This is a genomic window from Streptomyces sp. NPDC127084 (assembly GCF_042724175.1).
Classification (GTDB): Bacteria; Actinomycetota; Actinomycetes; order Streptomycetales; family Streptomycetaceae; genus Streptomyces.
Map to the genome: position 1 here is coordinate 1 of NZ_JBHXFA010000042.1, position 46,085 is coordinate 46,085.

At 69.3% G+C, this 46,085-nt stretch carries 47 protein-coding genes and 2 pseudogenes; 28 read left to right on the forward strand and 21 right to left on the reverse strand.

All coding sequences use genetic code 11. The features are described 5' to 3' along the window. Positions 1 to 96: 96 nt before the first annotated feature. From ACFWI9_RS12805 to ACFWI9_RS12830, 6 genes are all read right to left on the reverse strand, one after another. Entirely contained in the window at positions 97 to 903 is an 807-nt protein-coding gene (locus ACFWI9_RS12805) for a hypothetical protein (RefSeq protein ID WP_387161305.1), read from the reverse strand. Continuing rightward, the gene (locus ACFWI9_RS12810) at positions 900 to 1,154 is read right to left on the reverse strand and encodes a hypothetical protein (RefSeq protein ID WP_387161306.1); all 255 of its coding nucleotides are present in this window, start codon (positions 1,152 to 1,154) and stop codon (positions 900 to 902) included. Before ACFWI9_RS12810 ends, ACFWI9_RS12805 begins: the two co-directional genes overlap by 4 nt. Then, on the reverse strand, positions 1,151 to 3,349 hold the full coding sequence (locus ACFWI9_RS12815; RefSeq protein WP_387161307.1) for a Mucin-19: 2,199 nt from the start codon (positions 3,347 to 3,349) through the stop codon (positions 1,151 to 1,153). The genes ACFWI9_RS12810 and ACFWI9_RS12815 overlap by 4 nt, the downstream gene beginning before the upstream one ends. Positions 3,350 to 3,396: 47 nt before the next feature. Next, complete coding sequence (locus ACFWI9_RS12820; RefSeq protein ID WP_387161309.1) at positions 3,397 to 3,819, reverse strand: hypothetical protein; 423 nt, start codon at positions 3,817 to 3,819, stop codon at positions 3,397 to 3,399. Positions 3,820 to 3,921: 102 nt separating this feature from the next. Further along, the gene (locus ACFWI9_RS12825; RefSeq protein ID WP_387161311.1) at positions 3,922 to 4,503 is read right to left on the reverse strand and encodes a hypothetical protein; all 582 of its coding nucleotides are present in this window, start codon (positions 4,501 to 4,503) and stop codon (positions 3,922 to 3,924) included. A 63-nt stretch (positions 4,504 to 4,566) separates the two neighbouring features. Beyond that, positions 4,567 to 5,850: a helix-turn-helix domain-containing protein gene (locus ACFWI9_RS12830; protein ID WP_387161312.1), complete on the reverse strand. Its 1,284-nt coding sequence runs from the start codon at positions 5,848 to 5,850 to the stop codon at positions 4,567 to 4,569. Between the two features lie 678 nt (positions 5,851 to 6,528). Here ACFWI9_RS12830 and ACFWI9_RS12835 point away from each other — a divergent pair. Beyond that, positions 6,529 to 6,934: pseudogene (locus ACFWI9_RS12835) on the forward strand (glutamate--cysteine ligase); the annotation flags it as partial. A gap of 112 nt (positions 6,935 to 7,046) precedes the next feature. Then, positions 7,047 to 7,760, forward strand: a pseudogene (locus ACFWI9_RS12840) (IS21 family transposase); the annotation flags it as partial. Between the two features lie 27 nt (positions 7,761 to 7,787). Here ACFWI9_RS12840 and ACFWI9_RS12845 read toward each other — a convergent pair. Further along, the gene (locus ACFWI9_RS12845) at positions 7,788 to 8,237 is read right to left on the reverse strand and encodes a hypothetical protein (RefSeq protein ID WP_387161313.1); all 450 of its coding nucleotides are present in this window, start codon (positions 8,235 to 8,237) and stop codon (positions 7,788 to 7,790) included. A 72-nt stretch (positions 8,238 to 8,309) separates the two neighbouring features. Here ACFWI9_RS12845 and istB point away from each other — a divergent pair, with 72 nt between their 5' ends. From istB to ACFWI9_RS12870, 5 genes are all read left to right on the forward strand, one after another. Beyond that, positions 8,310 to 9,101: an IS21-like element helper ATPase IstB gene (istB, locus tag ACFWI9_RS12850; RefSeq protein ID WP_387161379.1), complete on the forward strand. Its 792-nt coding sequence runs from the start codon at positions 8,310 to 8,312 to the stop codon at positions 9,099 to 9,101. A gap of 184 nt (positions 9,102 to 9,285) precedes the next feature. Then, on the forward strand, positions 9,286 to 9,930 hold the full coding sequence (locus ACFWI9_RS12855; RefSeq protein ID WP_387161315.1) for a DUF6300 family protein: 645 nt from the start codon (positions 9,286 to 9,288) through the stop codon (positions 9,928 to 9,930). Positions 9,931 to 10,277: 347 nt separating this feature from the next. After that, complete coding sequence (locus tag ACFWI9_RS12860) at positions 10,278 to 10,532, forward strand: hypothetical protein (RefSeq protein ID WP_387161318.1); 255 nt, start codon at positions 10,278 to 10,280, stop codon at positions 10,530 to 10,532. Positions 10,533 to 10,701: 169 nt separating this feature from the next. Next, a complete protein-coding gene (locus ACFWI9_RS12865) occupies positions 10,702 to 12,417 on the forward strand; it encodes a hypothetical protein (protein ID WP_387161320.1) in 1,716 nt (571 codons plus the stop codon). A gap of 381 nt (positions 12,418 to 12,798) precedes the next feature. Continuing rightward, positions 12,799 to 14,676, forward strand: coding sequence for a hypothetical protein (locus tag ACFWI9_RS12870; protein WP_387161321.1), 1,878 nt, complete (start codon positions 12,799 to 12,801; stop codon positions 14,674 to 14,676). Here the strand turns inward: ACFWI9_RS12870 and ACFWI9_RS12875 are convergent. Further along, positions 14,562 to 15,266 (reverse strand): DUF721 domain-containing protein, encoded by a 705-nt coding sequence (locus ACFWI9_RS12875; RefSeq protein WP_387161323.1) that lies wholly within the window; start codon positions 15,264 to 15,266, stop codon positions 14,562 to 14,564. The two genes, ACFWI9_RS12870 and ACFWI9_RS12875, sit on opposite strands and share 115 nt — an antisense overlap. Further along, complete coding sequence (locus ACFWI9_RS12880) at positions 15,263 to 15,574, reverse strand: hypothetical protein (RefSeq protein ID WP_387161325.1); 312 nt, start codon at positions 15,572 to 15,574, stop codon at positions 15,263 to 15,265. Before ACFWI9_RS12880 ends, ACFWI9_RS12875 begins: the two co-directional genes overlap by 4 nt. A 1-nt stretch (position 15,575) precedes the next feature. On the opposite strand from ACFWI9_RS12880, the gene ACFWI9_RS12885 reads away from it, so the two are divergent. Then, positions 15,576 to 16,127: a formyltransferase family protein gene (locus tag ACFWI9_RS12885; RefSeq protein ID WP_387161326.1), complete on the forward strand. Its 552-nt coding sequence runs from the start codon at positions 15,576 to 15,578 to the stop codon at positions 16,125 to 16,127. Here ACFWI9_RS12885 and ACFWI9_RS12890 read toward each other — a convergent pair. From ACFWI9_RS12890 to ACFWI9_RS12935, 10 genes are all read right to left on the reverse strand, one after another. After that, entirely contained in the window at positions 16,124 to 17,296 is a 1,173-nt protein-coding gene (locus ACFWI9_RS12890) for a glycosyltransferase (RefSeq protein ID WP_387161328.1), read from the reverse strand. The genes ACFWI9_RS12885 and ACFWI9_RS12890 overlap by 4 nt on opposite strands. A 323-nt stretch (positions 17,297 to 17,619) precedes the next feature. Beyond that, a complete protein-coding gene (locus ACFWI9_RS12895; RefSeq protein WP_387161330.1) occupies positions 17,620 to 19,191 on the reverse strand; it encodes an RNA-guided endonuclease InsQ/TnpB family protein in 1,572 nt (523 codons plus the stop codon). A 137-nt stretch (positions 19,192 to 19,328) separates the two neighbouring features. Beyond that, complete coding sequence (locus ACFWI9_RS12900; RefSeq protein WP_387161331.1) at positions 19,329 to 19,928, reverse strand: ATP/GTP-binding protein; 600 nt, start codon at positions 19,926 to 19,928, stop codon at positions 19,329 to 19,331. A 245-nt stretch (positions 19,929 to 20,173) separates the two neighbouring features. Next, the gene (locus tag ACFWI9_RS12905) at positions 20,174 to 20,752 is read right to left on the reverse strand and encodes a hypothetical protein (RefSeq protein ID WP_387161333.1); all 579 of its coding nucleotides are present in this window, start codon (positions 20,750 to 20,752) and stop codon (positions 20,174 to 20,176) included. Positions 20,753 to 20,818: 66 nt separating this feature from the next. Further along, the gene (locus ACFWI9_RS12910) at positions 20,819 to 21,097 is read right to left on the reverse strand and encodes a DciA family protein (RefSeq protein WP_387161334.1); all 279 of its coding nucleotides are present in this window, start codon (positions 21,095 to 21,097) and stop codon (positions 20,819 to 20,821) included. A 190-nt stretch (positions 21,098 to 21,287) separates the two neighbouring features. Further along, the gene (locus ACFWI9_RS12915; RefSeq protein WP_387161336.1) at positions 21,288 to 23,060 is read right to left on the reverse strand and encodes a hypothetical protein; all 1,773 of its coding nucleotides are present in this window, start codon (positions 23,058 to 23,060) and stop codon (positions 21,288 to 21,290) included. Positions 23,061 to 23,978: 918 nt separating this feature from the next. Beyond that, complete coding sequence (locus tag ACFWI9_RS12920; RefSeq protein WP_387161338.1) at positions 23,979 to 24,947, reverse strand: FAD-dependent oxidoreductase; 969 nt, start codon at positions 24,945 to 24,947, stop codon at positions 23,979 to 23,981. Continuing rightward, positions 24,944 to 25,507 (reverse strand): isochorismatase family cysteine hydrolase, encoded by a 564-nt coding sequence (locus ACFWI9_RS12925; protein ID WP_387161340.1) that lies wholly within the window; start codon positions 25,505 to 25,507, stop codon positions 24,944 to 24,946. The genes ACFWI9_RS12920 and ACFWI9_RS12925 overlap by 4 nt, the downstream gene beginning before the upstream one ends. 23 nt (positions 25,508 to 25,530) lie before the next feature. Next, on the reverse strand, positions 25,531 to 26,547 hold the full coding sequence (locus tag ACFWI9_RS12930) for an XRE family transcriptional regulator (protein ID WP_387161341.1): 1,017 nt from the start codon (positions 26,545 to 26,547) through the stop codon (positions 25,531 to 25,533). Positions 26,548 to 26,926: 379 nt separating this feature from the next. Further along, the gene (locus ACFWI9_RS12935) at positions 26,927 to 27,274 is read right to left on the reverse strand and encodes a GntR family transcriptional regulator (RefSeq protein ID WP_387161343.1); all 348 of its coding nucleotides are present in this window, start codon (positions 27,272 to 27,274) and stop codon (positions 26,927 to 26,929) included. 332 nt (positions 27,275 to 27,606) lie between these two features. On the opposite strand from ACFWI9_RS12935, the gene ACFWI9_RS12940 reads away from it, so the two are divergent. From ACFWI9_RS12940 to ACFWI9_RS13020, 17 genes are all read left to right on the forward strand, one after another. Beyond that, positions 27,607 to 28,167, forward strand: coding sequence for a hypothetical protein (locus ACFWI9_RS12940; RefSeq protein ID WP_387161345.1), 561 nt, complete (start codon positions 27,607 to 27,609; stop codon positions 28,165 to 28,167). Positions 28,168 to 28,399: 232 nt separating this feature from the next. Next, positions 28,400 to 28,657, forward strand: a complete 258-nt coding sequence (locus tag ACFWI9_RS12945) for a WhiB family transcriptional regulator (protein ID WP_387161382.1) — start codon at positions 28,400 to 28,402, stop codon at positions 28,655 to 28,657. A 75-nt stretch (positions 28,658 to 28,732) separates the two neighbouring features. Beyond that, positions 28,733 to 28,903, forward strand: coding sequence for a hypothetical protein (locus tag ACFWI9_RS12950; protein WP_387161346.1), 171 nt, complete (start codon positions 28,733 to 28,735; stop codon positions 28,901 to 28,903). A 215-nt stretch (positions 28,904 to 29,118) separates the two neighbouring features. Further along, positions 29,119 to 29,310, forward strand: a complete 192-nt coding sequence (locus ACFWI9_RS12955) for a DUF5999 family protein (RefSeq protein WP_387161385.1) — start codon at positions 29,119 to 29,121, stop codon at positions 29,308 to 29,310. A gap of 124 nt (positions 29,311 to 29,434) precedes the next feature. Next, a complete protein-coding gene (locus ACFWI9_RS12960; protein ID WP_387161347.1) occupies positions 29,435 to 29,803 on the forward strand; it encodes a hypothetical protein in 369 nt (122 codons plus the stop codon). 53 nt (positions 29,804 to 29,856) lie between these two features. After that, positions 29,857 to 32,022: a hypothetical protein gene (locus ACFWI9_RS12965; RefSeq protein WP_387161349.1), complete on the forward strand. Its 2,166-nt coding sequence runs from the start codon at positions 29,857 to 29,859 to the stop codon at positions 32,020 to 32,022. A 124-nt stretch (positions 32,023 to 32,146) separates the two neighbouring features. Next, positions 32,147 to 32,638 carry a hypothetical protein gene (locus tag ACFWI9_RS12970; protein ID WP_387161352.1) on the forward strand — a complete coding sequence of 164 codons (492 nt, stop codon included), beginning with the start codon at positions 32,147 to 32,149 and terminating at the stop codon, positions 32,636 to 32,638. Further along, the gene (locus ACFWI9_RS12975; protein ID WP_387161354.1) at positions 32,635 to 32,871 is read left to right on the forward strand and encodes a hypothetical protein; all 237 of its coding nucleotides are present in this window, start codon (positions 32,635 to 32,637) and stop codon (positions 32,869 to 32,871) included. The genes ACFWI9_RS12970 and ACFWI9_RS12975 overlap by 4 nt, the downstream gene beginning before the upstream one ends. A 580-nt stretch (positions 32,872 to 33,451) precedes the next feature. Next, positions 33,452 to 35,113 (forward strand): ATP/GTP-binding protein, encoded by a 1,662-nt coding sequence (locus ACFWI9_RS12980; RefSeq protein ID WP_387161356.1) that lies wholly within the window; start codon positions 33,452 to 33,454, stop codon positions 35,111 to 35,113. A gap of 17 nt (positions 35,114 to 35,130) precedes the next feature. Beyond that, a complete protein-coding gene (locus ACFWI9_RS12985) occupies positions 35,131 to 35,547 on the forward strand; it encodes a conjugal transfer protein TraB (protein WP_387161357.1) in 417 nt (138 codons plus the stop codon). A gap of 85 nt (positions 35,548 to 35,632) precedes the next feature. Beyond that, entirely contained in the window at positions 35,633 to 37,741 is a 2,109-nt protein-coding gene (locus ACFWI9_RS12990; RefSeq protein ID WP_387161359.1) for a chromosome segregation protein ParM, read from the forward strand. 83 nt (positions 37,742 to 37,824) lie between these two features. After that, positions 37,825 to 38,013, forward strand: coding sequence for a hypothetical protein (locus tag ACFWI9_RS12995; RefSeq protein WP_387161360.1), 189 nt, complete (start codon positions 37,825 to 37,827; stop codon positions 38,011 to 38,013). A 69-nt stretch (positions 38,014 to 38,082) separates the two neighbouring features. Beyond that, positions 38,083 to 38,625, forward strand: a complete 543-nt coding sequence (locus tag ACFWI9_RS13000; protein ID WP_387161361.1) for a hypothetical protein — start codon at positions 38,083 to 38,085, stop codon at positions 38,623 to 38,625. Between the two features lie 281 nt (positions 38,626 to 38,906). Further along, entirely contained in the window at positions 38,907 to 39,158 is a 252-nt protein-coding gene (locus tag ACFWI9_RS13005; RefSeq protein WP_387161362.1) for a hypothetical protein, read from the forward strand. A 316-nt stretch (positions 39,159 to 39,474) separates the two neighbouring features. Beyond that, entirely contained in the window at positions 39,475 to 39,945 is a 471-nt protein-coding gene (locus ACFWI9_RS13010; protein ID WP_387161365.1) for a hypothetical protein, read from the forward strand. A gap of 359 nt (positions 39,946 to 40,304) precedes the next feature. Further along, positions 40,305 to 40,568, forward strand: a complete 264-nt coding sequence (locus ACFWI9_RS13015) for a hypothetical protein (RefSeq protein WP_361291233.1) — start codon at positions 40,305 to 40,307, stop codon at positions 40,566 to 40,568. Then, positions 40,565 to 40,942 carry a fic family toxin-antitoxin system, toxin component gene (locus tag ACFWI9_RS13020; RefSeq protein ID WP_387161368.1) on the forward strand — a complete coding sequence of 126 codons (378 nt, stop codon included), beginning with the start codon at positions 40,565 to 40,567 and terminating at the stop codon, positions 40,940 to 40,942. Before ACFWI9_RS13015 ends, ACFWI9_RS13020 begins: the two co-directional genes overlap by 4 nt. A gap of 256 nt (positions 40,943 to 41,198) precedes the next feature. Here the strand turns inward: ACFWI9_RS13020 and ACFWI9_RS13025 are convergent, their stop codons facing one another. Beyond that, on the reverse strand, positions 41,199 to 41,804 hold the full coding sequence (locus ACFWI9_RS13025; protein ID WP_387161369.1) for a dihydrofolate reductase family protein: 606 nt from the start codon (positions 41,802 to 41,804) through the stop codon (positions 41,199 to 41,201). Between the two features lie 219 nt (positions 41,805 to 42,023). Here ACFWI9_RS13025 and ACFWI9_RS13030 point away from each other — a divergent pair, with 219 nt between their 5' ends. Further along, positions 42,024 to 42,278 carry a hypothetical protein gene (locus ACFWI9_RS13030; protein ID WP_387161371.1) on the forward strand — a complete coding sequence of 85 codons (255 nt, stop codon included), beginning with the start codon at positions 42,024 to 42,026 and terminating at the stop codon, positions 42,276 to 42,278. Further along, entirely contained in the window at positions 42,275 to 42,649 is a 375-nt protein-coding gene (locus tag ACFWI9_RS13035; protein ID WP_387161373.1) for a PIN domain-containing protein, read from the forward strand. Before ACFWI9_RS13030 ends, ACFWI9_RS13035 begins: the two co-directional genes overlap by 4 nt. A gap of 77 nt (positions 42,650 to 42,726) precedes the next feature. Here the strand turns inward: ACFWI9_RS13035 and ACFWI9_RS13040 are convergent, their stop codons facing one another. After that, positions 42,727 to 45,351, reverse strand: coding sequence for an ATP/GTP-binding protein (locus ACFWI9_RS13040; protein WP_387161375.1), 2,625 nt, complete (start codon positions 45,349 to 45,351; stop codon positions 42,727 to 42,729). Positions 45,352 to 45,607: 256 nt separating this feature from the next. On the opposite strand from ACFWI9_RS13040, the gene ACFWI9_RS13045 reads away from it, so the two are divergent. After that, complete coding sequence (locus ACFWI9_RS13045; RefSeq protein WP_387161377.1) at positions 45,608 to 45,883, forward strand: hypothetical protein; 276 nt, start codon at positions 45,608 to 45,610, stop codon at positions 45,881 to 45,883. The last annotated feature ends 202 nt before the right edge of the window (positions 45,884 to 46,085 follow it).

Here is a 46,085-nt window from a genome sequence, read left to right on the forward strand (position 1 = left end):
GGCCTGGCTCCATCACTACAATCACCACCGCCCCCACACCGCAACCGGCGGCAAACCACCCATCACCAGGTTGACCAACGTCCCTGGGCAGTACATCTAGAGGTTCTCCCTCCAGGCGCGGATCTCCAGGCCCAGGATGGGCGCATCGGGGTCGAGTCGTCCGGTCATGACCAGCCAGTTCCGTACGGCGGCAGCGACGTCTCCGCTGGCCGCGTCGACCATGGCTTTGAACTGGACGGCGTCGAAGCCCTGCTCTCCGGAGCCGGAACCGCCCAGGTTTTGACCGTAGGCACGTTCCTCGGTGCTGTCGGGGCGCTGGACAACGTTGCGACGGACGCCGGGGGAGTCGGCTAGACGGCCGGCGTCGTGCGTGAACGCCTTCTTCTTGGCACGGACTGTGAAGGCGATCTTTCCCTGGTACGCGGCAGCCTCTTCGACGATCGGGCGCAGCCGCGAGGCACCGGCTGCGATGTGCTGCTTGCCTGCCTTGGCCAGGGAGGAGCTCCATTCCTTCTCCGGCTTGCCGTCCGGGCCGAGCACAGGCCGGCCCTTCCGGTCTGTCACTGTCCTCTCTGCGCGGACGCGGTTCTTGCTCCGCACCCGGGCCTTCTTGCCCTCGCGGCTTATCCGAGGCTGGATGTGCCCGGTGGCCAGAGCCTTGAGGCTGGCGATGTCCCGCGGGCCGCCGGCCTGGACCTCCTGTACCACCGCGCGCAAGGCTTCGACGAACGAGGCGCCCTTGTTCTTGGTGAAGAACTGGGACACCAGGGAGGGATTGCGCCCCAGGATCTCCCCGACCTGCTTCCGATTGAAGCCTTCCGCGATCAGCTGGTCGGTGAGCCGCGCGGCCTCATTGCGCTGCGCCCGGCGGCCGCCGGTGGTCCGCCTTCTGCGCGGCGTCACGCGGCCACCCCATCGTCGTCTTCGTCCTCGGCGCACTCGTGATCGGCGTACGTCGGAGTGTCGTCGTCGAGCTGGTCGTCATCACCGGCGCCGCACCCGTGGCACTCCCATTGGGCGCTCCAGGTCACCTCTCCGCCGTGGTCGCAGTCGTGCCCGGAGAACGCGGTGTCCTCGTCGTCCCACACCGCCTCGCCCGACGCACCGCACTCCAGGTGCTCCCACTGGCTGCCCCATGCCACCTCAGCGTTCACTGCTCCTCTGCCCCCAGGGCCTGCCGGCCGAGGGCCTGCAGCACATAGAACTCCTCATCGGTCGTGGGTGTGGTCTGCTCCCACGCCATGGCGCCCTTGAGCAAGTAGTCGCCCGGCTCACCGCTGTAGGGCCAGTCGGGGCGGACCGAGCTGTAGATGGCGTCGGTGCGGAACGCGAGGATCGCCCCGGCGGGCAGGTGCAGCGCACCGGCGCGGGCAGGCTTGCCCGTTGCCGGGTCCTTCGTGCCCGTCGGGCCGGACAGCAGCGCGGCACGGGCCGCCGACCACACGCCGGCCGCCCACTCCGGGTGGGCGTACGGGTCGCGGGCGAAGCCGGTGTTGCGTTCCCAGGTGGCGTGGGTGTCCGTCAGGCCGGTCAGACGGGCGCCGTCCGGGATCTCAGGGACCTCGCCACCGGCGCCGAGCTCGAGCGAGCCGGTCGTGATGCGGGGCCGCTGCGCGAACGTGCCGATCCCGTACAGCAGGATGGACCGCACGGCGCGGGAGGCCAGGCGCGCGGCCTGCCGCTGCTGCTCATCCCCGTGGACCTCACCCAGGGCGCGCAGCGAACGCCACGCGTCCTTCAGCTTGTTCGACCACTCCTTGAGCGGGTCGCCCTTCTCCCAGACCAGACCGTCCAGGATCTCGATCCGCCACGGCTGGAGCGGGTTACGCAGCGCCAGGTTGACCTCGGCGCCGCCCGCCCAGGTGACGAAGGTGCGACCGCCCTCGTAGGGGTAGTGCCAGGACCGCTCCCCGGGCGCGGGCGCAGGCAGCAGACCCACGTGGTCCCAGCTCTGCGGGATCGTCACCCGCACCTGCCAGTGGCTGGGGGAGAACAGCGCGTCGGCCTGCTCCTTCTCACTCATGGCGGCGAACGCGGCCGCGGTCACCCGCTGCGGCACGCCGACACCGGAAGTCCAGGTGTGCTTGGCGTAGGCGAAGGTGCGGTCGGCCTCGTACCAGCCGGGCACGCGTTCCGGCACGCGCGGAGGAGTGATCAGCTCGGTGCGGCCCTGACCGGCAGTGGCGTGCAGCAGGCCGCGGATCTCCTGCGACATGACCGGGTAGCCGTCCGCCCACTTCGCGCCGGCCTTGGCGGGGATGGTCCGCGACCACAGGTCCCGGCCCGTCTGCGACGGCGAGCCCATCAACACGACGTCGTCCCAGTACCGGCGCAGCGCCTTCCACAGTTCGACGAACGCGGCGCGGACGGTGCCGGGGTCGGCACCGGCCGGGTCGAACCACTCGCCGACCGAACGGATTTCGGTGTGCTGGTCCTTGCCGCGCTGCCAGCGGCCCACCGGGTTGCGGGGGTGGACCAGGTGTCCGGCCTGCCGGTCCTTGCCCCGTGAGGACTCCACCTGCCAGCCCTCTGGCAGCGGCCCGTTCAGCCACTCGGCCACGGCGTCCTTGAGGAACTGGTGCCCCCGGGCGTTCTGGTGCCAAGGGTCGCCGGCCGTGATGTAGATGCGCTCCACATCCGCCGGGACCGTCGCGTACACGGCCGTGAGGATCTCCGCGACGCTCGCGCGCCCCAGGTCCAGGGTGACCGTGCCGGCCTGCCACACGAGCACACCGGTCGCGGTGTCCAGGAACGCCATCTGCCGCGTGGCCTGCTTGAAGTTGGGCCTCTTCGAAGTCAGGTTCGGCTCGGCGTAGATCCAGCGGTCGCCAGCGGCGCCCTCAGGAATGGAGGGCAGTGCCCGTTCCCGCTGTTCGGTCGCACCGGTCTCGAGCGGCGTCGGGGCAAGGGAGGGGACTGCCTGAGCAGCGGCCTCGTCGATCTGCTCCTCTGCCCCGTGGGGTGGCTGCTCGGTTCCACCGACGGCTGCGGCGGCCTGGTCGACGGGGCGCAGTTCAGGCGCGGGAGCACCAACCGGCTCCTTGATCCGCTGTGCGGCCGTCAGCGGCTTCACCTGATCACCGGTGGGGGATTCGGTCAACTCTGGCTCCGCAGACGCGCTGACGGCCCCCTGGGGGCCGAGAGAGGGCACCAAGGCGACGACGTCGATTACGGAAATGCCGGCGGACGTCGCGAGACGGTCGGCCTTCGCTTTCTCGTACGTTCCCAGCTCTGTGATCTTCTTTGCGCGGCTGATGCGCAGACGTTCGAGCCGGCGCTCGAGAGGTTTGATCTCATCTCGGACCTCTCGGAGCTCCGCGAGGCCAGCGCTATAGGTCTTGCTGTCCATAAGCAATGTCCTTCGTAGATCCGTCGGAGGACTTCGGCCGGACTGGCTCAGTTGCCCTGAGCCGGGAGCCCTTTGGCCTCTTCGCGGAGTTCCTGCAATCTGCGGCCGCTGGCCACGTGGGTGTACTGGCCCCAGCCGTTGATGTCGCTGCCCGTCTGCGCCTTCAGCGCGGGGGAGGGCTGAGGAAAGGCTCGGCCATCCGGGATTTCGACCCAGCCGTCAGGGGTGATCGTGGCCTCGTGCGTCCGCTGCCGACGAGGTTGGTGGTGTTGAAGTTTGTCTCCTGGCGAGGCCAGGCCGGCCTCGATGATGAACATCAAGGCGCCCAGGGCACGGGCTTCGCGCCCAGCGTTGGGCTTCTGCTTCCCCAGTAGCTCGCGGCGCAGCACGTCGTTGGGCGTATCGACGAGGGGCTCGCTGTGTCGCTGCAGGTAGGCGAACACCTCGTCGTCGATCTCGATCTTCCGCACGCCGTCACCCTCCACTTTGCACTCTACACTCTAAAGTTTTGCAGAATTGGAGTGTGGCGGCAAGTGCCATGAGCGGAAGGGCCTTGGCCAACTGCCGGGCCGTCAGGTGCGGGGGCGGCGCCTACGGGCTCGCCGGGCGGAGATCAGATACCAGACCTGGGCAGACCCGGCGTCCCGAAGCGGCTCGTAAAGGGTGCTCGGAACGAGACGACGCTCGTCCCGGAGGAGCCGCCAGCGCGGCAAGTCCCACTCTGTCAGCGGAACGAGCACATTCCGGTGCAGCGCAACATCCTCCTCGCAGTCGCATTCGCCAGGCCGGGCACGGACGAGTGCGTGCGTCGCGAGCGGTGCGGGAAACTCGGCGTACATCCTGCCGAAGTCCTGCTGATAGTCGTCATGATCGGCCCACATGCGGGCGATGCCTGCCAGAGTCCGCCAAGACGTCTCCGCCTCGGCGAGGCCCACCGCGCGAAGGTTGATGCGGGTTTGCTCCGCGGCGATGTCGGCCTGGTGTGCGAGGACGGACGCCATGCGCTCCTCGTCGGTGGTCGGAGACTCCGTCAGATGACGGGCGAGGCGCGCGCGGACAAACTGCAGTGCGTCATCGATCAGCTGGTTGCTGAATGGTTGCGCTGCGAAGTTCCCAGCTTCGGGTACGCGAGTCCCGGCACGATCAACACTCATCAAGCCACTCCCTCGACGACCGAAATCCCCTAGACCGGCACACGAGCACTCTCACCTGGCGGTTCATACCATCTGGCGCTGCACCTGTTCGGATCCTTCCGTAGGGCTCCTGTGCCACTCCCGGCAGGTTGAGCACAGGCCGGTCGGCTCCTCGGGCCGCACGCGTCGCTTCGAGGTGCCCGCGATTCCGCAACTGCCGGCGCACTCGGGCCAGCCGAGGCACGCGGCGCATCTGTCGTGGCCGTCCGCGATCGCGGGGCTGCCGCACTCTGCGCACTCGGCCAGTACCCGCTGCACGTCGCCGGTCCACGCCGGTGGAGTCCACGTGGCGACTTCCTCAGATACCCAGGGTTCAGCATCGACCGGAGCGGACGGAGCAGGAATGGGCGAGGCCGAGGAGGGGGCTGGCCCTTCAGCCGCACGTCGCAGGCGTCCGGCAATCAGCGCCTCACGGCTGGTCTTGATGACGCCCGGCCATCCGGGGCCAACGACGACGTGCCTGATCTGTGCCGCGCTCCAGTTCCTGCCGAGCAGCATGTTTACGACGGCAGCCTGGTCGGCAAGGGTCTTGCCGGTCAGCAGGAACTCCGGGCCGCACTCCTGCGCAATCGCGTTCAACACATCCAGGCCCGGTGAGGACTGCATCGGCTGCTCGTCATTGCCCCGTGCTGTATCCGACCCGACGGCGACGCTGCTCCCCTGCCCTTGCCCACCACCGCGGCGATCGCTCCCATCCGTCCTTCCGTCCTGCCCGTCAGAACCTGCGTACATGGGCTCGCCGGAAGGATGGAGGGTTGGTTGAGGGTTCTCTGAGGGATCAATGAGGGTTAGTGGCTCAAGATGAGCCGGGGGTGGGCTCATCTTGAGCAGGGGGTGGGCCCAAGTTGAGCCGAGGGTGGGTTCATCTTGAGCCCTCAGCAGGTCAGGGCCGGGCTCAGAATGAGCCCTCAGCACGTCAGCGCTACTCCTTTTAGCCCTCTTACGCTTCGTTGGAAGCGGCGCCCCTTGAGCGAAGGTGAGCTGCTCGATGACGTTGTCGTCGTAAGCGGTCTTGGAGCGAGCCATCTGCTCGAGGAGCCGCACATTCACCCGGGTGAGGTTTGTGATCGGATCTCCCGTCACGGGGTCGACGCGCCGCACCGAGCTGATGAGGCCCTTGTCGATCAGTGACTTCTTCACTCGTTTTACGGTGGCGGCGGAGGTTCCGCAGTCGTCGACGAGACGTTTCTGGCCTGGCCAGCAGTACCCGTGATCGTCCGTGCGGTTGCAGTAGGCCAGCAGCAGCAGCTTCTCGGCACCGTCGAGGCCTTCAGCGGCGAACACGAGACCCATGTGGGCAGCCGTCATCGGGCACCCTCCGGAACCGGGGCGACCCCGCGCGCAGCGGCGGGGACCAGCGGAAAAACCACGCCTTGCGAGTCCGCCTGCTTGCGGTGGCACTGGAAACCGATCTTTGTATCGCATGGACTCTGTGTCCGTCCGTGGTCGAGCACGGCGCACCTCCTGGTGGACGTTGTGCCGTGAACTCTCCACATCAAGGCTTGCCCAATGGCTTGCCCAGTTCGCGAAAGGAGCAGGTGAAAGGCTTGCCCATGTGGGGGGAGGGTGGGCAAGCCGTTCGTGGGCAAGCCTCCCGGACACTCAGAACGGCGCAGGTGGGGGAGCCTCGAGGGAAGCGCCGCGCGAGCGGCGAGGTGGTACTGGTCGGGCACTGGTGGTCCCTGACTTCAGGGAGCCGGGATCAGCTGATCAGCGGTGACGCGGACCTTGCAACGAGCCCGTACTGGGCTTTGTGAGCGATCGTTGTCTATTCTGATGTCGGTGACCGATGGGCCCTGTGTCCAGGCACCCAGCACGGTCACCGTGCTGACCACGACTCCGATGCTTGCCGGCGGGGAGTCGCTTCGACGGCCGTTCCTGTTCGCGCAGGGCGGCCGTCACCCATTTACGGGGGGCTCGCGATGTTCATGTCGGGCATTCTCCACTTCGATTGAGTGGCGGCGGTCCGACGACGCGCCGCAGGGCATCACCCTGCACAAGGGGACGATCTACCCGTGGAACCGCCCTGTGTCGCCGTCGGGGGCGGGCGCTCGCAACCGCGGGTCGAGAACGGGGTGCTGCCCGCCGGGCCGACGGTGGCCGACGTGATGTCCAGCGGCGCCTTCTACTACGGGCTGACGCGCGCCCAGGTCGAGAAGGACCGGCCGGTGTGGTCGAAGATGTCGTTCTCCGTCGCGGAGGACGCCCCAGCACGCCGCGGCCAAGCTCGGGAGCGACGCGCGGCGCTACTGGCCCTGTATGGGTGAGGTGCCGGTCGCCGAACTCGTCCTACGGCGCCTGCTGCCGCTGGCCCGCCAGGGCCTCGAGCTTGTCCGGGATGGGAGCGGCACGGCACGAGCCGCCGCTTGGCATCACCGACCAGCGGTGCGTGCATCTCAGCGCGCCCTCTCCCACACCTGGCGTCGACTGAACGGGCCCCAGGCCCGGGCCCGCCGACCCCGCCCGGGTGCACGGCGCGGATCTTCGCCCCGCCGTGCACCCGGGCATTCGCCGAACTCCAGAAGGCCTGCGCGGACTTCATGGCCGAAGTGAACGGCCGCATCCACCGCGAGACCCGCCGGATCCCGGCCGAGCTGCTGGCCGAGGAACGGCTGCGGCTGCACCCGGTGCCCGAGCAGCCGTTCACCGCCGCGTTCGGCGAGACCCGCCGGGTCGGCAAGGACTCCACGATCTCGGTCGAGTCGGTCCGCTACTCGGTCCCGCACCAGCTCGTCGACGAGCGCGTCTGGGTCCGCTTCCACGGCGACGAGCTGATCGTCACCACGATGTCCGCGGGCAGCGCGGTCGAGGTCGCCCGCCACCCGCGCTCGACGCCGGGCAGTCCGCGGATCGCCGACGAGCACTACCCCGACGCCCCGCGCGGCGAACGCACGCCGAAGCCCACGAACCCGGCCGAGGCCCAGTTCCTGGCGATCGGGCCCGGGGCAGCGGCCTGGCTGGTCGAGGCTGCGGCGACCGGCGTCCGCAGGATCCGGGCGAAGATGGCCGACGCGGTCGCGCTTGCCAAGCTCCACGGGGCCGCTGATGTCGACCGCGCTCTTGGCACCGCGGCGACGGTCGGCCGGTTCGCCGAGGGCGACCTGCTGTCGATCCTGGACCACCAAGGCGAGAACGACCGCGCGGAGCCGATCCGACGCAGTGAAGCCCACAGCCTGCAGCCGGGCACCTCCGCCTGGTCCGGGTTCACGACACCGTGATCCGCCGGCACCACCGGTCGGGCCGTCCTACCAGCCGGGAAACTCCAGCTCGTCGTCACGAAGTGCCCACACCGGCCCCTGCCCGGACAGCGGTCCCGCCAGGACCCGCAACTGCTGGGGGCGGTATTCGTCGCGCGCGTCCTCGACGCTGAAGCCAGCCGAGGCCAGGACCTGGGCCATCGCCTGCATCATCGCGGCCTGGACCGCGCTGGAATGCCGCAGCACCGGCTCGTCCAGCTGCTTCAGCCGAAACGCGCGGCTCGCGCAGGCCCGCAGGCGCGGGCTCGCCTGCCAGCCCACGAACACACCGCCCGCCGCGTCGTCACCGTCGTCGATGTCCACCTCGGCACCGCCGGCCAGAACCGGGTCGAGCTCCGGCACGACCACGGGCAGGCCCGCGGCGGCCAGCTCGTCGCGGACCCTCCTGGCGAGCTTCTGCAGAGCCGCGGACTCGTCAGCACCCACTCGTTCGAACATTCGCTCAATCTAGTCAACGCAGAGAAGGAACCTTTGATGACTGACATGGCAACCGCACCCGCCCGGCCCGGAATGGCTGCCCCGGCCTCAGCCGTTGCGGCCACGACCGGCGCCGCGTTCGACGAAGCGATCGCCATGACCCGAAGGTTGAAGCTGCCTCACATCCGCCGGGCGATGACGGAGATCATCCCGACCGCGAAAGCCCAGCGCTGGGATCCCGCCGAGATCGTCCGGGCACTTCTGGCCGAGGAGGCCGCTGGCCGGGACGCGGCCAACCTCCGCACTCGCCGCACCCGGGCGGCCTTCCCGACCGGCAAGACCTTCCACATCTGGAACGAGGAAGCCTCCTCGATCCCGGTCCCGACGCAGTCCGCACTGCGGACCCTGGAATGGGTCGGCCGGCGCGAGAACCTCTGCGTCGTCGGCCCCTCCGGGACCGGAAAGTCGCATTTCTGCGAGGCCCTCGGCCAGTCGGCGGTCGACGCCGGGATGACCGTCGCCTGGTTCACCATCGAGGACCTCGGAGCCCTGATCCGCCGTCACCGCGTCGACGACTCCGTCTCGAAGGCCATCGGCCGGATCACCCGAACCGACTTGATCATCGTTGACGACATCGGGCTCCTACCCGTCTCGCCGGACGCCGCCGAAGGCTTCTACCGCCTGGTCGATGCGGCCTACGAACGGCGGAGTCTGGCCGTCAGCAGCAACCTTCATCCGTCTGGATTCGACGAAATCATGCCCAAGACCCTCGCCACCGCGACCGTCGACCGGCTCCTGCATCATGCCCACGTCGTCGTCACACAGGGCGACAGCCACCGTCTCGCCGAGGCCACCACCGGGCGAGGCGTCGTCCCACTCGCCTGACCCACAAGCGGGAAGATCAACTGTCCACCGGGGATCTTCAACGTCCGCCAGTGGGGAGATCAACTGTCCGCGAGCGGGGAACTCCTACTGACCCTTGACAACCGTCCTACCTGCTCGCAGGAAGGGTTGACGTCGCAGCTCACGGGGGGTTTGGTAGGCAAACGAACGAGCGAGGAGGTGCGGGGTGCACCACGTCGAAGCCTCCGATCAACTGCCATCGTGCTCACGGTGCGACGGCGCACTGATCTCCAGCGTCGTCATGCCCCAGAACGACGAGGCCGGACGACCCATCCACCTTCAACTGTGTCCCTCGTGCGACGTGAACAAGCCCGCCGCCCGCGCTCTGCTGAACTGGTTTGCCAGCGGCGGCGGTTTCGACACCTCGCGCACTCAGGAAGGCGCGGAACTCCTGCTGGCGTGGACAAAGGAGGGCATGGCTGAACACGGCTGGTACTGGTCAGAGTCGGCGACCGGCACAGCGCCCCCGTCGTCGGGCCCAGTACCGAACGCCACCGCCGAACAGGATCTGATGAACCCGGGAGCCCCCGGTGACCAGTCCGAGGTCGAACGCCTGATGAAGCAACGTGACACGCTGCGCGCTCGGCTGGCGACCGCGCCGCCGGAAGCACGCGAGCAGATCCGGGCGGACATCCAGCTCCTGGGCAGGGCTGCGGCCGACGCGCTCGCCGACGTAGACATCACCGCCGAGGCACTGAACGCCACCGCCCCCAGGCCCGCACCCGGCCCGCTCAGCCCGGAAGCCGAGCAGCGCATCCGTGACCTGTATGAGCGCCTGATCGCCGAACAGAGACACGACGAAGAGAACTGACAGTGATGATTGCTGTGGCTCCGGCCTGACTCCAGAACTGCCAGTGATCTCGCCAGCGTCCAACACCTCGACTGCGGAGAGCAGCCGCAGCAAAGTGGACTTGCCTGAGCGCCGCCTCTCTACCTGCGCGTACGCCGGCCCCGAAGGGCACGACTACTACTGGCAGATCGCATCACTGCGCCAGGCCGGCGCCCCAGCGGACTGGATGGCGGGCGTCTTCCCCCGGCAAGCGGTGCAGCACCATGACCTGCAACATCGGGCAATGCGGCTGCGGTAACGAGATGTCCGCACCGAACGAGAGGAAGCCACCCATGCCTGGACCTGACCTACCGCCGCCGGAAGCCCCCATGACCGCAGAAGGTTTCCTCGCCCGCTGGCCCACCGCCGCGCAGAAGGCGGAGCTCCTCTACGGCGTGCTGGTCTTCGTCGGCGACTTCGACGAGCGCGACCTGGAGACCGCAAGGCGCACCTATCCGGGCCGCCGCCCTGTGCTGAACGCCGACGGCGGTCTTGAAGTGCATCCGGCTGGCGTTGGAGATCCCGCACCGCTCGTGAGTCGGACAGCCGGAGCTTCCGAGCCGGAAGGCGGCTTTACGCCGTAGAGAGGGATTTCTCAGGTAGTCGGATTCGCGGATCCCGTCCGCGTGGGCTCGGGTGCGCCGTACGGTCGCTTCTACGGATGGCGACTGGGTGGGGACGCCGGGTCAGGTGTGGGAGGGGAATCTGAGGATGGTTAATGCCCGTACGTACCCGCTGTGGCGGGATCTTGCGATGAGCGAGGACCTCCCCAAGGAAGCCCTCAAGACGGTGATTGGGGCCTTGTGTGGCCCAGCGACGACGCCGCATGGCTTCGATGTCCAGGCCGATCGGTGGCGGGAGGAAGCCCTCAAGGCCGCGCTGCCCGCGTTGCTGGCCCGGACTTCTGCCAAGCGGTTGCGTAGCCAGCTCCTGGTGCACGCCGATGAGAAGACGCTGGTCGCTCTGGCGGCCGACGGTACGGTGACCGCTGCTGACCTGCCTGCCATTCTCCGGCACCGCCGGGTCTGGGCTGGGCTGATCTCCGCTCTGGCACGACACCCCGGCCAGGTCGAGGCGGCCATCGCGCTCCTGCCCCGCCTTTCCGACCATGAGGTGGAGCAAGTCGTCCGGGACTGGGATCCCGAGCGCTACACCCGCACCAAGGACACCCCGCCGGCCCCGCGCATGCCGCCAGAGCTGTTCGACGCCGTCCTGGAAGCCTGCCTCACCCCGCTCGCCGCGTATCTGCTTCACCCGGAGCCGGAAGAGGGCTGGGAGGCCGTGTCCGCATTCTCGAAGGACTGGTCGCTGGAGTTGGGCGGCCGTGCCGGCTGGGCGATGCTGGCCCGCTGCCCCGGGCGGTGGGCGCAGCTCGCCGCGCACCCTACGTTCGGGGCGGCTGTCCAACACCTGCTGCTGGACCAGGCCGAGACGCAGGCTCTCGAAGACGCCCGGCTCCGCGCCGCCGACCCCGATGGCGAGGAACTCCCCGCCGACCCGGCGCCCGCTCTCAGCGAGGACCTGCTGCTCGCCTGCCTCCCGTCCTTGTGCCTGCCCGAACTGGCCGACCTGCCCAACCCGCAGATGACCGCCCGCCGGACCCTGCACCACATCGCCCACCGCGTCCACAACAACCCGCGCCTGGCCGACCTCGCCGTCGATCAGCTGCACGCGGCCGCCGACGCGCTCGTCACCCGCGGCCAGCTGCTCACCTGGTCCGACAAACAGGAGAACGACCACGAGTTCGACGGCCGCGTCCTGCGCCTTGCCGAGGACCTGGCCCTCCTCAGCGCCAACCCCGACCACCTCGCCGGGGCCTGCGCCCAGCTCGCCCGGCTGGATCCGCCGGCCGTCGCCTCTCCCAAGCCGAGCCGGACCCTCCACGACCGCCCGGCCCGGCTCCTGGAACGCCACTGCGAGCACCGCCGGGTCCAGGCCCTGACCATCCTCGCCGCCAACCCGCACACCCCGCGCACCGCCGTCGCGGACGTCCTGGGCGAGCTGCACCCGGCCGAACTGGCCTGGATCGCCGAGAAGGCCGGCGGCCCCGACTGGTTCCTGGCCGCGGCGGCCGCCGTCCCGGTGCCCGAAGACGAGGACGACGGTGTGGTGCGGCTCGTGGACGACGACGAACTCGGCAAGCACCCCGACCCCGAGACCGTCCTGCAGTCCTGGCTCGACTCCCCCGCCGCCGGTGAGATCCTCGCCCGCTCCGAGGTCTACCGAGCCGTCGTGAAATCCCGCTACCGCACCCTGGAGCACCTGCGCCAGATCCCCGCCGACCAGGTCCTCGCCCGCCACGAACCCGAAGTCGCCCTAACGATCCTGCTGGAGCACTGCGGGCGCAGCACCAAGCGGTGGGAGGCCCTCGCCGCCGCCATGACCTTCGACTACGACGACGAGAAGATCACCTTCGGTCAGCTCCTCGACTCCCTGGACCCCACGCCCGCAAAAGCGCAAACACCCTGACACTGCAGTGTCCGCGGCAGCGCCTGACCCGCTTGCAGCTTCGACGCATTGACGGTGAAAGGGCTGTCGCCGGGGGCCGGATCGCCTGACGATCAGACACCGTGCCTTGCCTCCCAGGACGGTGCTGCCGAGGTCCGGCGGCTGATCAGCCAATGACGTGCACGGTGACATACAAGTCTCCCGGACACCGCCGTGCTTGCCGGGGCCGCCGAGCTCGCGGATCCGGGTGGGCCGTCGTGTTGACCACGATTCCGCATTTCGGCTCGACTCTCCGTGACGCTCGTTAGGCTGAACGACTGAAGGTGATCTACCTCTCTTCTCGCCCGCAGGACACTTCCCCGCAGGCTGGAGAGGTGGGCTGTGCTGGCGAAGGGGCTGGCGATGGGCGTTGACACCCGGCAGATCCAGACGGCCGTTCTGGCTGATCCCGAGTCCGACGATCCGGTGGTCTGCCCGACGGATGCCGACGAGCTCGACGAGTTCCGCGAGGAGTTCGCCGGGACGACGTTCTGGTGCGGGATCCTGCTGGGCGGGTGCGGCGGCCAGCTCCTGACGAGACGGGGCAACGTCCGCGTCAGCCACTTCGCCCACTTCCCAGACCTCGACGGCCTGCTGCCCGCATGCGGCCGCCGTTCCCGGGGCGTCGCGAGCGCGGACCACCTGTACGTGCGGGCGGCCACGCAGACGTGGCTGCGCCGCCAGGGGCACACCCCGCGCTACCGCTACATCGACCGCGACGACGCCCCGGTCGGTTCCCTCGTGGAGATCGAGCTGGACGGGCGCACACTGCTGCTGCACATGGACCCCGCGACGCCGCCCGACTGGGATTCGGCGCAGGCCGGCGACATCATCCTCGGACCCGGCGTCCAGGTCGACTACCGCACCCTGGTACGCCGGGGCTACGTCAACCGGATCAGGTTCGTCAGCGAGGGCAATCAGCGGGTCATGATGCTCGGCACCGAGCTCCCGCATGTGGGCACCGACTGGGACTTCGAGCTGGCGGACTGCACCGTCGACGAGCACGGCCGGCTCATCACCCCCGTCGTCGCCCGTGTCGAGGCCGCGCGTGCCGTCGCAGAGCGGGCCCCGGTGCCCCGGCCGCGCAGCGAGAAGACGGAAGAGCCGGTGCAGATCGGCGCGCTGACCCGGCTCATCAACAACGCCGTGCAGAAGAAGGAGACCGCCGCCGTCCGCGAGCTGCGGGACACCGCGCAGCTCCAGGTTCCTCGCTGCGAAGGGCAGGCGCTCGAGCACCTGCAGCACGCGATCGAGCATGCGAACGACTTGCTCAACGAGCAGGCCCGTGTTCGCCGGCGGCTCTTCGCCGGACTCGACGAAGCGGTCCGGCACGGTCACGTCTACAAGGTCACGACGCTGACCCCACAGGTCAGAAAGTTCATCCTGGGCGACACGGTGACCACGCCGCAGGAGGCGGGCATCCTTCAGGCGGCCGACACGCTCCTTCGAGAAGCACGTCAGCAGGCTGCCCAGGAACGGCGGGCAGCGGACGAACGCCGTGCGGCAGCGGCCCGGGAATGGGATGAACGCCGTGCGGCAGAGGCCGAAGAGCGCAGGAGGCGTCGCGCGGCCCAGGCTCAGGAGCAGCAGGCGCAGCTCGTGACGCAGGCACAGGAGCGCAAGGCACGTAACAGGGCGCGAGGACAGGTCCAGAGCATCACCGGTCGTCTACGCCGTGAAAAGCTGTCGGCCCAGCAGCAGAAGCATCTTGTCGAGGAGCTGGTTCTTGCGGCGAAGGAGGCCGGGGACCACCTGTCCGAGGCTGAGCAGCACAAGGTGAACGAGTGGGTGGAAAGGATCGCCGCCCCCGTAGAGGAACCGGGCACGGCCGAGAAGACCTCTCCGGCCGCGCAGCGACAGCCGGAGGCGATCACGGACCCCGCCAAGCTGCCGGACCGTCTCGTTCCCGCCGCGGCGGCTGTCCGCGGAGCCTTGAAGAAGGCGGCCCGGGAACGGACCACGACCAGCTGGAGCCGGCTGGAGCACCAGCTCGGCTCCGCGCTTCCCTCTCTCACCAGCAGCGAACGCGTCCAGGTACTGGTGCAGGTCGACCGGTCCACAGCCGGCGACGAGCCGCTCCTGTCGTCCCTGCTGGCAGCGGGCGATCCCCACTTCGCCTACCAGTACTACCGGCACGTCCTCACCGCACTCAGCCTCGACGCTCCGGATGACGACGAAGACCTGCGGAACGTCGTCGAAGCCGACACCGAACAGGTCTTCACCGAATGGCGCTTCCGCTGAAACCGGCCTGACGCAGCGCACGAACTCACCCGGCCTGACACAGCGCAGGAGAGCGGGTCGCACCGGCCTGCCCCGGCACGCTCAGCACGGGCGCGGCGGATCGCGGCCGCGCGCACGGCTTCGGCGGCCTGCCGCTGCTGGGCACGGACGTCCTCGAGGGACGTCGGCACCGCGTCCTCCTGGTCCTGCTCCACGTTGGGGAAAGCGGTGGCGGCAAGTTCGCGGCGAACCTGTTCCTGCCGTACGACGGCGGCGGCCAGGGCCGGGTCCTCCTCGCGGGGCGGAGCGACCGCGCGGTGGGCGGCGAGAGCACGGTGGTAGCCGGCCGACGCGCTCTCCCGCGTCCTCACCGGCCCGGCCGGAACGACCCTCTGCGGGGCCGGGTCGTCGACGGCCGCCGATGACGTCACCGTGGTGGTGCGGGCGGCGGGTGCCAGGACGTGCACGGCCCGGACGTTCGCCTCGGGCACCGCGCTGTTGGCGGCCGCGATCAGCTTCGGCGCGATCCAGCGGACTTTTGTGCCGTACGCGGCGGCGTCGGGGACGACGTCCAGGCGGCCGGACTCCTCGTCGAACCCCGTGGCCTTCACATGCCCGGCGAAATCGCCGTGCCGAACGCGAGCGGCGCGCGGCCGTCGCGGACCACGGTGGTGGTGCGCCGCTTCGGCTTCTGCCGGGCCTCGGTCCTCCTCGCCTTCGCCGCCTCGCGGGCGGCGAGGAGAGCCTGCCGAGCAAGGTCGACACCGCTCGTCTCCGGTGCGGGGTCGCAGTGTCCTCCGGGACGGCGGCCATCCAGATCGGCCTCATGGCGGCCGGAATCGGCCCCGGCGACGAGGGGCGCCCTGGCCGCCCATGCCTGCGAGACCATCGCCGGCCTGCCGGACACCGTCCTGGACACGGTGATCCCCAACAAGCCCGAGCCCGGCTGGGACACGAGCCTGTCGGCCTACGGCAACCACCGGTGGCCGGACGTCCGCCTCATCGACACGGGGGACTGGCGCGACCTCGAGCCCGGCCGCTGCCAGCTCGTCGTCAGCGTGCTGTACGACCGGATCATCGGCCCCGACCTGATCGACGCCACCGACACCATCGTCAACGTCCACCCCGGGCGCCTGTCCCAGTACCGCGGCGCCCGCCCGGTCAACTGGGCGCTGCGCAACGAGGAGACGCTCGCCGGGATCACCATCCACCTCATCGACGAAGGCATTGACTCCGGGCCAGTGCTCGCCGAGGCACTGTTCTCGATCTGGCCCGAGACCGACGAAGTCGCGGACGTATGGAACCGCGCCATGCGCCACGGCCGGATCCTGATCTCCGAAGCCCTGCCCCGCCTCGACCGCATCACCCCCCGGCCCCAGGATGAGGACCTCGCGGTCACCCACTACCTGCGGGACAACGACCGGCTCGGGGAGCGCAGCGACTGGACCCGGATCCTGAGCCGGGCAACCTAGCGGCCGGCAGCGTCCAGGACGACGTCCACGAGCCGTTCGGCAGCGTCCGGACGGCCGTGGGCCCGGGCCCGCTCGGCGATGTCCGCACGCCGCAGCGGGTCCGCCAACAGCGGCCCCACCGCCGCCCGCAGCTCTGCGGGTGTCACCTCGTCGAGCAGTGCCACAGCGGCACCCCCCTCGGCGAGGTGACGCGCATTGTGGGCCTGCTCGTTCCCGGCCGACGTGGCGAGCGGGATGAACACCGCAGCCTTCCCCAGCGCGGTCAGCTCGGCCAGCGTCCCGGCACCGCTGCGGGAGATCACCACGTCGGCCAGGGCCAGCACGTCCGGCAACTCGGCACCCACGTATCCGGTGAGGTGGTAACGCCCCACCTGCTCGGGGGACAGCCCCGCGGCGCGCTGGCGCAGGCCCTCGACATGATCGGGGCCGCACTGGTGCACCACGTTGGCCTGCTCCAGCAGCCACGGCAGCACATCAGCCACCAGGGTGTTGATCTGCTGAGAACCCTGCGCCCCGCCCGTCACGTACACCGTGGGCAGCCGCCGATCGAAGCCAAGCGAACCGAGGGCCTGGAGCGCCTTGTCCGGTTGGCCGGTGAACACCTCGGGCCGTACCGGATTGCCCGTAACCACGGTCGAGGTACGAACCGCTTCGGGAAGGAGCGGCACCGTGGACTCCGACGACACCGCGATCCGGCTCGCCGCCCCCGCGAGCGCCCTGTTGGCGAGCCCCAGCCGGACGGTCTGCTCGTGGACCACCAGCGGCACCCGGCACAGACGGGTGGCCGCGACCCCCACCGGCACCGCGACGTATCCGCCGGTGGCCAGCACGACATCCGGCCGGAACCGGTTGATGGCACGGCGGGCTTGGAGGATCCCGAGCGGGACACGGCTCATGTCGGCCACATTCGCCGGTGACAGCATCCGCAGCAGGTTCTTCGAACGGCGGATCTTCCCCGTCGCCACCGCCGAGAACGCGATGCCCTCCGCTCCCGCGACGCGCTCCTCCAGGCTCCCAGCCTTGCCCACCCACATCACGTCCAGCGCTCGTCCCTGGGCAGCGAGGCGCGCCTGCAGGGTCCGTACCGCGGTGAGGGCAGGGTAGGTGTGGCCGCCGGTCCCGCCGCCCGTCACGATCAACCGGAACCCGCCGCTGGTGTCTGTGTCCATCCCGGCACAGTAGCCAGTGCGCGGGACCGTCGGCACCACACTCACCCTGCTGGCTCACCGTCCTGTCGTCAGCTCCAAGTGACGGATCAGGGCTTGGACTTCGGCGTACGGTCGCTCCTCGCGCGTACGGCCCAGACGGCGAAGCGGAGGCGGTCACGCAGGCCCATGGCGGTCGCTCCTCACGCGTACGGCCCGGACGCTGACCGCTGGGACATCACGTACGACATCACCGGTCGCTCCTCACGCGTACGGCTCGGACCGTGGGGGCAGCAGCCATGCCGGTTGCTGGTCCGGTCGCTCCTCGCGCATACGGCTCGGACGCTTCACGACCTGCACTTCTCTGACCGCATTGCTGTTCCGTGACCGATGTCGTTGAGGGTGAAGAGCGTCAGCGGATCGCTCCGCTGAGGTGGCACGGGCCGCGGTGGGCCGGTGTCTTCCCGCTTCGTCGCTTTCTGCCTTCCGGCCCGTGGGCTGGGTGGTCTTACGAGAGCTCGGCGGGCGTTTTGCGTCTCCCCGCTACCGGGGGCGACGGTTTGATCGGCGGGGACAGCGTGGGCGGCGATATTCCGTGCCGCGTTGAGGTCCCGGTCGATCGTGAGGGTGCAGTTGATGCAATGGAACGTCCTGTCCGCGAGGGTGAGGCGTGGGTTTTGCCAGCCGCAGGCGGAGCAGGTCTTGCTGGAGGGGAACCAGCGGTCGAGGACCGCGAGGGTGGAGCCGTACCAGCGGGTCTTGTAGGTGAGTTGTCGGCGTAGTTCGCCGGGCGAGGCATCGAGGATGGCCCGGTTGAGGCCGGCTTTCTGGCGGACGCGGCGGCCGGGTTTGTCGAGGGTGCCGCGGGCGCTGCGGGTCATGCCGGCGACGTTGAGGTCCTCGACGGCGACCTCGGCGAAGCGGGTGGAGAGCTTCTTGGTCAGGCCGTGGAGGACCGTAGCGCGCCGTAGGGCGACTTCGTGGTGGAGCTGGGCCACCCGCCGGATGGCTTTGGTTCTGCGGTTGGAGCCTTTCTGGGTACGGGAGAGTGCGCGTTGCGCCCGGGTGAGGCGTTGTTCTGCGGCACGGACGTGCCGGGGGTTGGCGACGAAGCTGCTGGTGGGGGTGTCGGGGTGGAGGGGTTCCGAGAGGGCAGCGAGGTGCTTGACGCCGAAGTCGACACCGACGCGACCGCGGTCTCGCTGCCGCCGCGTCGGGCGCTCGGGCAGGTCGACAGTCACTTTGCAGAGCACGGAGGCGTACCAGCGATGCCCGGTGCGGGAGATCGTGACGGACTGCACCACGGCCTGGCCGCGGGAGATAAGGCGGCTCAGCCGCTTTGCCGTGTCGTGCAAACGCACGGAACCGATCCGGGGCAGGTGCAGCCGACGGTATCCGTCCAGCCGGATGGTGGGCCGCTTCACGTCATGGTGGAGGCGGAATGCTTCCCGGGCGCGGCCCTTCTTCTTGAACCGGGGATAGCCGACCCGGCGGCCAGCTCGTGTCCCGCGGAGGGAGTCCAGCCAGTTCTGCCAGGCCCGGTCGGCGTCGATGAACGCGGACTGGAACGCGTAGGTGTTCACCTCATGCCACCAGGGACACGGCCGCTCAGGTCCGTGGACACCGTCCGGAAGGCCGCCGACGGTACGGGAGTCGCCCTTGATCTGATTCAGATGCTTCTGGATCGTCGGCTTGGACGGCACCGGCACCCGGACCCGTTTGCGGGCTGCGGCCTCGGTCATCCCTGTGTCGATGAGGGCGTCCACCTCACACCGCCACTGCCTATGCGCGGCCACCTTCATCCCCAGCGCGTGATTGAACGCCCACCGCGCCGCACCAGAATGCCGGGATAACCCCTCCACCTGAGCCGGAGTGGGATCCAGCGTGAACCGGAACGCCTTCAGAATCTCCTGCTTCACCCCCCACCCCTTCCAGCTAGGCGTAGCGGCCACGTTGCAGGAGACTGTAAAGCCCGCCACTGACAATCACCCTGACCTGCACGTTCGGTGAGCGGTGGAGCTGGCCCGTCGAAACCTCCACCGCGGCAGGTCAGACTTCAGTTCAGAACCTGGACCTCGCGTACGTCGACGGTGAACGGGGTCTGCCGCGTCTCGGTGAACGATCCGGCATCTCCGAGGGTCGCAGCCTGCCATTCCACGGTCCATGTCGCGGTCGCCGTCCCGGTGTACTTCCCGCCCGACTCGGCCGTCGAGGGGGCCTTGTAGCGGTGCCCGCAGTCGGGCGACGGGCGCTTGCCCTGGGACGCGTCGTAGCGGGTGCCGGGACCGGCACAGGTGACCGTCTCGCCGTCGCCCATCTCCCACCGGATCGCCGTGACGGTGGCCGTCGCCGTGACTGTCACGCCGCCCGCCGTCGCCGACGCGGTGTTCGGCCCGAACGTCGTCGGGGACTGCTCCACCCACAGCCACATCGGCATCCCCACCACGTACCGACCGCCCGAGCGCGGGCTGGCCACCTTCGGACCGGTCAGCAGCATCGAGTCCACCGCCCGGCGCGCTACGACCTGGGGATCGATCTGCGGCCCGGTCGGCGCTGCCGTCCCGTCCGGAATGAACACTGTCCAGGACGCACCCGTGCCGGGGCAGTTCACCCCGTACACCGCACCCTTCTCCCGCTCGTGCCCCTTCCAGTACATGTTGTCCCCGCGCGACGGCTGAGGTACGAGCTTGGTATAAGTGCACGTCGGCCCCGACCCACCCCCGCCAGCGGTGCCGACCACGGGGCGCGCCCCGCCCGAGCCAGGCTTGTCGGCCTCATCCTGCGCGCACACCTTGACGAACATGTCTGCGCCCTCGCAGACCCCACCGCTCGGGCCATCATCGGCGTACGCGACCGGAGCGAGACCGCCCACCAAGAGCACCGCGGCCACCACCGCCCGCCTCAGCACGTCGGCCCGCCCTGTGGGTTGATCGCGGTCACCATCCACCGCCCATTCCACTGCTCTGCCTGCACCGTCATGATGTACCGGAGCGGCTGCTCCGTCGGCAGGGGGATCGGCTCCTGCCGCTTAATGCTGTAGCGCTCGTACTTCGACAGATCCACACAGTCCGACAACGTCGCCTTCGGCATCTCAGCCTCCAGGTCGATCCCGGTCACCTTCGCGTCGTGCCCGATCTCACCGCGCACCACTGTCCCGGCCTCCTTCATCCGGGCCAGGTCGTTGCGGATCTGCCCGAGCGCCTTCGCCGTCGCGTACTTCTCCAGATCGGTGCCCTTGGCGTCGGCCTTGCGATACGCCTTCATCTGCTCCGCCGACATCGAGCTGTACACCGCGAGCACTGCCGCCTTCTCCGCCGCCTGCGGATCAGCCGCCGACGTTGAGGGCGCAGGCGTCGAGGCCTGCGCCGAAGGCGGTGAAGGTGCCTTGTCATCCCCGTCGCCGCCGCATCCAGCGAGCGCGAGGACAAGCGCCACGGCGCCGCTGAGCGCTGCCGCGGCGCGCTTGTGTCGAGTCGTCACCTTCAAGGGGCACCCCCGGCTTTCGTGAACAGAATCGGATCACCGTAACGCGCAGCACCGACACGGTCACATCTGCTGGCGAGTACGTGGCGGCCCGGAAGGCGCGACTGCGGCGGCCGACTCGGCATCGGCGGGCAGCGTGCTGGGCGGAAGGATCCGCAGCGTCCGGACGACCATGCGGCCCGCCTGGGTGTTGGCAGCCTCGATGACGAGGGCCTGTTCCAGGCGCGTCTTCGCCGCCCAGGCCATCGACTCCGGACGCACGGTGAGCTGGCCCGGGTCGGCGTCGAAGGCGACGGCCGCGACGTGCTCGGCCAGTTCCGGAGCGATGGTCGCCCACCGCACGCGCAGCGTGGCGCTGGCTGCCGGGAGTTCCCAGGGCCTGTTCGGTGACCAGCGCTCCGAGCACGTCGCCCAGGCCCATCGGGTCGCGCCCGTCGCACCGGGCAGGGCTTGGGCTGTTGTGCGCGGCCGCCGTGTTTGCGTGCCGCCTCCTTTGCGGCCTGGAGGGCGACCCGGGCCAGGTCGTCGGACATCAGGCCACCGCCCCGGCGAGCTCCTTGACCCGGCGGCGGGCGCACACGCTGCGGCACGGCAGGGGTTCCCGGCCGCAGGGAACGTGCCCGCCCCGGCCCGAGCAGACCGGGGTCTCGGTCCCACCGGAGGCCGCCGGCGCCTGGTCGGCGGCCAGGGCTGAGGCTTCCTCGCGGCACGGCTTGCACAGGCCGTCCTCAAGGGCCCTGCCGGTCAGCATGATCCGCGCACCACAGTCGCCGCAGGAGCCGCGCGGCGGACCCTCCGGTACCCGCTGCTGCACCACCACGGCCGGGGCTGGCCGGGCGATCGTGTCGTCCAGCTCGCACGCCGTGCAGCGCCCCGTCGGGCCGGGGCGGGTGCCGTGCTCGGGGCACAGGCCCTGGGCGACGCGCTGCTCGCGCTGCCGGGCGGCGGCTTTGTCCTGGACGACTTCCGCGCAGATCTCGCACGCAGCGCCGGTCCGCCAGATCACCCCGGCCTCGCAGTCCTGGTAGCCGCAGCCCCACCGGGGCAGAGCCACTCCCAGCAGCCAGCGGCCCGGATCGCGGATGTCGGAGAGCATCACCTTGGTCAGCCGGGCAGTCAGCCGGTGCTGCAGCCGCTCAGGGGACGTCCCTGCCTCGAGCTGTCGGCCTACTTCTCGGGAGATCTGCCGCTCCACGAAGGGATTGCTCACCCGCTCCAACAGCAGGTGGACCGGCTCCAGCACGGCGTAGATGTGCGCGTTCATCGTCACACGAGGGCCGTCGTACAACGGTCGGGCCGCGTCCTCGTTCCAGCTGCTGCGGTTCTTCGCCTTCGAGGGGGAGGGCTGGTTCTGTCCACCCGCGCGAAGCGCGAGACCACTCTCGCCCCCGCCAGCGTCACCTTCGTCACCGGCCGGGTTTTCCACAGGCCCAGCGGCCTTACCCACCTGTACCTCGCCTACGGCGGGTGACAAGAGCGCACGCCCGTCATCAGGTGAGTCAGTCATAGGTACTTCCCTATTCGCGAGGGATCCCTCACCAACCGGGGAACCCGATCCCTCACCAACCGGGGAACTGCCCGACCCCTCAGAAGTGGCCTCCGGAACAGCTCCACGGGGGTCGACCAGGCCGTCAGGCCGGGCCTCCGGAGGGAGGTCGTGCGCGATGTACAGATTCCGGCCCCGCTCTCCCACACGCCGCTGGACCGTCATCCAGCGCGACGCCTCCACTTCATCCACGATCGTCGACGCCGCCGTCACCGACAGCGCCTCGCCGGCCTTCTTGCCAGAGTGATGCCGAAGGCTGGCCGCCAGCTCCGCCTCCGTCAGCGCGATCCCCCGAGCCTGCGCGTACGCCACCAGCGCATACACCCGAAGCTGCCGCGGCGTGAGGTCCTCCGCGGCCGCCACCGGCAGCCACACGAACGCCTCCGTCCGGGACATCTCCCGCACCGTACGCAGCGCAGACCTCCCTGTGCCGCCCGCGTGTGTCCGGCGCTCCGAGAACAACTCGACCACACCGTCCGGCCCCGGACGGCTCAGCTGTGTCATCCCGCGCTCGACCGATGCGTCCGACAGCCCGAGGTACGAAGCAATCGTTTCCGTCCGCGCCTGGCAGCCCTCTGGCCGTGACGCTAGCGCCTTCACCTTGACGTACACCGACACTGCGACGTCCTGGTAGACCGGCGACCAGACCAGACGCATCGGTACCCGCACACGCTGACGCCGCACCCGAACCGCACCCGAACTGACCAGGGACCCGTCGACCGAGTCGTTGGTGAACTCCAGCGACATCACGGCCGCCATGACTCCGCTCCCCGGGCTCCCTTGGTTGTCGCCAGATAGGAGGAAGCTGCGACGCCTCGAGACTCAGCGGCACGGTTGCCTGGTGCAGACAGAAGAGCGATCACGTACGGAAAGGGGATGCCGAACACGTCAGATGCGACATGGCGGCCCCAATGACCTTCCGCCTCGCCGCCAAGAGATTGAAGATGTGACGGGATAGACGGAGCAAAATACGCCAATAGGGCGCGACTGAGCTGACAAGACGCAGCATCATGCTGCAACATGTGACCAGCACTCCTTCGTGCTGAAGGAGAGCACAACTAAGGCCCTCGTGGTCTGAAGGTTCTGGCGAACCAAGATCGAATTGTTCGAAGCGGCTGCAACCGGTCGAACAACTCCTCCGAGAGGCCCTGCAAGGCCGACTCGGAGAGCGGATGGGCGCTGAGCGCAGGTGACTACCAATCACCTCGCGGGTGAGCGGCCCGGGGCGGCAGGAAGACCCAAATTGGGCGCCGCCCCAGGAGACCTACTTCATCCCGACCCCCTCACCCGAGGGGCGGATCGGGGTGTGCGCGGACAAGACGAACACTCCACCGAAGGGCCAGCTGTCGCGGATGCGATCGCTGACACCACGGCGGAGTGCGGTGAGTCCGATGCCGGGTACGGGTACCCTGATCATGTCGACGCCCTGTCTTTGGGTATAGGGGTGTTCGGCAGGCTCTAGGACCCCCACTACAAGGTCCTGCGGCCCAGTGGCCCCTCCCGCCTTGCCAAGGCCGGTTGATGGGGCCACTCCCATTTGATCAATGCTGGTGGTCACTGTACCGCTACCAGCTGTGCCGTGTGCCCGTACGAGTGACGTGTCGTCATGCCCTCGGCCACGCACTGACAGATCGTCGCCAAGACTCGGAACCAGGTAGCGGCCAAGACCATGGGTGCTCACGCGCGCCGTCCAGGGTGGGAGTTTGTCGTCCTTGCTGTCGCCGTGGGCTCAGGCAGCTCTTGCTGGAGCGCGGCGCTGTAGTAATGGGCGAGCACGGCTTCGGCTCCTGAGCCTTGTGCAGTCGCGATGCGCTGAAACCGCCCTGACCGCAGGTCCCCGGCGCTCCAGATTCGTGGGTGCTGCTTCTCGGGTGGGCAATAGCCATCCGTGTCCGCGGTGAGCCCTTTCAAGGCTGCGGGCTTGCTGCCGATATTGCTCAGCACCGACGTGGCCACATAGGACTTACGCTCTCCGTGCCGGTCCTCTACCTCCACGATCCAGCCGTCTCCGTAGCTCGGCTGGGACAGGACGACGTTGGAGATCGGCACCAGACGGATGCGACCGTCTTCCGAGACCTCCGCGACTTTGTAGTCATCCGTCGGAGGACAAAGGACGTGCAGGTTGTTCGGCGCGTGAGGATGAGCGCGCAGCCAGGTTCCGAGCGGTCTGTCTCCACCGAGCACGTAGGTCCGTTCGCCGAGTTCTTCCGGGACGGTGCGCCACAGCGGAGGCGCGGTGAGCTGGGCAGGGGCGCTGACCCAGTCAGTGTCGGACGGCGTTAGCGCGGCAACGCCAGTGGCGACAACGACCGCCTGCGCGGAAAGTACTTGGCCGTCCTCGAGAGTGAGTTCCGCTCGGTCGTCGTGTCCATTGACCCTCGCAGCGCGGGACCGCACTACGGAGCACCGGCCAGCTTTTTGCAGCCGCATTAGGTCCGCGGCTAGGGCCTCAGCAAGTTGCGGGCCGGTCGACCAGTTGCCGGACACGTTCTGCAGCGCGCCGATGGTGTGCAGCTTGCCACCTACCTGGCCGGCCTCCACGACGACAGTTCGCAGGTTGAGGCTGGCTGCCATCACTGCAGCCGCCACTCCGGCTGGGCCGGCGCCGACCACCAGCACGTCTGCTTCGTAGGGCGAGGTACTCATGCGTGTGCTCCGTGCGTGCCGCTGATGCGAGACAGGGCGATCTCGCTGGTGATGAGCTGTGCGGGGCCGATGTTCCGAGATGCGAGCAGCAGAGCTGCGTCGTGGTATGGGACTCCGCCAGTGGAGGCGCAGGCGTCGGTGACAATCCATGGTCGGTAGCCGTGGTGGTAGGCCGCCATCGCAGAGTCGTACACGCATGCGTCCGTGTCGATGCCGCACAGCACCAGGTTGCTCCAGCCAGCGTCCCGGATGAGCTGAGCACCCTCGGAGGTGAAGATTGAAGATTGCGCCTTGTCGATGACGGCAGTCACCTCGTCAACGTACGGAGTGAGGTCGGCGACGAGTTCCTGTTCCTCGGGAGTGCGTAGCCTTGTCCACCCTGTGATCGTCTCGTATGGCGAGCCTGGTTCGTTGTGGAACCGGGACAGCACGACAGGAGCGCCGACTGCCCGCCAGCCCTGCACTAGCCGCACGACTGTGGGGAGAATGCTCCGGCTGTGCCGGTTGACGAAACCGTGCTGCACGTCGATGACCAGCAGGGCCGTCGATCGAGGGTCCACCCTGTCCGCCTTCCTCATGGCCGTCACGGATTGTGCTCTCGAAGGGCATCCTGGGCGGCGCGCAGCCGATCTGGAAGTTCGCTGGTGGCCAGGATTGCCTCGCGCATCACCCGATGTTGGGCTGTCTCGGTCGGACGCGCGGTGGTGAGCCGGAAGTATGCGCTGCGCAGGAAGCGCCAGCTGTAGTCCGTCGGCATCACTGGGTCCTGGCCGTCCTCGATCAAGTGCAGGACATGGGAGGACAGCGCCCAGAGCGCCTGCACGTCCAGCTCCAGTGCGACGATCTGGCTCATAGTGAGGGCGCGTTCGTCCGGCTGCGGGTGGTAGGCCACCCCGGACCAACCAGCCACGCCTTGGGAAACCGCGCCGCGGAAAGTCACTGCCTCCGGGTGCGCCCATCCATCACGGAACTTAGCCTCCTCAATGCCGGGCCCGAGGGGCACCACGTTTGCCGGGTCCTGGCGATTGACGAGTACAGACGGGGTGGAGAGGAGCTGGAGAGCGGTGTCCAGGCCAGAGCCGACCCAGGCGTTGTCGCGGAGTTCGTAGGCAGACAGCACGTACTGCGGAATAGGCGACGGTTGGACGAGGCCTCCGCCCGGGAAGTTCTGCTCCAGGAGACGGGCGATTCGCTTGCCTGCCCAGGCCGGCTCCTTCAGGTAGGTGCGGTAGCGCCACACCGCCAGCTCGGTGAGTGAGTCGAAGCGCTGGTGCTCTTCAAGATGCACCACGGCTACACCGCAAGCGTAGACGTGCACTGTCGACGACTGGGCAGAGTGGTGCTCAGCAGGGAACGTGCGTTGAACCAAGCCGCCCGGCCCTGGCAGCCGAGGCGTTCCAGCGGAATACAGCGGCGCACTGCGCTCCCCGAGGTACGCAGGGAGGAACTGATGTGAGACGACAGTGCACGGAGCCGCGCGGCCGGCTGGACTGGCCGCAGTAGAGATGGGCTCGCCGCGCAGGGCAACCAGGCGAAGACGGAACGCTTCCTGTTCCTCCGGGGTGCACTGGTTGAGCGCCGCGTCCAGGATCTGTGCCATCTGTGGACGGCACACGCTTGTCTTGTTCCGCTGCCAGTGTGAGACCGTCCGGGGACTGATGCCGAGACGATCGGCGAACTCCCGAACCGACGCACGCATTACTGACCGCAACAGCAGTGCCTCCTCGCCTGTCCACTGCTCTACGGCGATCACTACACACCCCCTCGGCGGTCACCTGCCAGGCATAAAGAGCCCTATTGCCACGCTGTTTCCACACCGCTTCCACGCCGGGACATCTCGCTCAAGCCGTCCGGACCGGAAGCTGTGTGGTGCTGATGCGAATCTAGGAATCCGGCTGGAGAAAGCCATGTTGAACGCCGTACGGCTGCGAGGGCGCGCGACGTCTCTTGGAGGGACTTCTTCTCAGCGGCGCCAGGCATCATCGGCTGGACGACCCGCTGTCTCGGCTCTGCTCGATGCGTTCCAGGCGCGCAGCCAGGTCGGCGACTTGCACCTCCAACCGCTTGATGGCTTGGGTGGTCGGATCGGCAACGACGTCGACAGCCGACTCGCGGATGAAACTTCCGCGGCCCTGGTGGGAGTAGATGATCCCGCCTGCCCGGAGTTCCGCGAGGGCCCGCTGCACCGTTCCGGGTGCGACCTTGTACTCATCAGACAGCTCTCGCGTGCTGGGCAGCTTGTCGTTGCCCTTCAAGCGGCCAAGCCGGATCTGGTCGCGCACGTCCTGAGCAATGCGCTGATAGGGCTGCATGGCCTCGTCCGTCATGAACCACATCGTAGAGCCACCTTGCTCGGATGGATAAGTTGCCCAACTTGGTTGACACGGGAACTGTATCAGCTAACCTATCCATGTCGGCAAAGCTGGTCGCCGATTTTGTAGCACCACCGTTTGCTAGATCGCAGTAGTCGTCCTCCCCTTGTGGGTGGCCGGGGTCGATGGCAACACCAAATCCCCCGGGTTTCTCGACTCTCTACTGCACGTCGCAGCGCTATGCGCTGTCCGTCCGACAGGACGCCGGGGCCACCCGCGCGGCCTGACGGGCGGAGAGAGCACCGCGACGCACTCCCTCTCTCCCTTCGAACATGAGGAGATTGCCCATGGCCATCACCGCCGCGATGCCCACTGCTAAGGAACGTCCTCGCCGGACCCGTACGAAGCGGGTCAGTAACCTGCCCGCCCTCAAGCTCTCCCAACTCCTGCCCTCGCATATCGACCTGCGCGAGCCGCTGAAAGCGGTACTCGTCTGTGAGGACTGCAAGACCTGGGTGCCCGTCACCGGCATGCAGAGCAAGGTCCAGAAGTTGGTGCCGCACCACACCGGCAAGGCCGATGTAGCCGCCGCGATCCACTGTCGGGGCAGCAACCGCCGGATCCAGTTCGACATGACGATCCCTGAGTGGCGCCAGGCCCTGGCCGACGCCGTTACGGAAGCGTCCAGTCGCCAGGCCACTGCGGTGCTGCCCATGGCGTTCAGCCCGCAGACCAACCGGACCCTGCGGGTTCGTGCGGAGCGCACGCTGGCCGGGCGGGTGGCCGACTGGGACTCGGTGCTGCCCCGCGTGGCAGCCACCGACTCGAACCGTCAGGCGATGCCCGCTGGCGACGCCCCGACGGAAGGCCCCGTGGTCCCGCTCCACCCCAAGAGACCCGAGCGCTGAACCACCCAGGACGAACAACCACGGCCTTGGCCACCCCGTACAGGGTGGCCAAGGCCGTGGCTGCTCGTACGAACAGTCTGAACAGCACGACAGCCCCGGTGATTTGAGACCCTCCGGGGCTGTCCAGGACCTGTATGGAGGACCTGATGCACAGCATCGCACGGAATGACGGCGACTCCGACCCGATCATGGATGAGGCTCTTCGCCGCGTCCGGGAAGGGCGGTGACTGGCATGGATTGGCGCCGCAACGCGGTTTGCCGCGATGAGGACCCCGAGCTGTTCTTCCCTGTCGGCGACGCAGGCCTTGCGCTGCTCCAGGCTGAGGAAGCCAAGGCCGTCTGCCGCCGCTGCCCGGTCATGGGCCAGTGCCTGACCTGGGCTCTGGAGACCAGCCAGGCGCACGGTGTGTGGGGCGGCTTGTCCGAGGACGAGCGCCGGCGCATCAAGCGCCGCAGCGCCCGCCGCACGGGGATGGGGATGGCGGCATGACGGACGCGGACCAGAAGCGCCTGTCCGAAGCGCTGCGCCGGACCAACGCCGACCATGAATTCGGCCGACGTGCCCATGGCTGAGTCTCTATACGACCGGTACGTGAAGGCTGCGGCGGCCGACCGTGCGCACGGTGAGGCCTGCGAAGGGTGCTCGCCGGACGCGCGGTGCGCCGTCGGCCAGCGTCTGTACGAGTCGTTCGCCCGGCTCCAGGACGCGTACCTCGCCCAGCGGAAGCGGAGCTGACCTGCTCCGATGGGATGGATCCCAACTCGTCGCCCGCGCCATGTTACTCAACTGGGCCGGCCGCCTCCGTGCGAGGGGAGTCCGGCCTTTCGTACGCCTTTGGGTCCGGGAGAGTCTCGACCCGCTTCCCCTCGTCAGGAGTGCTCATGCACCGCAGCACCCAGCTCGAAACTGTGACGACCACCACCAACACTGCCGGGCAGCTCCCCGAGTCACTGTGCACGCATCGACCGACGTGTCCGGCCGCCGACAGCCCGGACCGGGAGGCCGCTCACACCGTCGTGTCCCACCCGGTGCAGGGCTGGAGCCTGCTGTGCAACGGCCTGGTGCTCTTCGAGGACACCGGCGAACTGCTCCCCGACGGCCGGATCGTCGCCCCGCACCGTCCCGTCGCGGCCCTGGCCTGACAGCTGCCTGAGCCGCCCGACCCGACCGTCGAACACCCGGCGGCCGGGTCGGGCGGTGACTGGGAGCCGGGCAGTCCGGACCCGCCGGCCCCCGTGCCGGTGTACGCGATGCGAGGGAGCGCGCGTGCCCCAGCCCCAGACGCAGGCCGTCCAACCCACCTACACCATGGGTGACTTCATCCTGTTCCGCGACGCCGAACGGTTCTGGCTCGGCAAGCCCGGCCACACCTTCGTCGGCCGGGTGGAGCGGTCCTGGCGGCACGTCGACTCCGGCAAGGTCCTCTACGACTTGGTCGAGCTGAGCGACAACCGCCACCACGCGGGGATCGACCCCGCCTACATGCGGCTGCTCCCGCCGGCTGACGCGATGCACGACATCGACACCGCGCCGCTGAGCGAGCCGAACACCGGGGCGATGACCCCGGCCGCCGTCGCCTGGGTCCGCCAGCACCTGAGGCAGGACGCGGCGCTGCCCGCCAACGCACCTGACTGAACACTCGGACCGCCGCCCTGCTCGGAGCGGCACCTGACCTGAAAGGAGGCGGCGTGGCCGCCACTCGAACCCGTAACAAGAGGCCCACCGCTCGCAAGAAGTCGGCACCCCGGCCGGCTTCGAAGCTCACCGCCTCCACCATTGCCGCTGCCCCGGGTCCGGCCGGTTCGGTGGAGACGGAGCCAGACTGTGAGGCACTGGCCCGGGTCGCGGACGCCCGCGACCGGGCCGCCGACATCGTCGACATCGCGCGTGAGCAGGCTGCCTCGGTCCAGACGGAAGCCGAGTCGGTGGCCGCGCGTGCTGTCATCGACTCCCACGAGCAGGTCTCGGCGCTGCTGATCGAGGCGCAGACCCGTGCCGCGGTCATCACCGCGAACGCCGACCGGGACGCTATCGCTCAGCGCACGGCGGCCAAGGCCGCCCGGGAGATGGCACGCGGTGAGGCAGACCGGCTCCTGGCTGGCGCCCGCGAGCGAGCCGACACTCTCGTGACGGAGGCCCGTGCGCAGATCACCGACCTCACTGAGCTGGCCAACGCCGACCGCGAAGCCACGGCCACCGCGGTTGCCCAGCTGCGGCGCATGGCCGAAGCCGACCTCACCGAGATCGGCGCATTGGTCGATCAGCGTCGCGCCGAAGCTGGGCAGATTCTCGCCCGTGCCCAGGAGCAGGCCGACGACGTCCTGGCCGCAGCTCAGCGTGAAGTCGACCAGGCCCGTGAGCGGGTCGCCCAGCTCGCCAAGACAGCGGCCGACCGGTACGACGCCCGCCGCGCGGAGGCGGAGGCGCTGTACGCGCACGCGGTGAAGGCCGCCGATGACCGGCGCCGCGAGGCCGACGACCGCGTCGCCGCCGCGCACACCGAGGCGGAGCAAGCTCGTACCGAGCTACGCGAGAAGCTGCGCGAGCTCACCGACCGGTTCGACGCGGAAGCCGCCGCCAAGCGCAAGGCCCTCGCCGACGAACTCGCCGGGCTCAAGCAGGCGTGCGACAAGCAGCGCGATCGACTGCGGGAGGAAGCCAAGACCGTCGCCGCGCAGCTGCGCGAGGCAGCCCAGAAGGAGGCCGGCCGCATCACGACAGAGGCGGAGAAGAAGGCCCGCGGCGTCACCGACCGGGCGCAGGCCGACGAGACCCGCGCCCGCCGACTGCTCGACGAGGCCCGCGAGGCGAAGCGGGCCAACTCTCGCTGGCGCGGCTGGCATCAGAATCTCAGCCGCAAGGCGTGGAAGACCGCCCCGTGGATCGCGCTCGCCGCCGGCGTTGGCCTCGCCGCCTCCGGTGAGTACGAGCTGGCCCGCATGGTCGGCATCAACGAGTATGTCGCCCCGCTGCTGCCGGTCAGCATCGATGTCTACTGCGTCACGGCGTTCCGCGCCAAGAAGGACATCCCGTACGCGCTCGCGTTGATGGCGTCAGCCAATGTCGTCTTCCACCTGTCGGAGCAGGCGCACCTCGTACCCGAGGGCGCATCCGCGCCGTGGTGGCTGACGACGTTCGTCGTGCTCATCTTCGTGGCCGTCATCTGGCGCGTCCACGCGCTCATGCACGACGCCGGTACGGACGGACACGGTTGTACGGACACGACGACCGGAACGGACGGACGTACCGGTACAGCCGCTCGTACAGACGGCGCGGCCGGTACGCAGCACGCCCGTACAAGCCCGTCCGGTACGGACTCGTACGGAGTGTCAGACCGTACGGTCCCCGCCCGGCCGGTCCACGACATCGCTCGTACGGAGCCTGTACAAGGCACCCCGCACCACCCCGCCCCGGCAGACGCGGATGCGGGCCTGACCAGTGCGTACAGCGGTCGTACAAGCGGCGTACAAGCCGCCCTGAACGGGGCCGCGCGTACTGGTACGGAGCACTCCGGTCGCACCAGCGCCGCCGCATACGAAGGCAGGACGCGTACCGGTACGGTCACCGCCCGTACGGTCCCGGCCGACGGCGTTCCGGCTGTCCGTACCAGTACGACGGAAGCTCGTCCGCGTACAAGCCGAACCGCCACAGCCGGGCGTACCGGTACGCCCACACCCGCCCGTACAGACGCCGTGCTGCTTCCGCTCGTGCAGGCCCTGCCGCGTGAGACGGACGGCTTCGTCAACATCAGCCGTGTCCGTACGGAGCTCTCCGTCAACCAGCCCCGCGCCATCCGGCTGCTGAAGGAAGCCGGCCTGCTCCGCCCCGAGGACGCGGACAAGTACCTGACCTGACCCCGCCGTCCGGCACACACCGGTGAGGGCCAGCCCGCGCGAATCGGGCTGGCCCTCGCCGCGACTGCCGGAAGCAGTCCACAGCCACCTGAGTACAGCAGATTCGACCCCGACGGAGGACCCCGTGAGCACTGAAGACAAGCCTCTTTTCGAAGACCCGAACGCGGCGCTGCGCGAGGTCGCGCAGAACCCCGCCGCCTACGCGCACTACCTCGCGGACTTCTACCGGGTCGTGCTGGACATGCAGGCCAAGCTGGAGATCCTCCAGCGCGAGACCCGCGTGCACTGCCGCGGAACCCGCGTGGAGGGCGACAGGATGGGCCAGGCCTTCCTGCGAAGCTTTCCTGTGGAAAAGTCCCTGAACGACGTTCTGAAGCACCTGAAGAGCGCAAGGGTGGGACTGGAAAGGAGCGCCCATAAGCGCCACGCCCACGATGAAAGGGTGAAGGAGGTCGCAAAGCAGCGGAGGGAAAAGATGCAGATCAGGGAGCAGAAGAATAACCCGCCGCTCCAAGCCGCCCCGGAGAGTTCGGGGCAGCAGGCTGCACAGAGCCCGAATATGAACTACGGTGGTCCCACGTCGATTTATAGCCTGGACCGCAGTGAGTCGGCGTGAGTGCAGGTCGCCCGCTCACGAAAGTCGAGCGGAAGAAAATGAACCGTGCGGAACACGAGCGGAAGATTAAGCAGGACCTGATCGCCCAGCACGGCAAAGACCTCGGCACCTTCTACTACTGGCTCCGGATCATGAATATCCGGGGCACCCAGGCTTACCGCGATGGCGACGTGAAGTTCATCCATGACGTCGCGCTCGCCCTGCAGAACGTCTACAGCCGGCACTCCGGCTAGCCCTCACGTCCCTCACGAAGGGCTGTCTCCGGTCTCGGGGATGGCCCTTTGGTGGCCCCAACGCGTGCCGCGCGTGTCGCGTGCCGCGCGTGCCGTGCACGCGCGTACGCGAGGCCGGTGCCGACTGTCAAGCTCAGGAGGAGGGAGTCGCGTGTCCGACGACACCGACAGCATCGTGGTTCACCTCCCCACTCGGGGCAGTGATTCCGGCAGCATGCCGGATGCCCCCGATGGTGGGGATTTGTTTTTCTCCGAACCGTCAGATGGCGGTGCCGGTGGCGCCGTCCCTCCGGAGTCATCGGGGGGGATGGCGCGGGAACTCCCGCCTGTTCGTGGGCCTATTTCCCCGGAAGCGGCTTTGCGGGAAACGGGAATGCCCGACGCTCCGGATTCCGGTGGTGAAGAATACGAGGAAGGTGAATATGGTCAGTCGCGTTCTCTCGCCGATCGTCTGGGTGATTGGCTGGAGTACCGGCTGGAAGTGGCGCGGGGGCGGCACGCTGGAGAAGCGCCTTTCCGGGAGGCCGAAATAGCGCGCAAGGTTGCGCTTTTGGAGGCCCGTACAGCGCAGGAAACCGCGATGATGGAGCAGAACGCCAAGCTCCACACCGCGATGGTGAAGGCGAAGGCCGACAAGGCGGCCGCGCGCGGCAAGGCAGACGCGGCGCGGTCCTCCAGCTCCGGCATGGGTGCCGACAAGGGCCGCTCGAAGGCTGGCGGCGGGGGTGGCTCAGGGCGGGGAGCTGGCGGCGGCCGGGGCTCGGGAACGAACGGGTCCGCCGGCTCGGGACGCGGCCTGGGTGGCGGTAATGCGCCCAAGGGCTCCGGGAAGGGCCCTGATCGCTCCGCTGGCGGCCGTGTGGTCGGCCCGAAGGGCAACGAGTCGTCCGGGGGCTCCAAAGGCCGCCAGAACGGCTCTGGGGGATCCGACTCGGGCAAGTCTGGTACAGGCAGGGGAAGTTCGGCCAGCTCGAAGGGTGACGGCGGCACGTCGCAGAACGCGCCGGCCGTCAGTCCCAGGGCTGAGCGAGCCCGAGGTCGCCATGAGCGCGCCGCCGCCCGCCAGGCGGCACGCCAGCAGCGGCGCAGCGCGAACCAGACCGCCGACCTCGCTGACCGCAGCAAGGATCGCGACCAGGCCCGCGCCAGCCAGCAGGCAGCGAGGGAGGAACGCCGCGCGGCGAAATCTGAGCGGAACGCAGCAAGGCAGGAGAAGCGGGAGGCTGCCAAGGCTGCCGACGACCGCATCACCCTGGGCGCAGCTGTGGCGGAAGAAGCGCAGCGCCGCTGGAACGAGCGCCGCGGAGCCGAGACGGACACGGCCGCGAAGGACGGCAAGTCCGCGGAACCCACCAGCGACATGGGCTCCGAGGACGAGACGAGTAGCGGGAAGGCGACGGAGGCATCCGGCGACAAGGACGCGAAGGACGCCCCAGGGACGGACGACGGCGCCCAGCCCGATGACGTCAAGGACCCGCCGGACGCGGGCGACGGTCATGACGGCCGGTCCTTCAAGGAGCGGCTCAAGGACTTCTTCGCAAGGGCCGGCGAGGACGCCACCGCGCCTGAACCGGAAGAGCCGTCCAGCAGGGCGACGCCGGAGGACTTCGGGGTCACGATGGACCGCCCCGGCGGCCCGGCCCGATCCCCGAAGCCCGAACCGGCTGAGGAGAACATCTGGGACGCGGTCATCGTCGACGACCCGTCTGACCCCTTCGGAGCGCACGTCAGCAGCCCGGTGAGCCTCCCTCGGGCCCCGGAGCCCCACACCCAGCGCCCCGGAACCACCCGACCCACTGCACAGGAGGACCCCGTGGCATCGGAGGCCAGGAAGCCCACGTCGGGCCGGGCCAGCATGGCGGCCAGGCACCGCACCGACATCACCTTCGACGAGTACCTGATGGAGATCGTGAACATCGCGATCACCGCGGCACTCGACAAGGACCGCGCCCAGGAGATGGCCGTCGCGCTCGGCAAGGTCGCCGACGCCTTGCGGGACATGGCGGCCGACCTGGTCGGCGACCACAACATCGCCACCGAGGTCGTCGACCAGATCACGGACCTGGCCGACGCCGCATCCCGCATGAAGGGGCTGGCCGCGCAGTGCGCCACCGAGTGCGAGATCGCCTCCGAGGCAGCCCGTATCGCCGCCACGTCGGTCGGCCGCGTCTACGGCGAGGACATCCAGGCCATGGACGACGGGGGCCTGGCCCACGCCTCCGCCGCCGCCCACCACGACTAGAAAGGAAGGGGATCTCCGTGAGCGACCTCGCGCCCCAACCTGGGGGCTTCAGCGTTTCCCCCACGGACGGCGACAACCGCTACAAGGCCGTCCAGCACAAGCTCAAGATGCTGGGCACGGCCATGGACCTGGCCGGCAACGAGCTCGAGCAACTGCTGCGCGGGATGCGGATGAACGCCCAGCGTGCGGAAGGCCTGGCCGTCGACATCGCCCATGCCGAACTGGACCGCAAGTTCGTGGAGATGACCAACCAGGTCGCCGTCGCCCTGGGCGGCGCCGCCGTGGAGGTCCGCAAACTGCACGAGACGGCCCAAGAGGTGTCCTGCCTGGCCACGGACGTGCGGCGTACGCACGCGCGACTGTACGAGGGCCTGGACACCATCCGCTCCGGCCGCAAGGAGCGCACCCCCAAGCCGGGCTTCTTCGCCCACTGACCCCGACCTCGCCGAAAGCCCCTGATGGGCGGCCCGCCACCGAGGCGGGCCGCCCATCGCCATCTCCCAAAGGAGGAATCCCCTCGTGTCCGTGCCGTGCCGCGTCGCCCTGGAGCGCACCCTCTACACCCTGGCCGCCCCGGTCCTCGCCGCGGCCCCGAACCTTGTACCCGACAGCCCCGTCAACACGGTCGTGCAACTGGCGGGCGCCGCCGGCCTCGGCGGCTGGTACCTCGCCTACAAGAGCAGCGACGACTCCGACACGGGACGCAAACTCCTGCGCTGGTCGCCGCTCGTCCTGGCGGCCGCCGTCGACATCGCCGTCCGGCACACGTTCGGCTGGGGCCCCTACTGCCTCGACGCCCTGCTCGCCGCCGGGTGGGCGGCGGCCGGCCTGCTGGTGATGCCGTACTCCCGACACACCCGCAGGAATCACCGGCCCGCGCTCGCCGCTACGGCCCCCGCCCTGCAGCTCCAGCCCGCCCCCGAGCCGTCCCCGGCACAGCCGCACGACGGCGCCGACCCGTTCACCCGGCAGGTCCGCCGACTGTGGGAGAACGGCGGCATGCCGGGCCGCACGATCGTCGTCAAGGCCACGCCGCACGACGGCATGCCCAACGACCTGTCGCTGCTGCTGCGCGCCTCCGAGGCCGGACGGCCGATCTCGGGCCTCACCCCAGAGGCGGTCGCCGCCGCGTTCGGCGTGGACGTCACCGACGTGACCATCAAGGAAGTCGTCCGCCAGTACGGGCGCGAGGGCGGCCCCGCTTGGAAGGAGGTCGACGTCACCCCCGACGCGAACGAGCGGCGCCGCAAGGCTCCCACCGCCCACGAATGGTGGGCCGACCGCATCGGCGCTGCCGGCAGCCCAGTGCCCGGCTCGCAGCTCGTCAAGGAAGTCCGCGACAGGGAGCGCAAGGTCACCCACTACATCGCCCACGTCCCCGACGAGGCAGGCGAACCGCGCGTCAACAAACACGCCCTGGCAGCCGCGCTGAAGACCAAATACGACGAAGGCCGACTGTTCGTCACCATCGACGGCAACCAGGTCCTGGTCTCCCTGTGGGACAGCTCGCCGCTCGCACAGGTCTTCCCCGCCACGCGGGAACTGATCACCCCGGACAAGGACGGTCGGTGGGTGACCGGCTACCTCGGCAACGGCCAGCCCGCCCGCAACCGCGTCTACACCGACCGGGGCGCCGCCCACGGCCTGTTCGTCGCCCCCTCCGGCGGCGGCAAGACCCAGCTGATGGGCCTGCACATCGCAGCCGACGCCCTGTTCGGCGCCGTGGTCATGCTGGCCACCGAAGCCCCCGACGAGAAGACCGCCGCGCTGGGCAAGCACACCGCCCGCTACGGCGTCGGCGCGCTCTACATGATCCGGCTCCTGCGGGTCCTGGTCGCGCTCATGGAGATCCGCGGCGAGATGCCGTGGGAGGACGGCCAAGTCCACGAATGGGACCCGGACCGTCCAGGCTGCCCCTACCGGATGCTGTCCGCCTACCTCGACGAGTTCCTCTCCGCCGCCCGCAACGGCGACTACGGCACAGAGATCATGGACCTCGCGGAGCTCGTGTCGGTCAAGGGCCGCAAGTACGCGGTCGGCATCAAGGTGGCCGGCCAGTCCATCTACGTCCAGGACGGGTTCACCCAGCTGCTGTGCGAGAACCTCCGCGAGAACTGCATCCCGGTCGTGCTCAAGGTCGCGCCGAAGAAGGTCGGCGACATGTTCAAGGCCCTCGGCATCCCTCCTGAGCACATCCCCGACCCGCTTCCCCGCTCCTTCTCCCCGGCCGAGGCAGGACGGATCGAGCGCGTGATGCGCGGCGAGCCCGAGCCGCCGACCGACTCCAACACCGGCGGCGCGGGCTGGATCGTCGAAGGCACGCAGCCGGACGTCCTACGCACGCTGTTCATGGACTTCAAGGCTGGCATCGACGGCTACTTCCCCGACACCGTCGCCACCCTGACCGACCACGAAATCCGCGAGCTCGAAGCCCGCAACCTGTGGTTCGACTGGACCGAGCCTCCCCGGCCCGGCGAGTTCGGACCCGAGCCCGACGACGAGGACCACGAGGTCCCGACGAAGGGCGGGGGCAATCGCCGCGGCGGCGGGAAGTCCGCCGCGCGCCGCGACGCGGTCACCTCTCCCCGCCAGGCACTGGAGGCCATCAAGAACCTCTCCGGCGTCTGACACCCACCCCGCACCCAACACCGCTGGGCCCGGCCGCACCGGCCGGGCCGGGCCCTGGTCACATCTGGAACGACACGCCGCAAGTGGCCACATCGATCTCCGCCGTCGTCCTGCTCGGCATCGTCGTCTTTGTCCTCATACAGGGCGGGTTCGTACGCCTCGGACCCGCCTTGGCCTGCGCCGCGTTCGGCTCCTTCCTCGCCTCCACCGGCGCTGCGCCCGTCATCACCCCCGCGATCAACGCCATCAACGACTGGATCTCCAGCATCTGACCCCGCTCCGGCTGCCGGCGTCGAAGGCCGCCACCCCGCCCCGCGTCGTCGAAGCCACCAGGAGTCCCGATGCCCCGGACCCACCCCGCCACAGACCAAACGGCCACAACCACCCAAGCCCCCGCGCCCCCGGCGAAACTGACCCTTGAGGAACGCCTGACGCTCATCAACACGGAGATGACCGCACGCCTGGACGAAGCAGCCCTCGCCTACGAGGTCAACACCGCCCACATCGACACCAGCCCCATCGTCCTGGCCGACGTCGTCACTGGCCCTATCGACACCGGGCCCGCCCCACTACCGGAGCTGTACCCGACGCCAGTGGCGGCCCTTCTTCAGCGCGCCCACCACCGCCTGCTCACCGGCGGCTGGTGCTCCGGTGCGCTGGTCGACGAGGACGGTGCCCGCTGCATGCTGGGGGCGATCCGGGTCGAGGCCCGCGGCGACAGCGGCCTGGAAGCCAACGCGGCCGCCGTGCTCCTGGACGCGATCCGCCGCGAGTTCGGTGACGTCGACTCCGTGCCGACCTTCAACGACGCGCACGGCTCCGGCCACATCCCGCTCCGCATGGTCGAGCACGCCGGCGGCTGGGCCGACACCCGGGGCCTCTGACCCCCCTGCTCCGGACCACCTGCTTCGTACCCGAACCCCTCGTGGCCGGGTGCGGGCCAGGCCGTCCGGCCTGCGCTCGGAGCGCATTTGAGCACGGGCGCAAGGAACCCGATTCAGGGATATGCATACACTCGAAATGCATACTCGACCGACGCGCAAGCGGCCGGGAGATCGGTGGCCAGGTCGCCAAACTCAGCCCGCCGTCCCCTGGCCTCCCAACACGCTCCAACCGGAGCAGGGGGTCGGAAGCATCGTCCCTCACGACCGCGAGGAGCAGCACCATGACCCCCCGCCGATCCGACGACATCGACAAGGCCCGCGAGGACCTTCAAAAGGAGCTCGCCGAAGCCAAAGCCAAGAGGGACCGGATTTTCGAAGAACTCGACAAGGCCCGCGAAGCCGCCGAAGCCGAGTTCTGGAAGACCGTCGACAGGAAACTCACCGACGCCTACCACGGCGCCCGAACCGACGCCGTGAAGACCCTCGGCTTCACCCGCGACCACATCCTCAAGAAGACCAAGCAGTACCACTGACCCACCATCCCGGGGCCGGCCGTCAGGTCGCCATCCACTCAGTCGGCCGCGCCCCGGTCCCGCACCCTTGCCACCCCCTGGCATGCCTCGGCCGACCGCGCGCTCCAGCCCCAGCCGATGCTTGGGACTCGGACTCCTCCTCGCCAGCCCTCGCCCTGACGCGAGTGATCATGGCCTCCGAGTTCCGCCTCTGAAACGACCGTCGGGGCCCGAAGCGCCGCAGCCGTAACTCGGCCACCGAAGCCGCCGCCGTTGTGCCTCGCTGTACGCCGACCTCACCACCCGAAACCGACTGCCCGAGAGGACCCAACACCTGATGTCCATATGGCCTTCGATCGTTGCCGTACTCGGTACCCTCGCTGGTGCCCTGACGGCCGGACTCCTCCAGCACCGTTCGGCACGTACTGCACGCGCCGAGCAGCGCACCGACAGCCACCGCCAGGACCAGCTCGGGGCCGTCACCGACTTTGCGGCCGCCCTGGACGCGCACCGCTCGGCGATGTTCCATCGGGAGCGTCTGGCCCTGACCGAGGCTGGCACCGAGCACCAGCTGGAGGCTCAGACGAGGTCCCACGACACCCGGGCGGCTATCACCGCGCCCCATATCCGCCTGCAGGTTCTGGTCCCCGAGCTGGCGGGCCCCGCCCAGCAGGCCGCAGATGCCACGTACGCGCTGCGCAAGGCCACCGGCCGCACCGAGCTGGATGCCCAGCGGCATGCCGCCAAGGAAGCGTCCGCAGCCTTCGTCGCCGCGGCCGCCACGCTGCTGAGCCCCAACAACCGCTGACTGAGGCGAACCCCTGCCGACACCCGGCCGCCGTCCTGTGGTGCGCCTACAGCACTCGTATGCCCCTTGGCGGGGGTTCCCATCTTGGCGTCGGTGAGCAAGGACAGCCCCCACCACGCTTCTGCCAATCAGGTTAATCGCCGCAGGTCAGCGCTGGGCAGACGACTGGATTCGCTGTCCAAGGACAGGTGACCAACAAACGTTGCTGGCTCCCCGGCGATGAACCAGCTGCCCGTCCCGCCTCGGCCCGTGTTGCGCCATCGCCGCGGACCGAGGCGGACGCCAGCGAGCACCTGCCGGCCCGGATCGGGAGCGGACAAGGCCTGGATCACCTGCTACCACCCTGCTACCTTCTCGGTATGAGCAGTGACAGGAAGCAGACCCAGCTCCGCCTGGCACCCGACGTGCTTGCCGCTGGCAAGGACGCCGCCGCCGCCCGCGGCCTGGACTTCAACCGTTACGTGGAGCGCCTCATCACCGAGGACACCACCGGCGCCCGTGCCGCGGGAATGTCCGCAGCCCAGCGCCTTATCGACACCCACGGCGCCTTCCTCGATGGCCTGGAAGCAGAGCTCGATGCCCAACATGGACCCGCGCCCCAGAGTCGGGGCGCCGCTGCGTGAGTTTCTCCCTGCACGTCGATCTGTCCTGGATCCTGGAAGTCGCTGAACGCGCCGGTCACCGCGACCCCGCACCCGATGATCTCGGGGTGCCGATCTCCGCCGTCGAGCGGCACCGCGCGGAGTTGCTCGAACAGCCCGTGTACGGCGGCCCGTACGCTCGGGCCGCCGCGCTCGTGCACACGCTTGGCCGCTGCCGGTGGCTCGAACGCTCCAACCTGACCGTCGCCTGCGCGGCTGCGGTCATGTACCTCAACGCCAGCGGCATCCCCGCCGATCCAACCCGCGAGCAGCTCACAGCGCTGGCGCATGAGTTGTACGACTCACGGTGCACCGCCGCCCGCATCGCCGAGCAACTGCGCACCTGGCGGTCGTGAGCGGACGGTCCTGCCTCGACGCATGGGTGCATGGGTCTGGCGTCGCCGGTGGGCGAGCCGGTCCTCGGGCCCATCAGTGATCGCTACCCGCCGAGCTACCAAATGGGGCACGGGGCGGGACCGGGAGAGTCTGGACCTGCGACGGGTCGGGGCCAGGTGGACCGAGCGTCCTGACGTCGGCGGCCCCCCTATCAGGTCTTGCTCCGCACCCGCCGGCGCCGGCCTGGCGGCCGTCCAGACCGGCGGACGGGGCACGTCACGCAGGGACGCCGAGCGGTGGGTGCTCGAGCACGCGGGGCTTGTATTCGACCAGCTGGATTCGGTCGTCGAAGGTGCGGTGCTCGATCATCTCGAGGGCAACGTCCGGATAGCCGTCGTAGATGCGTTCTTCGCCTGTGGCCCCGGTGATCACCGGGAACATCACGACCCGGAAGCGGTCGACGAGTCCGGCTTGTAGCAGGGACCGGCACAGGCTGAGGCTGCCGATTGTGCTGAGGAGCGCCGAGCCACTCGACTTCATGGCGCGGACCGCCTCGACGGCGTCGTCGCGTACGAGCGTGGAGTTGGCCCACGTCAGTGGCTCCTCGAGTGAGGAGGAGAACACCACCTTGGACGCTTGCGTGAGCTCGTCGACGGACGCCTCTTCTTCGGGCCTGAACTCGTCTTGGCCATTCGGGACGTCGCCTGCGGCGAAGCCCGACATCAGGCGGTAGGTGTTCGCTCCCATCAGGTAGGTGGCCTGGGGCTGCTCACCGAGCCATGCGAGGTACTCCGGGCCCTCGAGGCCCCAGAACCCGGGCCATCCCTCTCCCGATGCGTGGCCGTCGAGCGAGGTGATGAAGTCGACGAGAAGCTCCGACATGGCGGTGTCCCTTCCTGGGGTGTCACGAGCTTGGACTGGCCGGGAGTCACAACCTCATCGGCCGCGCGGTGCAGTAACGAGAAAACCCATGACGCTGCAACCGATCAGATCGGCGGAGCGCCACCTGCGAACGGCCCGGTCCAACCGTCACGCTAAGCCGGGCCAGCAAGGAACGCGAGGGGCTGACCGATGGGTTCTACCGGCGGTAGAATCGACGGTATGAGCAAGCCGACGAGCATCAAGACCAGCGAAGAAGTGCGCGACAGGCTGCGCGTCCTCGCCGACGAGCGCGGCACCACCATCACGGAACTGCTGGAGGAGCTGGCTACTCGCGAGCTCACGGCCGCTGAGCGTGAGCAGCGCGCCCTCGAGGCCGCGTCCGAGCTCGGCGTCGAGTACAACGAGCAGGTCGAGCAGGCCGGGCAAGACGCCTGGGCGAAGATCCGCGCCCATCAGGGCAGCGCTGCCGCATGAATCTGACGGCTGTCCTGGATCACACCGCTTTGACTGCCCTCTATCAGGCGGACCCGTTCTTCACCGGCCTGTACATCGAAGCTTCCCGTGGCACCGGTCGGGTCCTGGTTCCGTCGCTGTCCGTCCTGGCTGCCGAGCGGCGGGTCGCGGGGGCGGGCAAGCACGCCGCGTCGCTGCGCTTCGCGGAGAGCGTCCCTTTCAGCGCGGCGCACGCCGTGGGTGCGATGGACTGGACAAACGTGGACTGGCCGGTGGCTCACGCGGCGGCGATCGCTTGGCAGGCGGTCAAGGCGGGTGAGCCGCTCACGGTTTTGTCACTTGAGCCCGAGCTGTACGTGGGAACGGGCATCACCCCGCTGAATCCGACCTGATCGCGTCGGATCCCGGTGCCGGCGCACCGCGTAGGAGCGGCGGCCGTTTCCGCTGGAGGCGGCCGCCGACTGCATTCTCAGTGCGCGTTGTGCAGGTACGCGCGCCGTGCGGTGACCAGCGTCCGCCACCGCTCACGGGTGGGCTGTTCGCCGTCCAGCCACCGCGCCGCGGGGTCGCCGCTGAGAGAGCGGTCGGCCATGAAGTGGGCGATGTCGGCGTAGTACGTGTAGTCGCCGCCGCGCGTGAGGTCGCGCAGCCGGGCGATCGCAGCGCTGATCTTGTCGTAGTCGTCTCGGACGGCGTGGTGGAAGCACACCGCCAGTTCCAGGGCGGCTTCCGCGGCTGTCAGGCCGGCGTTGCTGATGTCGGCGCGGAGCAGCCGTACGGGCTCGAGGCTGCGGATTGCCCCGGCGTCTCGTACGAGGGCGGCGATCTTCGTGGTGAGCGTGGTGGCGCGGAGGTCGAGCCCGGTCAGCAGATGTTCGGCGAGGTGGAGTTCGTCGTCGGCGGCGTCGGGGTCGGTGAAGGCCAGGACGAAGGCGCGCTGGGCCTGGCTGGTGGCGCGTTCGCCGGCGACACCGTGCTGTTCAGCCTCATCGCGGGCGGCTTCGTAGGCGACGGCCGCGCGTTCCATGGCGCCGTGGGGCCAGAGGATGTCGCCTTGGACGCGGTGGTGGCGGCCTTCCCAGCCGAGGGCCTGGGCGACGTCGTACGCGGTGGGAAAGTCACCGGCGAGGCGGGCGAGGTGCGCCAGGCCGCGCCGCGCGGCGGGGGCGAGGCGGCCGCCGCCGTCGGCGACCAGCTGCATGCCGCGTCGGGATTCTTCGGAGCGGCCGATGTCTCGCTGGGCTTTGGCGAGGTAGTAGACGGCCATCTCGTGCAGGTCGGTGGGGAGCAGCCCGGTGCTGACGACGGTGGCGAGCCGGTCGGCGGTCACGGCGCGGTGCTCGTGCTGGCGGCGGGCGAGAGCGCTGAGTAGTTCGACCAGGGCGCTGGCCGCCGTCTCGGGCCCGCTCTGCGCATCTGGCCGGGCGGGCGGGGCGATGGGCTCCCACACGGAGTCGCTGACGTAGCTCCATGCCGCGTCGGCGAGCCAGTCAAGGTCGAGCCGGAAGTCGCGGGCAAGGGCGAGGCCTTGGCGCAGACACCCGACCAGCAGCATCCGGTCCCGCCTGGAGCCGGCGGCCCACTGGGTGCCGAGCGCTTCGAGGGCCCGTTCGGCGGCCTGCTGCCAGTCGCGCGGGGACCAGCGGTCGTCGGCCTGGTCGTCAGCGTCTTTGACGGTGGAGCGGATGAGGCCGTGCAGGTGGTAGGGCCACAGACCGAAGGGCTGCTCTCGTACGAAAGGCCGCTCGATCAGCCGCATCGCCGGCGCCTCGTGGGTCATGCCCGCCGCTCGGGTGGCAAGGGCAAGGTCGAAGGCGTCCAGCAAAGCGACGGAGCGCAGGACGTGACGCTCATCCGGTGTGAGGTCGGACAAGGTGCGGGCGATCAGGGCTGGGAAGGCGTGGTCGAAGTCGGCCGGCTGCGGGTCGCGGCCCGTACGGCGGATGTCCAGGAACCGCATCACCGACAGGTCGAGGTAGAGCGGCAGGCCGTGGGACCGGCCGGTGATGACCTGGCGGATCTCGTCGCCGATGAGGGGCTGGCCGTCGCGGGCGAGCCGGCGGGCGAGGTAGTCGTCGCAGTCCTCGGGGGAGAAGTCGCCGATCAGCACCTGCCGGCCGCGGCCGGCGAACGCGGATGTGGTGCGGGCGGGTGGGATGTCACGGGCGACCAGGCCGGGCCAGGCGGCGGGTCCGGTGTAGTCGAGTTGGCCCTGGAGAGCGGAGTCGGCCCACTGCAGGCGGGAGCGGCCGGTGATGACGAAGAACGCGTTCGGCATGAGCCACACCACGCGCTGCAGCAGGCGCTCCAGGTCCCGGTGGGTTCGGTCCCCGACGTCCTCGAAGGTGTCCAGCAGGATCACCGGCGTCACCTTCTTGTCCGCCGGGAGCTGGGCCAGCTCCCAGGCCAGCAGGTGCGGGTAGAAGGAGAGTGTCTCCAGATCCGGATCAGCTTCCAGCAGGTCGGCGAGCCTCGCGCATCCGGCAAGCGCCCGGACGGTCTGCCGGCGCTCGCGCAGCGCCCGAACGAGGGAGCCGGTCACCGCGCCGACCGCCGTGCCGACGCTGCCCGGCAGCAGGAGGGCCTGGGCGACGTCCGCGAGCGCGGACTGCATCTGCTGCGGCATCGCCTTGCCGAACCGGCCGGCCAGGCCGCCGCGGCGCAGGTACTCCTCCAAAGGCTCGCCCGGGTGCTGCTGCTCCCAGTAACGCCGCAGCGCCAGGTCGAAAGCGGGCAGCGGCCGGCCGAGTTCAGCAAGCGCGGCCCGGATCGTCAGCACGACCTGCTCGAAGTCGGTGCCTGCGGAGCGGGCCAGGTCGATCCGCACTGGCAGGATCCGCTCACCGGACCAGGTGGGCTCACCCCACTGGGCAGGCCGGTGCTCAGCACCAGCCAGTGAGGCCTCCAGCTTGCGGGACAGCGTCGTCTTGCCGATGCCGCCGACCCCGTGGAACACCTGCAGGTTGTCACGCGGGGCCTCGAGGTCCTCGACGTCGAAGGCCGGGTTGGCGGTGTGCCGCAGGTGTTCGGCGAGGGCGGCCGCGATCAGTTCCCACTGCAGTTGGCGGTTGGTGAACGCCTCTGCCGTGGCCATGCCCCGGTCGTTGCTGCTGAAGAGCGCTCGCAGATCTCGTCCCGCCACGCCAACCCCCGCTAGATGATCAACAGGCCCCAACCTACGTCCTGCGGCGGGTCCTTCGGGGACAGCATCCCCCGACTGGACGGCGCGTCACAGAGCGGCATCCCGCCCTTCGCGTGGCCGCCGCGGCGGCCACGCTGTCCTGGGGGCAGACGCCGGTAGGACAATGGCGAGTTCCCTTTCAAGATCAAATATAAGGAGGGTGGTCGCCGTGTCCGACCGCGATATCCCCGACTTCTCCGGCCTGGAAGGCGGTGAGGAGCAGCAGGCCGCGGGCGTCGTCCGCGACGTGGTGCTCTGGTACAACACCCGGATCGCTGCCGAACGCAGGGCGCCGGTGCCCGACGAGGACCGGATCGAGGAGCTCAAGCAGGCCCGGCAGGCCGCGCTGGCCGACCAAGCGCAGCTGGCGACCGCCGACCCGGAGGAGGCGGCCAAGATCGCCGCCGTCTACGCCGCCCGACTGAAGGAGCTCAACGAGTCGTAGGCCGACGCCCTGCGCAGTACGGGCAGGGGCCCGATGTGGGGGGGGGTGGGGCGCGGCGGCCGCCGCCGCGCCGCCCCCACCCCCCCAGCGCGCCGCGGGCCCCCCGCCCAGCCGCTTTTTTTGGGCCGAGCACAAAACCCCCACTGGCGCCCTCGCCCCCCACCACCGGGGGGCCCACCCGCGGCCGGTCGCGGTCATACGC

Excerpts from the sequence above, each read along its gene's own strand:
- ACFWI9_RS12890 (WP_387161328.1), bottom strand. The coding sequence starts at position 17,296 with ATGGACACAGACACCAGCGGCGGGTTCCGGTTGATCGTGACGGGCGGC.
- ACFWI9_RS12860 (WP_387161318.1), top strand. The coding sequence starts at position 10,278 with ATGACCGCAGAAGGTTTCCTCGCCCGCTGGCCCACCGCCGCGCAGAAG.
- istB (WP_387161379.1), top strand. The coding sequence starts at position 8,310 with ATGGCTGCCCCGGCCTCAGCCGTTGCGGCCACGACCGGCGCCGCGTTC.
- ACFWI9_RS12920 (WP_387161338.1), bottom strand. The coding sequence starts at position 24,947 with ATGAGTACCTCGCCCTACGAAGCAGACGTGCTGGTGGTCGGCGCCGGC.
- ACFWI9_RS12870 (WP_387161321.1), top strand. The coding sequence starts at position 12,799 with ATGGGCGTTGACACCCGGCAGATCCAGACGGCCGTTCTGGCTGATCCC.
- ACFWI9_RS12980 (WP_387161356.1), top strand. The coding sequence starts at position 33,452 with ATGATGGAGCAGAACGCCAAGCTCCACACCGCGATGGTGAAGGCGAAG.
- ACFWI9_RS12815 (WP_387161307.1), bottom strand. The coding sequence starts at position 3,349 with ATGGACAGCAAGACCTATAGCGCTGGCCTCGCGGAGCTCCGAGAGGTC.
- ACFWI9_RS12940 (WP_387161345.1), top strand. The coding sequence starts at position 27,607 with ATGGCCATCACCGCCGCGATGCCCACTGCTAAGGAACGTCCTCGCCGG.
- ACFWI9_RS13035 (WP_387161373.1), top strand. The coding sequence starts at position 42,275 with ATGAATCTGACGGCTGTCCTGGATCACACCGCTTTGACTGCCCTCTAT.
- ACFWI9_RS13015 (WP_361291233.1), top strand. The coding sequence starts at position 40,305 with ATGAGCAGTGACAGGAAGCAGACCCAGCTCCGCCTGGCACCCGACGTG.
- ACFWI9_RS12845 (WP_387161313.1), bottom strand. The coding sequence starts at position 8,237 with ATGTTCGAACGAGTGGGTGCTGACGAGTCCGCGGCTCTGCAGAAGCTC.
- ACFWI9_RS12825 (WP_387161311.1), bottom strand. The coding sequence starts at position 4,503 with ATGAGTGTTGATCGTGCCGGGACTCGCGTACCCGAAGCTGGGAACTTC.
- ACFWI9_RS12865 (WP_387161320.1), top strand. The coding sequence starts at position 10,702 with ATGAGCGAGGACCTCCCCAAGGAAGCCCTCAAGACGGTGATTGGGGCC.
- ACFWI9_RS12915 (WP_387161336.1), bottom strand. The coding sequence starts at position 23,060 with ATGGCGGCCGTGATGTCGCTGGAGTTCACCAACGACTCGGTCGACGGG.
- ACFWI9_RS13030 (WP_387161371.1), top strand. The coding sequence starts at position 42,024 with ATGAGCAAGCCGACGAGCATCAAGACCAGCGAAGAAGTGCGCGACAGG.
- ACFWI9_RS13025 (WP_387161369.1), bottom strand. The coding sequence starts at position 41,804 with ATGTCGGAGCTTCTCGTCGACTTCATCACCTCGCTCGACGGCCACGCA.
- ACFWI9_RS12945 (WP_387161382.1), top strand. The coding sequence starts at position 28,400 with ATGGATTGGCGCCGCAACGCGGTTTGCCGCGATGAGGACCCCGAGCTG.
- ACFWI9_RS13000 (WP_387161361.1), top strand. The coding sequence starts at position 38,083 with ATGCCCCGGACCCACCCCGCCACAGACCAAACGGCCACAACCACCCAA.
- ACFWI9_RS13005 (WP_387161362.1), top strand. The coding sequence starts at position 38,907 with ATGACCCCCCGCCGATCCGACGACATCGACAAGGCCCGCGAGGACCTT.
- ACFWI9_RS12930 (WP_387161341.1), bottom strand. The coding sequence starts at position 26,547 with ATGGCACAGATCCTGGACGCGGCGCTCAACCAGTGCACCCCGGAGGAA.
- ACFWI9_RS13040 (WP_387161375.1), bottom strand. The coding sequence starts at position 45,351 with ATGGCCACGGCAGAGGCGTTCACCAACCGCCAACTGCAGTGGGAACTG.
- ACFWI9_RS12900 (WP_387161331.1), bottom strand. The coding sequence starts at position 19,928 with ATGTACTGGAAGGGGCACGAGCGGGAGAAGGGTGCGGTGTACGGGGTG.
- ACFWI9_RS12935 (WP_387161343.1), bottom strand. The coding sequence starts at position 27,274 with ATGACGGACGAGGCCATGCAGCCCTATCAGCGCATTGCTCAGGACGTG.
- ACFWI9_RS13010 (WP_387161365.1), top strand. The coding sequence starts at position 39,475 with ATGTCCATATGGCCTTCGATCGTTGCCGTACTCGGTACCCTCGCTGGT.
- ACFWI9_RS12950 (WP_387161346.1), top strand. The coding sequence starts at position 28,733 with ATGGCTGAGTCTCTATACGACCGGTACGTGAAGGCTGCGGCGGCCGAC.
- ACFWI9_RS12830 (WP_387161312.1), bottom strand. The coding sequence starts at position 5,850 with ATGACGGCTGCCCACATGGGTCTCGTGTTCGCCGCTGAAGGCCTCGAC.